We start from the raw sequence: 56,963 nt of genomic DNA on the forward strand, positions 1-56,963 counted from the left end.
GCCGGAGACTCCCGGCGTGGCCCCGATGGAACCCTTCGGGGACCTTCTCCAGCGCACCCGGGAGGCTGCAGAACAGGCCGACATCGTCGTGGTGCAGCTGCATGCGGACCTCGAGTTCAGCTACGCGCCGGCGCCGTACCGGGTGAAGCTCAGCCGCGCGCTGATCGACCACGGGGCCACGCTGGTGATCCAGCACCATCCACATGTGGTCCAGGGCGTGGAGCGTTACCGGAACGGCCTCATCGCGTACTCGCTGGGCAACTTTGTGTTCAACGTCCGTGGCAACGCCTATCAGGAAGGTTTTCCCGAGGCCCGTTACGGGTGGATCCTTTCGGTGGATCTGGATCCCGCCACCCATGGCGTGACCGGCTGGGACATGGAGCCGGTGTGGATTGCGGACGATCATCGGCCGGAACCCATCGAGGGAGCGCCGCGCGAGACCGCCCTGCGGGATTTTGCCGGCCGCTGTGCGGTACTGCGGTCCTCCCGGCAGTTGCGGCGCGCGTGGCTCGGGAGAAGCTGGCGGGAAGCTCGCTACCATGCGCTGATGGCCTACTACAAAAGCCGCCGCGGACGCCCGGGTGCCGCAATGCTGGACCTCCTGGACCTGCCGATGCGGCCACGCAACCGCTTCTGGCTGCGAGCACTTCCGCTTCTCGGACGTTGATGGCAGTGCGGGGCTATCCATGCCCTACTGCCCCCTGACCTTGCGTGTGGCGCGGGTCTCCTGCCATTGACGGCAGCGCCACTGGAGCCCGACGGGCAGGGTGCGTACCGCCCGCTCGATCGCCCAGTAGCGCGTTTTTCCGATCCATCCCAGTCTCGCGCCCTCCTCCTTGCGCTCAAGCATCAGGACGCATGGGCGGCATGTGCCGCAGGGATGACGTCCCCGAACGGGGCTGTGACAGAAACAGGTTTTCGCCAGCACCTCGTCCCAGCCCCGTTCCGTCGCCTCCTGCCGCAACCGGGCGTCGCTACGCTGGATAAGCGGCAAGACGAACCCGCCCAGCAGGACGGCGACAGCCCCCGCGTCGGGCGCCACCCGAAAAGCCGGAACCGTGTCTTGCCCGACGGGCACCAGGAACGGCCCGACGATGGGGTACAGGCTTCCCTTCTCCACGCTCAGTTCAATCCCGTCCAGACCTTCAGCCTTCACCAGCATCGCGAGCCAGCGATACTGATTGCCGAGGCGGTTCTGTCGGGTGATGGTCAGAAAGGCTTCATCGATGTCCGGATCGGGAGGGATCTCTTCACGCCGATACAGGACCGGTTCCCGGATCCGGCCGGGCTCCGCGTAGCCGCCAGCCTCCAGGTGCTGCGTGAGCTGCCGGATGGTGGCGAGCTCCATCGCGGACGAGGCGCGACGGGGATCGATCACGTAACGGGGCTGTATGGGCCCCACTGTGGTGGTCAGCAACTCCATCACCCGGAAGGTCGAGTCCCAGCCCCCGGTCCAGAAGATCTCGGTGGCCCCGCTCATCTCGATGCTCCGGTTGTCGAATCGCTCCGGCCTGCACCGGGAAGCAGGAATCGCCCGCTCCGGACCCCACTGGCGAGGATTGCGTAAAGGGCCGTCCTCACGTGTCCGGGACGGGCCCGCCAGGCGCCGATGAAGGAAGGTGCGGCCGCAGCCTTCTGCCCGTTCCAGAACAGGTTGTAGCCCATAGCGAAATGGAGCCGGAATCGACGGTGCCGCAGTTCTTCGGGGGTGATGGCGCTGCCATCCGGCCCGACCCGACCCCAGCGGGCGATGGCGGACTCCAGCACCATCAGCGCGTAATTGACGGGCGCCCAGCGCCGGGTCGCGCTTTCGGCATGCCGCCGGTACAGGGCATAGGGCCGCGCCAGGGTCAGGATGGGCGTCAGGCGGGAAGCGCGAATCCAGTAATCGTAATCCTGTGCCAGGCGCAGATCCTCGCGGAATTCGCCCACCATATCGGCCAGTTCGCGGCGCATCAGCACCGTTCCGGTCCAGACCATGGTGTCCAGCAACAGGCGGTGATAGATCCAGCCCGAGCGTTCGGGATCGAGGGCGTCGGAGTCTTGCGCCTGCGTTGCGGCCGCATGTCGGTTCGGGCTGGACCACTGCCCCGAATCATCCGGATACCAGCGGATGAAATTGCTCGCGACCATGGCGGATTCCGGGTGGTTTCTCAGGCAACGGATCTGTGCCTGCAACTTGCCCGGTAGCCAGACGTCATCGCCATCGAGATACGCAATCAGTTCGCCTTTCGCCTCGCGCAGGCCTACATTGCGGCTGGCACCGGCTCCACTGGATGCCCGGGCGGTTTCCAGCAGCCGGACGGGCCCGTCGAAACGCGCGGCAACCTGCCGGGTGTGGTCGCTCGAACCGTCATCGATCACCAGGATTTCGATGGCTTCGTGCCCCTGATCCATCACGCTCTGCAGCGCCTCTTCCAGATAGACGGCGCAGTTGCACGCCGGGACGATGACGGATACACACGGGTGATCCGTCAGCGGCGGCCGGTCCGATGTGAGCAGGGTGTGAGCCACGGGCGAATTCATCCTTTACCGGAGGCGGCCGGCAGCCATGATGGTTCCGGGTACCTCGGGCGGCCTGCTGCCCTCGGGCGGACTTGCGGGGGACGTCCGGGGCTGCGCTGTCGACGCGACCGCCGGGGCGGCAGCGACAACCGTCTCCTTCAGCTCGCGTCGCAGGATGATGGCCAGCGCGACAAAGGCCAGATACAGATCGAAATAGGCCAGACTCAGGAAGGCGCCACCGACCATGTATCCGACCAGACCCAGCGCGAGCGCCCAGGCCCACTGGCTGATCCAGACGGTTTCCGCATGCTGGCGTCCCTGGCGGTAAAGCCGCAGCAGGGTCAGCAGCGAAAAGCCCAGCAGCGCAAGAAACAGCCCCAGCCCGAGGAAGCCGTGCTCGCCCAGCATCTGGAAGTAGATGCTGTGCGCCGCGATCGGGCCGGTTACCACGGCATCGTCCCGGTCCAGATAGCTCAGCCAGATCGGTGCGGGGAGCCGCTGAATGCTCATGCCCGAGCCGGTAAAGGGGTGATCGAGGGCAAGATTCCAGGAGACGTTCCAGGCATCCAGGCGTCCGCCGGCAGAGGCGTCTTCCTGGTAGTGGATCAGAGTGTCGATCTGGTGCTCGACCTTCTCCGGAACGGTGAATCCCACAACGGCGACGACCAGCAGCCCGGCCCCGACCATGGCCGCCTTGTGGCGCATACTCAGAAAGATCAGGGGGAAGATGACCGCGGTCGCGACCCAGGCACCTCGCGAGTGCGTCCCCACTATTGAGATCAGGTGCAGCCAGAAGCCGGCATACAACGCGAGCCCGATGAGTCGATGCCAGCGCTCGAAGAACGGAGAGTGAAACGGGAGCCGGAAATGACCCTGGTGGACCTGTCGTGCCAGCACCAGCACCAGAGGAAGGGTCATGACCAGCGCCAGCCCGATGTCGGTGTTCCCGCCGATGAAGGTACCCGGCGGGCCCAGCACCATCCCGCCAAAGCCAGTCGCGAGGGTATAGGGGCCGCCCTTGAACCCGAAAAACGCGACCGAGAGGGTGATGACGGCGAGCAGCACCATGACGCGTGCCTGGCCGGATACCAGCATGGTCGCGACCACCGTCATGAGCATGATCTTCATCACGGTATCCCAGCGCTCGAACGCGACTTCCGGCTGCCAGGCGAAAAACAGCGAAATGACCGTGATATGCGCGAACAAGGCAATCAGCACCACGGTTTCACGCGTCAGGGGTGGCGGACGCCGTTCCCGGGCGAACAACAGGGCAACGAGCGTCGTCAGTCCGACCGCCATGGCGACGGGCATGCCTGGCAGGAATCCCCAGGCCAGCCGATGAGGGTTCATCAGCCCCACCCAGTACCAGGCCGGGATCCCGATCCACGGGCGCCACAAAATGAACGGGATCAGGCCAAAAATGAGGATGAAAAAGACGATATCGCGCATAGGGGCTACCAGGTCGCCTGCTGACGGGATCGATCAGGTGGTCATCACGGGATGGCGGGTGTTGCGAAGCAACTGAGCCAGAAACTTGGCCGGATGCCGTGACCAGGGCATGAAACGTGGTAACTGGAAGCGGTCCTGCCCGCGTCCGCCGGCCCCCATGGAGGTCGATACGGCGGCGGAGAACCCGGCCTTGCGGACCAGCTGCACATCGCGGGGCCCGTAGTCCTGCCCCGGCTTGCCGTTGGGATAGGCGAACAGGTCCACCGGGCCGCCGGTGATCAGCTGCAAACGCTCCCGGCCTTCCCGAATTTCGTGCGCGGCCGTGGCTTCGTCTTCCTGGGCCAGGATCGGATGTGTAAGGGTGTGGCCGCCGATCCCCATCCCCGCCCGGTGCAGTTCGCGGACCTGGGCATCGGTCATCATCAGATCGTCCGGCAAGTCGGCGCCGATCCGTTTGGCCATGGCCTGCACCACGGCCTGGTGTTCCTGACACGGCTGCCATTTGATCTCGCGGATGATCGAACGGAACGCCTCACGGCGACTGTTCGCATCCGATATCGAGTGCTGCCCCAGTCCAAGGTCGCGCAAATCCAGGCGGCCCGCGGGCAGCCGCCGGATCGTCTCGAGCAGGGTGTCGTTGAACATGCGCCCGCCGTTAAGGTAGCCCGCGGCAATGAAGAACGTGGCGGTTACCCCGTGCCTTTGCAGTATGGGCAGTGCATTACGGCGGTTATCCGCATACCCGTCGTCGAAGGTGATCGCGGTCGCCCGCGGGGGCAGCATCCCGGCATCCATGCGCTGCAGCGCCTCGGCCAGAGGCAGCACGTTGGTGTACCGGGCCAGCAGGCCCACCTGGCGGTCGAATTCGACACAATCGGGGTTGTCCGGCTTGAGGGCATCCGGTGTGTCCAGCACCTGGTGATAGAGCAGGATGGACAGCCGCTGGCCGGGCTGGACCCCGGCCCACACAAGCCGGATGGCCGTAAGGACACCGCTCACCCCGAAACCCTTGCTTTGTTTCAAGCCGGACGGGGAGCCACGCTGCACTAACGCGGCCCGACCGGAAAACCGCTTCACGCCTGCCACAGCTTCTCCCCTATCATCGACCGTTCCACCACCTCATGAATCCGGTCGATCTGCCCGGTGGTCAGTTCTTTACGCCACTTGCCAATCTCTGTCCGGGGCGCACGCTGTACGCCGAAGTAACCCGATTGGCTGGCGCCGGTGCGCAACGACTCAATGAACCGGTCCGTCTGCTCGCTCCAGTCCAGTCCGACGTGGGCAAAAACCTTCCTGGTCTCCTCCTCGGTCGACCGGGACAGCGCATCGTGCGTCACACACAAATAAGCGTCGTGCCCCTCGAGCGATCGATAAACGGCTTCGTTGACGGCCATCCATTCAAAGGCCATCTGCTTTTCAATCGGCCAGGCCTTGACTTCCTCGCGCTTCCATTTCCAGCCATCCGCATAACCCGAATCAAAAAGGGCGTCGATATAGACTTCCGTACCCATCAGCCCCAGTTCGACCCCGCGCATTCTGGATGCGACCACCCCGGCCGGGTGCCGGATCAAGTGGACGAGCCGAATACCGGGTAATGCATCCACGAACAATGGCGCCCGCGCGACGGAATTGACACTTTTGATTACGGTGACCACATCGCCTCGCGAGGCATTGCCGATCATGTCCCATACGACATCCCGTTTTCGCGCACCCCCCAGTTTCGCGAGCGTGCGTGCTGCGGCTACGTTCAGGCGGTAAGCCACCTCTCGCGGCCCGGAGCGATACGACTTGCGGAATCGGGGTTCCTTGCCAGTCACCTTTGGCGCCCGCACCTGAGCAAGGTCACGGAGATACTCTCCGGCCTGGCGAGAAAATTTTTCCCGCGCCCCGGGAGGTGGAAGGAACGGCAGGGAGGTATCGACCCGTGCCCAGTCCGGTTCATGGCGATAGAGGACCCGCGTATGGCTGTCCAGAAGCTTGGCCAGGAAGGTCGTTCCGGAACGACCGCTGCCTACGATCAGGACTGGATCAGTCTGTTGGTCCATATCGGATCCCCGGAGATTGCAGATGGCTCGACACGAACGCCTTGGTGGCTCTACCGGCAAGCGATGCAACACTGGCCGCGTGAAGAAGCGCCACAGCCGTCAGGGATCAGACTGAACCACCGTATTGGCGGCGTATGTGCGTTACGACACATAGGGAAACCGGAGTCCGGATGTCCCAATGTCCGAAGCCTTTACGTGCCCCCCGAACCCGAACCAGAACGCAAACCATTTATTCCTCAAAAACCGCTAGATACATATATGGCCTGCGCTTTGCTAGGCATCAGGGCAGAGTCCGGGAGACCTCGGGCTCGCACACGTTCTACCTACACGAGGAACAGGACATGAAGACGAAAACGACGGCACTGAGTCTGGCGGTGTTGGCAGCGGTGGGCCTTGCGTCCTCGCACGCCAGCGCAGCACTTGTGGAGACCTGGGACTTTGACGTTGATCTGGTGTGGCTCACGGACGGAGCAGAAGCCCCGACCTTCAACCCCGGCACCGGAACCCAGGAAGTCACTTCCGAACGGCTGAGCTGGGGCAGTAGCGAAGGAGACATTGACCCGGAAATCAATGACCAGCGGAGCGGGCTGCAAATCATCGATTCGCCCTCGTCGGGATCGGTCGATACCGGGGATGAAGTGGACACGGTTGGTGTCACGCATTTCAACAGTGCGATCGCCAGCGAGTTCGCAACGCTGGACACCGCAACACTGATGACCAACCTGATCCTGACACCGAGCGTACCGCCGGTGACCGTTGGAGAGCCCCTGGCTCCGCTCACGCTGGCGTTCAAAACGACGTTCACCGAAACACCCAACACCGAGCCTTGTGGCTTCGAGTCGGCGACTGTGTGCGACGACGTCTTCACCGTCCAGTTCGAAGCCCTCGATGACACGTTCACGCTGGAGGGTGTCACGTACAACACCATCGTGGTCGAAGAAGGGCTCGGGTTGCTGGATGACGATACCTGTGCCGCCGCAGACGCGCCCGCGGGCTGTTATGGTCTGACCACGCCGGAAGGCGAGTTCACCACCCTGCAGTTCGGCTTCGGCATCGAGGCGGTAGAAGTACCCAACCCGGCCATGCTGGCATTGTTCGGTACCGGACTGCTGGCCCTGGGGGCGGTTGCCGGTCGTCGCCGGCGCGAAGACTGAAGTTCCGCACTCAGTCGATCCACTTCTCAACGGGAGCCTCCGGGCTCCCTTTTTTCGTTAAGGAAACACTGATCAATGTACACGCTCGCGCTCGAGTCGCTTTTGCGTGCGAACAAGGCGCGGCGACCGCCGTGCAGTCATTCTGCACAAGGGAGCCGCAACGCCGTGCGCGCACAAAAGCGGCCGAGTCCCTACGGGGTTGGGCCCCGGGTTCCCCGATCCGGCGTTGCGCCGCTTGCGGGTAGAACCACTACCCGCTGCACGACGCGCCTTGTCTCGGAAAACCCGGGGCACCAACGCGAGCGTGTACATTGATCAGTGTTTCCTTAAGGAAGCCCGTAAAGCCCGCCCTCCGCGTGTCTTGTGCGAGACTGGGAATGATTCGATTACAAGACCCATCCGGGGCTTTCCCTTGCCCCTCAGGCGGAAGACTGATGCAAGACTGGAACCTGTCGCCTCTCTCCATTGCCGCCGCGCGGGACGCCTGGCGCAAGCTCGAGGCGTACGCGCCCCGCACGCCATTCCTCTCGCATGCCTGGTTCGACGCACTGGTGTCGGTGGCGGGTGAACGGGCGGGGCTTGCCTGTTACCGGATCGAAGCCGGCGCGGGCATGCGGGCGTTTGGTTGCATCGGCCGGCGGCGCGTGCGCCGCGCACAGGTCATCCCCAGCCGGACCCTGTTCCTGAATCAGACGGGTGACCCCGAGCTGGATCGCCTGACGCTTGAGCACAACGGACTGGCCGGCTCCGAGGAGACCGAACCAATGGCCCTGCATGCCCTGCTGACGGAATTGCTGGAGAACGATGCAGGCTGGGATGAACTGTCGCTCGGGTGGCTTTCCGCGGAGCGCTGGCAGGCGCTGGCCCCCGCCCTCGCCGACCTGCCCCTGCACGTCAACGTGATCGACCGCAAACCCTGCTACTACGTTGCTCTGGACGGCATACGGGGGCTGGACGATTACCTGGCCGGCCTGAGCCGCAATACGCGCTATCAGATCCGGCGAGCGATCCGGGGATACGGGAATGGGGGCAGCGTCCGGCTGGAACAGGCGAAGGACCCCGAACAGGCGGCCACCTGGTTTCGGGCGCTGGTGAGCTGGCACCAGGCGAACTGGAATGCGCGCGGCCGAACCGGTGCGTTCGCCGGCGATTTCATGCAGCGCTTCCACGAGCACCTGGTGGTCCACGAGACCGTCTCGGGCGCCGCCCGGGTACTGCGGATTTCGGGGCCGGAAGAGCCACTCGGGTATCTCTACAACCTGCACGCGGGCGATTACGTCTGCAATTATCAGAGCGGCTTTCGCTACAGCGAAGACCCGAAGCTGAAGCCGGGACTGGTCGGCCATGCCCTCGCGATCGGCCGCGCGGCCACGGATGGCTGCGGGCGCTATGATTTCCTGATGGGTGACAGCCAGTACAAGCGCAGCCTCGCCAATGGCGTGACCGAGATGCTTCAGATCCGGTTACAACGGCCACGCCTGCGATTCCGTCTGGAGCGCGCCTTGCACGCGTGGGCCAGGGCCGGCACGGATCCGGATGCGGGTCACGCGGCGCCCGGTCGACACGGCGAAAAACCGGTCAGGATGAACGGTCAGGGGGATGCAGGGTGATCGCCGGTGCGGGCCCGCGGGGTCGACTCAGGGCGAGGAAAGGGCGCCGGCCGGTGAACAGGAGTTCGGCATGACCCAGTTGCAGAAAGTAGAGGCTGCCGATGCGCCGGGCGCCCAGCCGCTGATGGGCCCGCAGGGAGCTGCCGTTGAAAGCGGAGATACGGCTCAGGCTCCATTCGATCCCGCGTTCCTGCAGGGCGCGGTCGGCCGCCCGCCAGAGTTCGGCGAACACCAGGCCGCCCCGGGCCTCCGGAAAGACATACACATCCACGTCCAGGGCGCAGGGAGGAGCGGGTGGCGGCTGCAACACACAGCGATGCTCGTCTTCCTGATAGGGCCCGAACAGCAGCCAGATAAACCCCCGCATGGCCCCGCCCTCCCGCGGGAATACCCCAAGGCAGATACCGCCGGCGGTCTGGCGGTAACGGATCTGTTCCGCAGAACGCGGGAGTGCCTGCAGGGCCTCGGCGTCCCGGGTGATCTCGCGCACGTCGAACCGGGCCCGCTGGTTGCCGAAGCGCCCCGGCTGGCCGACGGGCTGGGCGATGAGGTAATAGCGGGCGACTCCCAGGCGCTGGTTCAGCCGGCGCAGGCCACCGTTCAGCGCCAGCAGCAGCGCATTGGTCAGGCCCAGCTCGCGGCGGCGGTCAAGAAAGCGGTGCAGGATATTGGTCAAGGTGCCCCGGACGGCTGTGGAAAGCGGGGAAGCGGAAGTGCGCACGCATCCATGAACTGACGTTTCATCTGAAGACTAGTGGGGGACCCGGAGAGCAGGCAAGCGAATCCGGGCATCAGGGACAACATTGACACCATCGCGGCGCCAACGCGCGACTCGATGACAGCGCCTTTACGGAGGCCACATGCAGGATGGGGATTTCGAAAAACGCTGGCGCCGGCGCTTTACCGAACGAGGCAGCCAGTACGACGACGATGCGGCCATTGCAGGCTGGACCTCCACGGGCCTGGCAAGCCGCGTGCGCCAGTTCGAGCAACTGTGGCACCGGGCGCAGCCGGTGGGCGAGATCTGGCTGGACATCGGCTGCGGTGCCGGTACTTACACGCGCATGCTGCGTGCCGAGGGCCGACGCCCGATCGGGCTCGATTACTCGGCACCGTCGGTGCAGAAGGCACGGGATCGAAGTCCTGCGGAGATCCCGTGGCTGGCGGCGGACGTGCACCACCTGCCCCTGCCGGAAGGAAGCGCCGACGGCATCCTGTGCTTTGGCGTGATGCAGGCGCTCGCGGCGCCGGGACCCGCATTGAACGACATGGCACGCGTACTGCGACCGGGCGGCGAACTTTGGGTGGATGCGCTGAATGCAGGTTGCCTGCCGACCCGGGTAAGCGAGCACCGCCGCAGGCGCGCGGGCCGGGCCCCGCATCTGCGCTATGACAGCCACACAGACCTGGAGCAGGCCGCGCGCGAAGCGGGGCTGGAAGTACTGGCGCTGTACTGGCTGCCGCTGGCACCCGGGCGCCTGGCGGGCATGCAGAAGGTGCTGGAAAGCCGGCCCATGCGCGGCCTGCTGCAGGCCCTGCCCCCGCTGGCCGCCGGCCTGAGCCACTCGTTCATCCTTCGCGCGCGCCGTGTGTAAGGCCGGTTTCCCGGCCTTTCTCCTGACGGATGCCGGGCGGATTTACCAAAGGCAACATCCCCCTGTTGAAAAAGATGCTCCTGTTGCAACACGATGGACGAAACGGTCCTTGCGCATGCTTGCGGCCCCGTCGTGTTGTCATATTCTTTTACACTTTTGCGAACCGGGGCTGACACAACATCCTGGCGCGCCGAAATAACCCCCTGAGAACCTGCACTTAAGCAATTCCGCATCGATGGTCCCGATTTTGCTTTGTTTTCTTTCAGAACCTTTTGCCTTCCGCGCATTGACTTGCTCAAGAGTAATAACCGATATTTGTCATTAGAGGCTGGCCAGCCGCGCGCCAGGATAAAAGGAAAGACCTTGCTGGAAAATTGGCCGCGAGACCGCGTGGTACAAGGCGTCCTCGATACCGCGACGCCGGACGCCAGCCCCGGAGGAAAATGATGAACACAAGACCAAACCGCCCCCCGGGCCCCGAACATGAAACCGAGCAGCTGGGAACGCGCGGGCGTACACGACGGCGGCTGGGCAAGGCCGCGCTGGGAACCGCGCCGGTTCTGATGACCCTCCACTCCGCGCCACTCAAGGCGGCGGGGGCGAACTGCATGGCTTCGGGCTGGGTTTCCGGCAACACATCAAAACACGATGAGCCCGAGGAGTGCGGCGGACGGACGCCCGGGTACTGGAGCGGTTCGGCCAACGCCGGCGACCTGAACCCGAGCAGTGCATCTTTCCAGAACCATCCGGGCTGGCACCAGGCGGTGGAAGAGGGAGAAGCGTTCGTTTCCGAATACGGCTTTCCGGGGATTGGCAACAACTACCGGGAATATGCCGTTGAAGACACCGGCGGCGACAGCGAACCGGGCCACTCGGCCAACCCGGATGTGCCGGATGGCTCGTCCCACGGCGAGATACCTCTCACGGCTCTGGGGGCCGTTGCCGCTTCAGTGGAAGTACTCGGGCTCGTCGGCCTCCCGCACGAGCGCCAGATCATCCGCTTCGGCATGGCAGCCCTGCTGAATGCACGCTACATCTCCGGATATCCGCTGTCGGAGCAACAGGTGCGGGATATCGTGACCGACACACTGAATGACGGCTATTACGTCGCCGACAGCGGGGATCGCCTGGAGCCGGAACAGGTCAAGGCGTTCCTCGAAAACACCATGAACGTGCCAACCTGGGGCCCTTGAAAAAGGGCGACGCAAGCGCGGACGTGCACACCGATCAGCGCCCCCCTGCTGGATTGGACTCTCCGCGCTGGCGACTGGTCCCGGAACTGCACCTGCGGCGCTGCGGCGACCAGTGGGTCGCCTTCCATTCCGGACGCGGCACGACGCATCTCGTGGACGCCGGGGCCGGACGTGTTCTCGCATGCCTGCAACGCGAGCCGGGCCTCGACCTGCCGGCACTCGCAGCCCGTCTGGGCCCGGAAAGCGACACGCCTGCCGGCGCAATGACCGGCTGGCTGGCCGGGCTTCGCGACAGCGGCCTGGTGCGGGACGACGCCTAGTGCGAGTCAGCGAGCTTGGCCATGCCGGCCTGCGCCGACGGCTTTCCGCAGACGGGCTCCTGCTCGCCACGGGCCCCTTCGTGACCCGGATTCGCAGCCGCATCCCGAGCGTTGCGGAGGGGATAAATTCGCTGTATCCCGATTGCGAGGTACACAACGCCGACAGCTTTTACGACTTTGACTGCGAATTGCGCCCGCCCCGGTCCTTGCGCCGGTTCTATCGCCCGCAGGTGGTGTTCCTCTCGGATCAGCGCGTGGTGTTCAAGCCGCTGCCCCGGCACCAGGCCTACCCCATGCTCGAATGGGGCATGAACTGGTGCATCGCCAGCCACGTCCAGAACCGCCTGGTGCTGCACGCCGCGGCACTGGAACGCAATGGCCGGGCGCTGATCCTTCCGGCGCCGCCCGGCTCCGGCAAGAGCACACTGTGCGCGGCCCTGGCCAGCCATGGCTGGCGCCTGATGACCGACGAATCCGTGCTGGTGGCACTGGATACGGCGGAGATTTCCGGGCCGGCGCGTCCGATCAGCCTCAAGAATGCCTCGATCAACGTGATCCGCGACTTCTGTTCCGAAGCGAACGTGAATACCCCGGTGCACGACACCCTCAAGGGAACGGTCGCGCACATGCGCCCGCCCCGGGATGCGGTCGAACGGGCCAGGCAGCGCGCCCCGCCCGCCTGGGTCGTGTTCCCCCGTTTCCGCCCCGGTGCCGATACCCGGCTGATTGATCGCGCCCCGGGCGAGGCGTTCATGGGTCTGGTGGCGAATGCATTCAATTATGCGGCACTGGGCGGACGGGCCTTTCATGCCATCGGGGATCTGGTCGACCGGACGCGGGCGTTCGACTTCACCTACAGCCGCCTCGACGAGGCGATGGCCACCTTCGAGGCGCTGGCGGATGGACGGCAATAGCGCCCTTGGTCTCGCCCTCGCCCGCCCGGAAAGCATGGCGGAACGCAACGATGCAGAGTGGGCAGCCATGCTGGGCGCCGCGCGCGAGACGTCGCTGCAGGGCACGCTCTGGCACAGCGCCCGCGCGGCCGGTGTCCTGGATCGGCTGTGCGAACCGGTCGCCGCCCATCTGGAGGGCGCAGCCATGGTCGCACAGCGCCGCGCGGAGGCCCTGCACTGGGAGCTGGAAGGCCTGGATCGCGGGCTGCTCACCCGCATGCAGCCCCCGGTCCTGCTCAAGGGCGCGGCGTATGCGCTGGCCGGACTCCCGAACGCGCCGGGTCGCATGGCCAACGACATCGACCTGCTCTTCCCCCGCGCGCAAGTCGAGCGCGCGGAGGCGTTGCTGTTCTTCGAAGGATGGACGGGGGCCCATCACAACGCGTACGACCAGCGGTACTACCGCGAGTGGATGCACGAGCTGCCTCCCCTGACCCACCGCCAGCGGGGCACCACCCTGGATCTGCATCACAACATCCTGCCGGAGACCTTCCGCGTGCGCACCGACCCCGAGCGACTGCGCGAGCACAGCGTCGCCCTGCCCGGGCCCTGGCGCTTTCGCATGCTGGCCCCCGCCCACATGGTGCTGCATGCCATCGTGCACCTGTTCTCCGAGACCGACTGGGACCGCGGACTGCGCGATCTCTACGACATCCACATGCTGGCCGGCCATTTCGCCGAACGCGAGGGCGAGGCCTTCTGGCAGGCATTCGTCGCGGAGGCACAGGCGCTGGAACTGGCGTGGCTGGCGCAACGGGCCCTGTGGCTCAGCCGGCGGGTGCTGCTGACCCCGGTACCGAACGCGGTCATACAGGGGCTTGAACAGGCCCGCACGGGCCGCCCCATATCCCCCTGGGCGCGCTGGGCGTTTCGGCACGGGATCCGCACCCGCGCGGCCTCGGTAACCCCCTGGCGGGATGCCACCGCGCGCGGACTGCTGTTCCTGCGGGGACACTGGCTCAAGATGCCGCCGGGCCTGCTGGCCCGTCATCTCTTCTACAAGGCGTTCCTGGCCGAAAAGGAAGACGACGGGGATGTCCGCCCCGAACCGGAGCGGCACGGGTGACCGGGATCACTGCCCGCTGGAGTGATACTCGCGGATCAGGGGACGAATCTGTTCCGCCGGAATCGCGTAGGTGATCCCGCTCGGCCGCTCGACCGCCGCCTCCCGGCCGCCCTGCACGAAGGTCTGATTGATTACGCCGATCACCTTGCCATCGTGCTTGCGATACAGCGGGCTGCCGCTGTTCCCGGGGTAGGCGGTTCCATCCAGTTGAAACACCATGGGGGGATCATCGCGCAAGGCGCGGATGCGCCTCGCATCCAGTTCACCGGAGCTGCGAGCCGGGATGACCATCGGGGTCCACGCGGCGATCGTGGCCCGGTGAGTGGCCGGATACAGCCCCAGAATCATGCCGATAGGATAACCGGTGAAGGCAACCTCCTCGCCGACCCGTACGGAATCGGAAGAACCCAGCTCCAGCGCCGGCAATGACGGCGAAGCGATGTGCAGCAAGGCCAGGTCGTGCTCGCGCGACTGTGCCACCACCCGGGCATTGCGGATCACGGTATCGCGGCCCTGACCACTGACCACGACCAGCCGCTCGCGCTGGTCATCATTCAGGGATTCCGGGACCGCATGCCGATTGGTCACGACCAGCCGGCCGTCGTCCACGACGAAACCCGTGGCCAGATATTCGATCCGCGGACTGCGGGTCGGCTGGAAGGTGGCGATGCCCAGCACGGAGCCCTCAACACGCTCGACCGTTTCGGGCAGGGTTTCGGCCTGGAGCGGCTGAAGCAACAGGCCGGCGAGGACGAGCCACACCGCGGACAGGGCGATCCCGTTCCTTGCAGAACACACGGCGGAGATGGCGGCGAGGCCACGCCTGGTTCCAATGAGCCAGGGCATTTCGTTTTCCTCTCGGCGTTCCCGGGGTGTCTCTCTGAGTGTAGTCCCGATTTTCCCCGAGGGTGCCGTGAGACGGTCCGATTTTCGTGGCGGTGTTATGAGAGGGGTACGAGCACCCGGCTCGAGAGTGCCACCATCACATGCCAAGTACCGAAGAGGAGCCCCCGAATACCGGGGAGACGGGTTGGGTCGGAGACCTGCCCGCCGCATGTCGCAACCCGCCATCGTGGCAACGCCCCCGCATCCGACGATCAACCGTCCAGCCACGGTTCGCTGCGCTGAAAACGACGCACCACCATGACCGCAAAGGCCGCCACACCCAGCGTCGCGGGGATGTACTCCAGGGCCAGCCCCAGGCCCGCGGCCATGTAGCCCGTGACCAGCGCCCACAGAAACGGGATGATGGCCACAATGAGCGGCGGCCGCGGAAGCGCCAGCAGCAACAGTGCCAGGGTCAGCAGCATGGTGGGAGCCGGTGCCACCCCGACATACGACAGCTGCGACCAGGGCGTATCCGTCAGCAGATGCCCGAGTAGTGGGTGCGCGGCCACAGCGTAGACCACCAGCACGACCGCCAGTACACCCGTCCGGCCACCGGGCCAGCCGAAGATGCCCCCCCGCCCCATCACGGTCAGGGCCAGCACCATCATCAGACCCTGCGCCACGAACACGCCCGCCAGCTCCTCGGCGGCAAAGTGAAACGGCGCCACCGAACCACCGAAGAAGATCAGCCCGATCCAGATCCACAACACGCCCAGCAGCACGCCAATCGCATGCCCGGCGAAACGCGCCCCGGAGAACGCCAGGGCGATCGCAGCCAGGACGCACAGCGCAGCCACCCCGTGCAGGGGCCAGATCGCCTGGTTGTATTGCTCGAGGATCGCCAGCCAGGTGGGTCCGTCAAACGGCAGCATTGACCAACTCCCATGTCCGTGGGTTCAGAACCGGTTCTGCAGGAGGCCAGCCCTCTGGCCGCCTACAGGTCGCCGACCCAGGCAACCATGCGTTCGCGCATTGCTGCATCGGGCATGGGCCCGTACAGCGCGCCCATGTTCTCCCCCATGTGGGCCACGACCGAGGTCGCCGGGATCGCGCAGGTCACGTCCGGATGGGACACGATGAACTTGAGAAGGAACTGGGGCCAGTTCTCGCATTCGATCTCGGCCGCCCAGTCCGGCAGCGGGTGGTCTTCGAACCGCTCGATCAGGGCCTTTTGCCGGAACGGGCGGTTGGCGATCACGGCAATACCGCGCTCGGTTGCCAGTGGCAGCAGGCGCTGCTCCGCCTCGCGGTCGAGGATATTGTAGGTAAGCTGGACGAAATCGAGGTCTTCCGAGCGCATGATGCGCTCCATCTCGTCATGCCGCCGCCCGTGCGACGTGGTGATCCCGATGTAGCGAACCTCCCCGGCCTCGCGTCGCTCACGCAGGGTCTCCAGATGCGCCTGCCAGTTCTGCAGGTTGTGCACCTGCTGCAGGTCCAGGCGGCCCGCGCCCCACAGATCCAGGGAATCCGCATGCTGCTCACGACCGGTGGAGGTACTGCGGGTCCAGATCTTGGTCGCCGAGAACAGGGCCTCGGGACGATCCAGCGCACGCAGGCAGTCCCCCACCACTGCCTCCGCTCGGCCATACATGGGCGACGAGTCGATCATGCCCCCGCCCCGGGCAAAAAAACGTCCCAGGATCTCGCGACGTACCGCCATCGGACCCGGCGCGTCCGGGACATTAAAGGTAATCCACGTCCCCATCCCGATCACCGGGATGCGCTCGCCAGAAGACGGAATCGGCTTGCGATGGGGCTCGCGCTCGGCGGCAAAACCCGCCGGCGAAAGGCTGGCCCACCAACCGGCTGCAGAGGCAGCGGCGAGCTTCAGAAAGGAACGGCGCGAGCGCCGGCGATCAATCATGGGATGCCTCGCACGATGCAGAGATGGCTACCAGATCGTCCCCGTCCGGAGGCCTGAAGTTCCCCCACGGTTCTTTGCCGGGCCACGAGGGCCCTTCATGAACACGCGCGGGAGGCGGAATCGCCCGCCGCTGCCGGCCTCGGCCAGGCAGTCGTTTCCGGGCCACGGGGGATGGACGTCCCGGGGAGTGCCTTCCGGATCATGCTGACACCCCCTCCATTCATGTAGTCACAACGGCGTTGCATGCGTGCAAGTATCGCTCGAAACAGCCTGCCGATGCCGGCACGCGTCATCGCTTTGCGTTTTCTCCACCCCGGAATTCCGGACCGCCAAATCGACCCAGGAGCTCGAACCGCTTATGGCCTCTTTCCCGCGTTCCGCCCCGTCCGAACAACGCTCCGGCTTCATGATCCATGTTGCATGGATCGCCATGGCCCTCGTCCTTCTGAGCGGGGCGCTTGCCCGGCCAGCCGCGGCGCAGGACCCCGACGCCTTCATCACCACCTGGGAAATCGGCGAACCCGGCGATGAGATCTTCATCCCGACGGCACCGGCCACCGAGTACCACTTCACCATCGACTGGGGCGACGGGACCGTCGAGGAGATCTCCGGCACCGACCCGGATCCGACGCATGCTTACGCCGAGCCCGGTATCTACCAGGTCGCCATTACCGGGAGGTTTCCGCGCATTCATTTCGATCTCTCGCAAATGGACTTCCAGAGGCCCGCGCGGGGCGACATCCACCCCGGGGACAACGCGCAACGACTGGTGGCCGTCGAGCAATGGGGGACGATCGAGTGGACCAGCATGGAAGGCGCCTTCGCCGGCGCGGTCAATCTGACGCTCGATGCCACCGATGCGCCCGATCTGTCCGACGTGAGCTCCCTGAGCCGTATGTTTGCGCTGGGCCATTCCTTCGATGGCGACATCGGTCATTGGGACGTCTCCGGCATCGAGGACATGAGCCACCTGTTCGAACAGGCCTCTTCGTTCAATCAGGACATCGGCAAGTGGGATGTCTCCAGCGTGACCGACATGAGCGGCATGTTCGACGGAGCCAACTCCTTCAACCAGGACATTGGTGACTGGGACGTCTCCAGCGTCACCAGAATGAGCCGCATGTTCAACAGGCAGTTCGGGCAGGCCACCGCATTCAACCAGGACATCGGTGGGTGGGACGTCTCCAGCGTGACCGACATGAGCGGCATGTTCGACGGAGCCAGCTCTTTCAACCAGGACATCGGCAGCTGGGATGTCTCCAGCGTCGAGGACCTGAGCTACATGTTCGGAGAGGCTGAGTCCTTCAACCAGGATATCGGCGACTGGGACCTGTCCGCGGCGACCACCCTTCGCGGCATGTTCAGCCGGGCCGAGAGCTTCAATCAGGATATCAGTGACTGGGACGTCTCCGGTGTTGGCGATGTCAGGAGCCTGTTCGGCGGCGCGGACTCCTTCAACCAGGACATCGGCGACTGGAATCTGTCCGGCGTGGAAAGAATGGAAAGCATGTTCGCCGGTGCCCGCGACTTCAACCAGGACATCGGCGGCTGGGACGTATCCGGGGTATCCAGCATGAATCAGGTTTTTTCCGGCACTGAGTCCTTCAACCAGGACCTGGGCGACTGGGATGTGTCCGGCGTGACTGACATGCGCTCGATGTTCAAGGACGCCATCGCCTTCAACCAGGATCTGAACGACTGGGACGTCTCCGCGGTGACCAACATGAACGGCATGTTCTGGGGCGCGCGGACTTTTGACGGGGCCATCGGTGACTGGGACGTGTCGAGCGTCGAGGTCATGGGGCGCATGTTCTGGAAGGCGGAATCCTTCAACCGCGACATCGGTGACTGGGCTGTATCCAGCGTGACCAACACCTGGCTGATGTTCGCCGAAGCCGCATCCTTTGATCAGGACATCAGCGGCTGGGATGTCTCCAGCGTCCTCAATGCACGTCAGATGTTCCGTGATGCCGGGGCCTTCAACCAGGACCTGAGCGCCTGGACCTTCCCCGAGGAGGCCAATACCGACGACATGTTCGACGGTGCCGATGCGTTTGACTCAAGCAGGCTGCCTGCCGGGCTGGGCTGAAGCCGGCGTTGCCACACATGGCTCTGCCCGCGAATCCCCGGGCCTGCAAACGGCCGGTCGATGTCTCGGGATAATGCCAAGCGTAGCTCGCCGCTTCCATTTCGACCACTTCCACGGTCACCACGGCCTGTTGGGCCCTCGAGCAGAGGACGTCCAGCACATGCTCGCTGAGCATTCGGCGTTGCTCTGGTGAACGGCCCGGCTGGATCCGCAGCTGTGCATGCAGAAACGGGCGGCGGGTTCCGCCCACCAGATATTCCGTCACCGGCCGAGCCCTTGCCTTGATGTGTGATTCCGAGAAGAGCTGCGTCTCCCGCGCCGCCGTGTTCGGTCACAAAGACAGGCGGCCCTTTCCCCGGGCTGGAAGACAGCACCAATCCCGGCCCGTCACTGGGTAGTCACACAATGGTCACAGAGGCTTTCGAGGCCCCAAATGAAAAAGGGACCAGCGACTGTAAGTCACTGATCCCTTTCTCGAAATAATGGCGCGCCCGGGAGGATTCGAACCTCCGACCGCCTGGTTCGTAGCCAGGTACTCTATCCAGCTGAGCTACGGGCGCGTCGACTGAAACGCGAATTATGGGGATCCGGACGGAGTGATGCAAGCCCCCCGAACGAATCCTTTCAGCGCTTGCGCGGCACGGGGTGATACGGCTGGCTGCGAACGCGGTCATGTTCGTGCATGCGGTAGTGGACGAAGTCGTCCACCGCATCGAAGTGCATGAACGGATTGCCCTCTTCTTCCTCGGCCAGCGTGGATTCGGGCTTTTCCGCGTAGTTGTGCCCGGGATGGATGCAGGTGTGCTCCGGAAGGCCCTCGCGCAGGCCCTTCAGGGTGTGGAACATCTGCTCGGGGTCCCCGCCGTGCAGATCGCAACGGCCGCAGCCGAACACGAACAGGGTATCCCCGGTGATGAGGTCGTCGCCGGCCGGCATGTGGAAGCAGGTCGAGCCCGGGGTATGACCGGGGGTGTGCAGCAGGCGGATCTCGGTGTCGCCGAGCATGAAGCGATCGCCACCGTGGTGCAGCTGCGGCTGTTCCAGGTCGCGGCCCCAGAACTCCGCCTCGGGCTTGAGCAGGTGCAGACGCGCCGAGGGGTTGTACTCGAGGATCGCCTCGATGCCATTGATGTGGTCGTGATGGCTGTGGGTCAGCAGGATGTCGCTGATCTCCACGTCCTGTTCCCGCGCCTGGCGCAGGATCGCGTCGGGGTCCCAGGCCGGATCCACCACGGCGGCGCGCCGGCTGCCCACATCTTCGATCAGGTAGACGAAGTTCTCCATGGGACCGAGTTCCTGGCGATGGATCCGATAGGGAAGCGCACTGGACTGGGGCATTGGCTGTCTCCGTGGTGATGTCCGTGGTAATGCTGTCGCGATTCCGGCCCGGAACGCGAGCCGGCTACCATAAGGGAGTAAACCTACATCCTGTGGATTTCCGAAACGTCATGCAAAGTTCCGCGCCCGGAGCCGAAAACCCCGAACAGCACTGGCAGGCCCGTTATGACGCGGGTTCGACCCGCTGGGACCGGGGCGAACCCAGCCCTTCTCTGGAGCGCTGGCTGGCGCTCACCGATCTCGCGCCCGGCGCCCATGTGCTGGTGCCGGGCTGCGGCTATGGCCACGAGGTGCCGGAGCTGGCCGAACGCGGCTTCCGGGTCACCGGCCTGGACGTGGCGCCCACGCCGGTCGAGCACCTGCAGGCGGAGCTGGAACACCGGGGCCTGCAGGCACACGCGGCGGCCGTACAGGTCGACATGCTCGACTGGATGCCGGAGGCGCCCGCGGACGCCATCTACGAACAGACCTCGCTGTGTGCCCTGCCGCCCGCGCAGTGGGAGGCGTACGCCGATCGCCTGCGGCGCTGGCTGCGCCCGGGTGGCGAGCTGTTCGCCTGCTTCATGCAGACCGGACGCGATGGCGGGCCACCCTATCATTGCGCGCTGCCCGACATGCAGGCACTGTTTCCGGAGGAGCACTGGATCTGGCGCGACGACGCCGGGGCCACGGAGCACTTCAACGGCAAGCATGAAATCCTGCGCCGGCTGATCCGGCGCTGACACGGGCCGCCCGACGGCCGGGAGGTGACCATGTTCCTGCAGCCACCCAGTGGCCTCAACGGCATCCGCGCGGTGCTCCTGGATCTCTCCGGCGTGCTGTATGTGGGCGACCGCGCGATCCCCGGGGTCGCCGAAGCCCTCCGGCGACTGCAGACCGCCGGATATCCCCTGCGCTACGTGACCAATACCACGCGCCATTCGCGCGCCCGCATCGTGCGCGAACTCTCGTCCATCGGCTTTACCATCCCGCCCGAACACCTGGCGACCGCCCCCGCGGCCATCCATACGCGCCTGCAGGCCGAAGGGCGGCGACCGCTCCTGCTGCTCAACCCGGATCTGGCGCCGGAGTTCGAGGATATGGCCACGGATGATCCCGATGTCGTCGTCCTCGGCGACATGGGAGAGGCCTTCGACTATGCCCATCTCAACCGTGCATTCCGCACGCTGATGCAGGGCGCCCCCCTGTGGGTGATGGGCGTTAACCGGTATTTTCGCGAGGCGGACGGCCTGTCCCTGGATCTGGGTCCCTTCGTGCGGGCGCTGGAATTCGCAGCGGACGTGACCGCCGAGAACTTCGGCAAACCCGACCCCCGGCTGTTCCATACGGCCGTCGCCGATCTCGACTTGAGCCCGGAAGAGGTCCTGGTTGTGGGAGACGACGTCACGTCGGACGTCGAAGGGGCTCTGGACGCGGGCATGGCCGCCTGCCTGGTGCAGACGGGCAAGTACCAGCCCGGCGACGAGAACCTGTGCGGTCACCCCGGCGCGGGACTGGCGGGCGATCTGGCGGATGTCGTGGACGGCCTGCTGGACCCCGCCTGCCATCCCGAGCGGGAACGCCCCTGAATGAGGACCGCCCCGACGGACTTCCGGGGGGAGAAGACCGACGGGGCGGAAAGGGTACCGGACCACGAGCCCGGCGCGACCCGCGAGAGCGGGCCGCACCGGGGATCGTGATCAGGCGGCGTCGTTACGGAAGATGAAGTGGTGCCGGGCGCCGCGACGCTCGTCCTGCTGCCGCGCCACCTTCTGCACTTCCGGACGGTTGGCGAACTGCGCCAGGGTGATGCCGTCGAGAAAATCGTACAGCTGCTGGCTCAGCTCGTCCCACAGCTCGTGGGTCAGGCAGCGATCGCCTTCCTGGCAGTCCTTGTGACCCTTGCAGCGGGTCACGTCCACCGACTCATCCACCGCCGTGATGATGTTGGCGACGCTGATCTGGTCAGCACGCTTGGCCAGGCGGTAACCACCGCCGGGACCGCGGACCCCTTCGACCAGACCCGCCTTGCGCAGCTTCGCGAACAGCTGCTCCAGATAGGACAGGGAGATCCCCTGGCACTGGGAAATGTCGGCGAGGGTCACCGGACCGATCCGGTCGTGAATCGCCAGGTCCATCATTGCTGTCACCGCATAGCGGCCCTTGGTCGAGAGTTTCATGTCTTTCGCCTCCGAAATCGTGGTCGGTATGTCGCCTTGTTCCTTTTCCCAGTCCTTATGGCAACAGATTCCGTTCCTAGTTCCCGACAACCATGGTCAGGAATAATTCCGTTATCCTAACAAGCGTTTTGACAGATTTCACGCTTTTCTAACGGTTCTACTCATTAGGATATTCAAAAATCGCCAAAGTTCCAGAGGTAGAAGGGACTTTTTTCCTCTTTCAGGCCGAGACTATGCTGGACGCAATACAGAAAGGCACAAAATGCGTAAAGTTTTTCGACGCCGCGGCCTCGGCAATCGAACCCTTGCCAGGGAGGGAGTGGAATCGAACGAGGAGTCGGGGACCAACTGCAGCGCAACCGCGCCCGACCAGGGAAACACTGATCAGTGTTTCCCTAACGGAGAGCGCCGTGCGGCGGGACGAAATCGAGTCAGGGGAGGATCTGGACCGGGGTCCCCACGGGAAGCCGCGGGAACAGCTCGATCACCTCGTCATTGCGCATGCGCACACACCCGTGCGAGGCCGGCTGTCCGATGCGGCCCTCCTCATCGGTACCGTGGATGTAGATGTAACGCTGCAGCGAGTCGATGCCCTCGCCCCGGTTCACGCCATCTTCCAGACCTTCCAGCCACAGGATCCGCGAGGTGATGTTGTCACGCGGACTGCGCTCATCAGGGCCGGTGAGGATCTCGGCCGTCTGCCCGGTATTGCCCCGGGCGCGGAAGATGGTGCCCTTCGGGGCCCCCTCGCCGAAGCGCTCGGCGATGCGATGCAGACCCGGCGGGGTCTTGAGGCTCCCGTCCTCGTTACCCACGCCGTTCTCGGCGGTGGACACCTCGAAGATGTCGGTCACCCGGCCGTCCTCCCACACGTAGAGGCGCTGCTGGTCGACGCGGACCACGACCACCGGCAGATCGGCGGAGGCCCGCGCCCGCTCGCGGGCGTCGGCCACCACCGGTTCGATCCATTCGAGCGAGGGCAATGTCACGTCGCCTACTTCTTGTTGGCCAGATCAAGGACTTCGCCCGCGACCGGCGTGTTTTTCACGCCGTCGGCGCGGGCCGCGGCCAGCTGGTCCAGATAGCCATCCGGCAGCTCGGTCACGTATTCGCCGGTAAATACCGAGCAGTCGAATTCGTCGATCGAGCGGTTTCCGCGCCACACCGCAGCCTTCAGGTCATCCAGGTCCTGGTAGATCAGCCGATCGGCGGCAATGGCCTCGCAGACCTCGTCCTCGTCGCGTCCGTGGGCGATCAGCTCGTGTGCGGCCGGCATGTCGATCCCGTAGACATTGGGATAGCGCACCGGCGGCGCGGCGGAGGCAAAATACACCTTCCTCGCCCCGGCCTCGCGTGCCATCAGCACGATCTCGCGCGAGGTGGTCCCGCGCACGATGGAATCGTCCACCAGCATCACGTTCTTGCCGCGGAACTCCAGCGAGATGGCATTGAGCTTCTGCCGTACCGACTTCTGCCGCTTGGTCTGCCCCGGCATGATGAAGGTCCGGCCGATGTAGCGGTTCTTGATGAAGCCCTCGCGGTACTTGATGTCCAGCTCGTGGGCCATCTCCAGCGCGACGGTGCGCCCCGTGTCGGGGATGGGCACAATCACGTCGATATCGTGATCCGGCCACTCGCGGCGGATCTTCTCGCCCAGCGCCGTGCCCATGCGCATGCGTGCGCGATGAACGAATACGTTGTCGATCACCGAATCGGGCCGGGCGAAATAGACGTGCTCGAAGATGCAGGGCGTCAGCCGCGTGTTTTCCGCACATTCCCGCGTGTACACCTCGCCGTCGGGGGTGATGAACAGAGCCTCGCCCGGTGCCAGATCGCGCTCCAGTTCGAAACCCAGGGATTCCAGCGCCGCGCTTTCCGAGGCCGCCATCCATTCAAGGCCTTGCCCGTCTTCGGCTTCGCGCGAGCCGTAGACCAGCGGCCGGATCCCCTGCGGGTCGCGGAACGCCAGCATCCCGCGGCCGGCGATCATGGCCACCACGCCGTACGCCCCGCGCGCCCGCTGGTGCACCCGTTCCACCGCATCAAAGACAGAGTCCGGCGTCAGGCCGTTGTCGATGAAACGGAGCAGCTCCTGGGCGAAGACATTGAGCAGGATCTCGGAGTCGGAGTCGGTATTGATGTGGCGGCGGTCGGTGGCGAACAGCTCGTGCTTGAGCTCCCCGGCATTGGTCAGATTACCGTTGTGCCCCAGCGTGATGCCGAACGGCGAATTCACGTAGAAGGGCTGGGCCTCGGCCGAAGACGAGGAACCGGCGGTGGGATAACGCACATGGCCGATCCCCATATTGCCGGTCAGCGTCTGCATGTGGTGATTGTTGAACACATCGCGCACCAGCCCGTTGTCCTTGCGCAAATGCAGCCGCCCGTCATCGTCGCAGGTCACGATGCCCGCGGCATCCTGGCCACGGTGCTGCAGCACCAGCAGGGCATCATAAATGGGCTGATTGACCGGGGAACGGCCAACGATTCCGACAACTCCGCACATACTGACTCCAGGGGGTTCGGGATGGCCCTTGCGTGATCGGGCCGGATCGGTGATTCGTTTCGACGGGTGATGTAATTTACGGCTGACGTCCTATTGCGGCGTATCCGGCGGTCCGGCATCCGGTTCGACCCCGGACTCGAACGGGAACGGGGCCTCCCCGTGGGCGCCCGCGTCCGTCTCGCCTCCGGACAGCAGACCCTCCAGATGTTCCCGCCAGTCTTCGGGGAGCAGTCCCAGCATCCAGTCGACCACGCGCTCGAAATGCGGGATGAGCATGCTGCGCTCCCACCAGCCCTCCTCCGGCATCAGGGTCAGCGAGGCGAGGAACACCAGCATGGCCACCAGCACCACACCGCGCAGAGCACCAAAGATGATGCCCAGGGCACGGTCGGTCCCGGTGAGCCCGGTCCCCTTCACCAGCTTGCCCGCCAGCACGCCCAGCAGGCCGCCCACGATCAGCACGGCAATGAACAGCACCGCGAAGCCGATTGCGAGCCGCACGGTCTCGTCCGGGACGGCGTCCGGCAGGATCACGGCGACGTCAGCGGCAAAGCGGATGCCCACCCATACGCCCACGATCCACGTCGCCAGCGAGAAGGTCTCGCGCACGAATCCGCGGAACAGGCTGATCACCCCTGATACGGCGATCAGGGCAATAATGACAAGGTCGATCCAGTTCACGGTGTCAGTCTATCGCAGGCTTGCTGGAACACGTACATCGATGCGTGGCGGCCTTCAGGGGAAGGTCACCACGATCCCGGACAAATCCCGTTCTTCTTCCAGGTCCTCGCGCAGGCGGATCGCCGCTTCGCGATCGGCCCGAGGCCCGACCTTGACCCGGTAGACGGTCTCGCCGTCCACCGTCACGTCCTCGACAAACGCCGCCAGACCGGCATCCCGCAGGGCCTGTTCCTGTTCGCGCGCATTGTCCCCGTCCCGGTAACTGCCGACCTGGACCGCCCATCCACTGGTGACCTCCTGCGTCGGCTCCCCCTCGCGCCGCAGCGGCTCCGGCCCCTGCGCCGCCTCGGTTTCGGGACTGGCCACAGAGTCGTCCCCGGCCATGTCATCTTCGTCATCTTCCGCGTCACGGTCCGATGGCAATCTCCGCGCCTCCGCAACGCGCGACGTATCCATACCGGGCGTTTCCATCTCGTCCTCCGGTGCTTCATCGCGCATGCGCATGTCACGTTCCGACGGCAACGGCACGTCCGGCTCGGCGAACTGCGGTGCCTCGGGGACCGGGTCTTCCGCGTCCGTCATGTACTGGTAACCCGCCCCGTCGAACACCCATGGCAGGAAAATCACCGCGAGCGCGATCAGGATCACCGCGCCGACCAGGCGATAACGCACAACCGGCTCGTCGCTCACGGTGACACCTCGCCCGCGCATACCGGCTCCACCGGGCGCGTCGCCGTGGCTGCCGCCTCGGCCAGGAACGCGGGCCCTTCGGTCGCGGCGGCAGCCACGGTGTGGAACGACCCGAACACCACCACGCGTCCCGACGCCCCGGCCAGCTCCCGCGCCCGGTCCAGCCCCTGCGCCACGCTCGCCGCCGGGGCTTCGACCCGGTCGACACCGGCTGCGGCCAGTTCCGCGGCCATATCGGCCGCCGGCAGCGCGCGCGGAAGATCCAGGGACAGCGGCACCCAGTGGTCGACCACCTCGTCGAGGGCCGCCCACATCGCGGCGCGCTCCTTGTCGGCCATCACCGCCACGGCGGCGACCACCGGACCCGATACCGGTCGCGCCCGCAGCCAGCGGGCCAGTTCTGCGACCGCATGCCCGTTATGGGCTACGTCGAGCAACCATTCGGGCTCGGCCCCACCCGGGCGAACCCGCTGCAGCCGACCCGGCGCCTGGCTGCGCAACGCGGCTTCCACCACGGCGCCGTCCAGGCGGTATTCCAGCCCGAGACCCGCCACCACGGCCATGGCCGTGGCCAGGTTCACGCGTGCGGCGCCATCCACGGTCGCGACCGCCTCCGGCGCGAGTTCCAGCAGGGTCTCCTCGGCTTCGAAGCACCACTGCAGCGCATCCGCACGTCCCACGGCAGGCTGCAGGTCGTAGTCCTCGCCCACCCGACGTACCGGCACGTCGAGCAAGCGAGCCCTGGCCTGCACGCTGTCGGGCGGATCCGGGTCGCCCAGCATCAGCGGGCGAGCCTCGCGCAGGATCCCCGCCTTTTCGGCCCCGATCGCCTCGCGGGTGTCACCCAACCATTTCTGATGATCCAGATCCACCGCGGTAATGACGGCAATGTCGGCGTCCCAGATATTGGTCGCGTCCAGCCGCCCGCCCAGGCCCACCTCCAGCACCTGCACGTCCACCGCGGCCTCGCGAAAAAGCCAGCCGGCGGCGAGCGCGGCGAATTCGAAATAGGTCAGCGAGTCCTCGCCCCGCGCCCGATCCACCGCGTCAAAGGCCCGGCACAGCGCATCGTCCTCGGCTTCGACGCCGTTGATGCGAATGCGTTCGTTGTAGCGAACCAGATGGGGGGAGGTGAACAGACCGGTGCGCAGACCCATCGCCTGCAGCAGGCCCGCGGTTCGCGTGGCCACGCTGCCCTTGCCGTTGGTCCCGGCCACCAGCACCGTACGCGGCGCATGCCGGCACAGCCCCAGGCGATCGGCGACCCGGGTCGCCCGCTCCAGGGTCAGATCCATGGCGACCGGGTGCAGGGTCTCCTGCCAGCTCAGCCAGTCGTCGAGACGTTCGAAGCGCACGGCCTCAGTCGGCCGGCCGGCCGCGGCTTTCGTCCGCTCCCGCGGTGGCCGGCACGGCCGCGTCCACGGAACCGGAATGGGCTTCGCGGCTTCCGGGCTCGGGATCCTCGCCCGGGGCCGGCGCGTGCATCATCATGCCCAGGATGGACGCCATGCGGGTGCGCATCTCACGACGGTCGACAATCATGTCGATGGCGCCATGATCCAGCAGGAATTCCGAGCGCTGAAAGCCCTCCGGCAGGGTCTCGCGCACCGTCTGCTCGATCACCCGCGGACCGGCAAAACCGATCAGCGCCTGGGGTTCCGCCGCGTTGACATCGCCCAGCATGGCCAGACTGGCCGAAACCCCGCCCATGGTGGGGTCGGTCATCACCGAGACGAACGGGATGCGCTCCTCGCGCAGGCGCGCCAGTACCGCGCTGGTCTTGGCCATCTGCAGCAGCGAGAACAGCGCCTCCTGCATGCGCGCTCCGCCCGATGCGCTGAAGCAGACCAGCGGGATCTGTTTCTCCAGCGCCCGATCCGCACCGCGCACGAAGCGCTCGCCGACCGCCGAGCCCATGGAGCCGCCCATGAAACGAAAATCGAAGGCCGAGGCCACCAGTGGCCGACCCAGCAGCTGCCCTTCCATCACCACCAGGGCGTCGCGCTCACCGGTGGATTTCTGCGCGGCCGCGAGGCGGTCCTTGTATTTCTTGGAATCGCGGAACTTGAGGACATCCGAGGATTCGATGTTTTCCGCAATCTCCTCGCGTCCCTGTTCGTCGAGGAAGGTCTCCAGACGCCGCCGCGCGTGCATGCGCCGGTGATGCCCGCACTTGGGGCAGACATCCAGATTGCGCTCCACCTCGGGACGGTAGAGCGTGGCATCACAACCTTCGCAACGCACCCACAGACCTTCCGGGACCCCGCGCTTGTTCGCGTTGTCGGTGCGGATGCGCGAGGGCATCAACTTTTCGAACCAGCTCATGCCGACTCCGTCACGGACGCAAAACGCGCATTCTACACCGAGCCGGCGGCACTCGTGGAGCGTGCCGCATCCATCGCGCGACGCATCTCACCGAGTTTGTCCGCCGCCGCACGGATGAAGCCCGCCGAATCCCCCGGATGGGCCTCCGCCAAGCTGACCAGCGCACTGCCAACCACCACCGCATCGGCCACCCGCGCCACGGCCGCCGCGGATTCCGCGTCGCGGATCCCGAAGCCCACGCCCAGGGGCAGATCGGTGTATTGGCGGATCGCGTCCAGACGCTCATTCAGCGCCGAGGGGTCCAGACTCTGCGAACCGGTTACACCCTTGAGCGAGACGTAATACACAAACCCGCGCGCAGCGCGGGCCAGGTGACCGATACGCTCGCTGGAGGTCGTCGGTGCCACCAGGAAGATCGGGTCAATTCCCGCCCGATCGAGCAGGCCGGTCACCTCGTCGCATTCCTCCGGCGGCAGGTCCACCGTCAGCAGGCCGTCCAGGCCAGCGGCAGCCGCAGCCTCGGCGAATGCCTCGAAGCCCATGCGTTCCACCGGGTTGAGATAGCCCATCAGCACCACCGGCGTATCCGCGTCGCGTTCCCGGAACTGACGCACCATCTCCAGCACGTCGCGCAGCCCGGTGCCATGCTGCAGGGCCCGCTCGTGCGCGCGCTGGATCACCGGCCCGTCGGCCATCGGGTCGGAGAACGGGACCCCCAGCTCGACCAGGTCGGCGCCGGCGTCGACCAGCGCATGCATCAGGTCGACCGTCGCTCCCGGCTCCGGGTCGCCCGCGGTGATGTAGGGCACCAGGGCTGCGCGCCCGGCCCCACGGCATTGTTCGAAGCGTTGCTGGATGCGGCTCACAGCGTAATCCCCTCGCGGTCGGCCACGGTGGCGAGGTCCTTGTCGCCACGGCCGGACAGGTTGACGATGATGCTCTGGTCCGGGCGCATGGTGGGCGCCAGCTCGAGCACGTGCGCGATCGCATGGCTGGTTTCCAGCGCCGGGATGATGCCCTCGGTGCGGGTCAGGCGATGGAAGCCGGCCAGAGCCTGATCGTCGGTCACCGACACGTAGCTCGCCCGGCCGATGTCCTTCAGCCACGCATGCTCCGGCCCCACGCCGGGGTAGTCCAGCCCGGCCGAGATGGAGTGCGTGCCGATGATCTGGCCGTTGTCGTCTTCCATCAGGTAGGTGCGGTTGCCGTGCAGCACGCCGGGGCGCCCGGCGCCCAGCGGCGCGGAATGGCGCCCGGTATCCACGCCCTCGCCGCCGGCTTCCACGCCGACCATCTCCACGGACTCATCCGCCAGAAACGGATGGAACAGACCGATGGCGTTGGAACCGCCACCCACGCAGGCCACCAGGGTATCGGGGAGGCGACCGGTCGCTTCCACGTGCTGCTCACGGGCCTCGCGTCCGATCACCGCCTGAAAGTCGCGGACCATGGCCGGATACGGGTGCGGACCGGCGACCGTGCCAATGATGTAGAACGTGTCGTCGACGTTGGTGACCCAGTCGCGCATCGCCTCGTTGAGGGCATCCTTCAGGGTGCGGGTCCCGGAGGTCACCGGCACCACCTCCGCGCCCAGCAGGCGCATGCGATAGACGTTGGGGGCCTGGCGGCGGGTATCTTCCTCGCCCATGTAGATCACGCACTCCAGCCCCAGGCGAGCCGCGACGGTGGCGGTGGCCACGCCGTGCTGCCCGGCCCCGGTCTCGGCGATGATGCGCTTCTTGCCGAGATGCCGCGCCAGCAGTGCCTGGCCAATGGTGTTGTTCACCTTGTGCGCGCCGGTGTGGTTGAGATCCTCGCGCTTGAGATAGATCTGCGCGCCGCCCAGCTCGCGCGACAGCCGCTCCGCGTGATAGAGCGGATTCGGCCGCCCCACGAACTGCCGCAGATCGCGATCCAGCTCGGCCAGAAATGCCGGGTCCTTCATGTAGCGTTCGTACACGTCCTGCAGTTCGTCCAGCGCCCCCATCAGGGTCTCCGACACGAACCGCCCGCCGTACACGCCGAAATGCCCGCGGGCATCCGGGAACGCCCCCCAGTCGATCGCTTCACTCATTCAGTGTCACCTCGTTGCGTCGCACCGCGCGCACGAAGGCGCGCATGCGTTCCGGTTCCTTGATCCCGGGTGCGGACTCCACCCCGGAGCTCACGTCGACCCCCCAGGGGCACGTTACGTTCAATGCCGCCTGTACCGACTCGGGATCCAGCCCGCCGGCCAGCAGCCACGGCCGTGGCAGGTCGGGCGGGATCCGCGACCAGTCGAAGCGGTGGCCGGTTCCGCCGGTACGCCCGCCACCGTGGCTGTCGAGCAGGAACCCGCGTGCCTGCGGGTGCGCGTCCATCGCCCGGCGCGGATCCGCATCGCCGGCCATCGCGACCGCCTTCAGATACGGCCGGCCGAACCGCGTACAGTCCGCCGCCTCCTCGTTCCCGTGGAACTGCAGGCAGTCCAGCGGCACGACGTCCAGGACCTCCTCCACCCGCCGGGGATCCGGATCCACGAACAGACCCACGGCGCTCACCAGCGGCGGCAGCGCCGCGGCAATCCCTGCGGCCTGCTCCGCGCCCACGCAACGCCGACTGGCCGGGTGAAACACCAGGCCCACGGCATCGGCCCCGGCCTCAGCCGCCGCGCGCGCCTGTTCCGGGGTCGTGACCCCGCAGATCTTGATCCGATAACGCATTCGCCAAGCCTACCAGAACGCGCCGGATTCCCGCGGATACCCTGCCCGGGATCACCCTTACACACTGGCCGGCACCGGTCCCAGAACCGGCGCCTCCTGGTCCGGCATCGCAAATTCCGGCGGGTATTCCACCTGCACGAAGTACAGCCCCCCGGCCGGCGCCGTGATCCCCGACTGGCGCCGATCCCGCGCCGCCAGCACCTCGCGGGGCCAGTCCAGCTCCGCTCGGCCGTCGCCCACCGCCAGCAGTACGCCCGCGATGTTACGCACCATATGATGCAGAAACGCATTGGCATGCACGTCCACCAGCACGTACTCACCGCGCCGCCGGACCGTCACTTCGTGCACGCGGCGCACCGGCGACTTCGCCTGACAGGCCGCCGCGCGCAGACTGGTGAAATCCTGCTCGCCGACAAAATGCCGCGCCGCCTCCTGCATCCGCGCGACATCCAGCGGCCGCCGCCACCAGGCCACGCGGCCCGCCTCCAGACCCGGCCGCACGGGTCGGTTCGCGATCACGTAGCGATACCGGCGGGAACGCGCCGCGAAACGGGCATGGAACGCCGGTGCGACCGGCTGCGCCCAGCGAATCGCAATCGAATCCGGCAGGTTGGTGTTGCCCCCCAGGATCCAGGCATGCGCCTCACGCCGGCTCGCGGTGTCGAAATGCACCACCTGAGCCGTGGCATGCACCCCCGCATCGGTTCTTCCGGCGCAGGTCAGTTCCAGCGGGTGATCCGCGACAAAGCCAAGCGCCTTCTCCAGTTTCTCCTGCACACTGGGCCCGTCCTTCTGCCGCTGCCAGCCCAGCCACGGCGTACCGTCGTATTCGACCCCGGCCGCCCAGCGCTGCAAGCCCGCCTCCGGTTCCCTTGTCTCGCCCATCCGCTGCCCGTACTCCCCGTCTTTCCTCGGTGCCGGTTCATCCCGTCACCCAACCGCCCCACTGCAACCCCAGTGCGACCATTCCCACCAGCGCCATCCAGCCGGTCTCCACTCCCCGCCAGCGATCCTCGCGCACCGGCATCGGGGAGCCCGGAGCGGGCTGTTCCGATTCGGCCGGATCCAGGGCCGCGTCCAGCCGCTGCACCAGCCATTCACGCACCGCATCCACCCTCGCCCTGCGGTCCCCCGACAGCCGGCCCCGCCGAGCTTCGATTCCGGCCCGGTCGCGTTCGAACGCCTCCAGCGCCAGGAACAGCCGGCGCGCGAAAGAGTGTCCGGCCCCCAGCGCTGAACCCCGCCGACCGCCCAGCACGCTGCCCAGGGCCGGCACCAGTTCCGTGCGCGCGTACCGATCCGTCAGCCAGACCACGGCCAGCACCACCAGCATCAGCGCCACGATCCGCGTAGCTGCCTCCAGCAGCCCCGCCGCGGTGCCTCCACCCACGGGCCACAGCCCGAAGAAAAGGGCCAGTGACAGGTAGAACCATTTCATGCGCCACCACATGCGCACCGCACGTTCCCACGGGAACGCTCGCAGCCCCGGGGCCAGCAGCAGGGCCGGCACCGTCACGGAGACGGCCACCGGGGATGCCGTCAGCACGGCCCCCGACAAGAGCAGAACGGCCCCCAGGGCCCCGATCGCCAGTTGCATGACCACCTCCCCAACGCGAAAAGGGGCCCGCAGGCCCCTCTCGCCGGTACGGTCCGGACCGCGGGCGAACCCGCCGACCGACCACCCCGTCAGGCGTCTTTCAGCTGGTCCTGGATCGCCCGGGCCCGCTCTTTCTCTTCATCCGACCCGGAGGCCATGATCTCGTCGATCAGGTCCTGCGCACCTTCCTGGTCACCCATGTCCGCATAGGCCTGGGCCAGATTCAGCCGGGTCTCGTTATCATCTTCGCCTTCGGCCGCCGGAGCCGCGGGTTCCTCCGCCGCCGGTTCGTCTGCTTCCGCGGACGCAACCGGTGGCTCGCCAGCGCCTGCTTCGTCGCCCAGCAACTCGTCCAGATCCATGGACGGCACATCGCCGCCGGCATCGCCACCGGCAGGCTGACTGTCATCGGAGGACGGCAGATCCGACTCCTCGATATCAAAGGACAGATTGTCGAGGTCGTCGAGATCCCCCGCCGCATTCCCGGCTTCCGAACCCTGGCTGGCAGCGGCCAGTTCTTCGTCGAGCCCGGTATCGGCCTCGAAATCCATGCCGCCATCGAGCTCACCGGCCGCCTTTTCCGGCGCCGTCGGCTCGTCCGCACCCGAGGCCTCCTGTTCCTCGGCAAAACCGGACAGGTCAAACTCCCCGGGTTCGTCGGCCGAATCGCTGGCTGCGGTATCCGCGGACGGCGTACCCGAGGCCGCAGAAGCGTCGCCCGATCCGGCTTCCAGGTCCGCGAGTTTCTCGCGGATCTCGCCGTCTTCCGGACCCAGGCGTTCGCGCAGGCTGGCGGCGGCCTGGCGCATCTCGGAGTCGCGCCCCTGAGCCGCGAAGGCTTCCACCAGCTTCAGGCGGTACTGGAGATTGCCGGGCTCATCGTCGATGGCCGAGGACAGGGTATCGACGGCCTGATCGTTCATGCCGTAGGCGAGGCAGACATCCACTTCGGCCAGCACATCGTCGGCGCTCATGCCCGCGGTTTCCGACGCCCCGCTTTCACCAGCCGGGGTCGGCTCGCCCACCGCTTCTTCCGGCTGGCTCATCCCCCCATCGTCCCCGTCGCCCGGGCGCGCAGGCGTGGCCGGGGTCTCGTCCTGCGGTTCCGCACCGGTGCCACCGGCCGAGGCGGCAACGGCGCCTCCAGCAGCCACCCCCGTGGCACCCGCCACCGCGGCGCCCGAAACGGACGCCTCGGACGCCTCCTCGCGGGCCTCGTAGCCGCTGCGCGGATCCGGGGTCGCCTTCACGCCGGAGTTGTCCACCCGGGCATTGCGGTCGCCACCCGGGCCACCCGGGCCGCCACCACGACCGCCGCGGGCGAATGCCAGCAGAACCAGCACCAGCAACACGACCAGGGCGATGGCCATCATCATCAGCAGCGGGTCGTTCATGATCCGCTGGTGCAGCGGAGCGTCACGTTCGGCCTCGGCCTCTTCCATGCGCGCCCGCAGTTCCGCCCGCTCGTCCTGCAGCTCCGCGAGCTGGCCTTCCAGCGTGGCCAGTTCCTCGCTGGCGATCTCGGCCACCTGTTCGCGATCCTGCAGGGATTCGCGCATGCGAGCGATTTCTTCCCGCATTTCGTCCATTTCGGCACGCTGCGAGATCAGGGCCTCCTGGACGACTTCGGGCGATTCGGCGATCAGCGCCGCTTCCTCACCTTCCGGCAGCACGTCGGTAACGATTTCGAGACGGTCATCCACTGCGTCCGCATCGTCTTCGGCCGCCACGGCTTCGCCGTCTTCGCGTTCGGATTCCTCTTCACGAGCTTCGGCGTCTTCCTCGGGCTCGTCTCTCACCTCTTCCTCGACGGCTTCTTCGGCCGCGTCCGGATCCGCCTCCTCGGTCACCTCTTCGGCGACCTCGGGCTCGGGCTCCGGCTCCGGTTCGGGACGCGTACGCGCCTGCCAGTCTTCGGTCTGACGCTGGATCTCTTCGCGCGCCCCGGCGGCGTCCACCGCTTCCAGCGCCGCACGATCGGGCGCGCTCAGTTCCACGTCGGCACGCAGCGCATTGACGTTGCCATCGATAAAGGCATCGGGATTTTCCCGCAGGAATGCGAGCATGGCCTGCTCGTTGCTGACCCCGCTCAGCCCGGCCCGCTGCACGATCGCATACAGCGTGTCGCCCGAGCGTACGCGATAGGTGTCCTGCGGGGCCCGGCGGTCGTCATCGGTCGCGGTGGTGCGTGCCGCCGCACGATCATCCGGAAGCGTTCCCGGAGGATCCAGCAGCAGGTTGAGTTCACGATAACTGCGCCCCCCGTCCCAGCGGGCTTCCAGAAGGATCCCGATGTAGGGCTCGCGCACGGGCTCGCGGGTGCGCAGGACGACCTCGCGATCCTGCCCTTCGCCACGCAGTTCAACCCGCAGGTCCCCCGGCACGCGGCCCCGGTCCAGTCCCGCCCGGCGGTACCGTTCTTCGGAGGCCTGACGCACCTGCAGCGATTCATCGGTCGCCGCCTCTCCGCGCAGCGCCACCCGGACATCCAGCGCCTGGTTCAACGTGGACCGGATCTGGGGATCGCCCAGCCCCACGGAGCTGGAAGAGGCCGGCGCGACCAGCAAAAGAATAATGAGCCCGAATAGTAACTTGCGCACGAACGTCCCCCTGTGTGTGCGTGGTTGCTGTCCGGGGCAGCCCGTGTCTCTGCCGACACGGGCTGTTGCCCGGCCCGCCGACACGGGCTGTTGCCCGGCCCCTTGAACAATGAGGCTACCAGATCCCCGGCATATTGTGGGATTTAATCACAGGTAATCGCGGATCAAAACCTCGGCGATCTGGATCGTGTTCAAGGCTGCGCCCTTGCGCACATTATCGGAAACCACCCACATATCCAGTCCGCGGGGATGCGAAATGTCCTCGCGGATACGGCCGACGTACACCGCATCGGTGCCGCTGCTTTCGGTCACGGCGGTCGGGTACCCTCCGTCCTCGTGGCGATCCAGCACCTCGATGCCCGGTGCGGCCACCAGCAATTCGCGCGCGCGTTCGGCCGAGATCTTCTCGCGGGTTTCGATGTGCAGCGCTTCGGAATGCCCGTAGAACACCGGGATGCGCACCGCCGTGGGGTTCATCTGGATGGACTCGTCGCCCATGATCTTGCGGGTCTCCCAGACCATCTTCATTTCTTCCTTGGTGTAGCCGTTATCCTGGAAGACATCGATATGCGGCAGCGCGTTGAACGCGATCTGCTTGGGGTAGACGCTGCATTCCACCGGGCGACCGTTCAGCAGGGCCGCAGTCTGGTGCGCCAGCTCCTCGATCGCGTCCTTGCCGGTTCCTGAGACCGCCTGGTAGGTCGCGACATTCACGCGTTCGACCCCCACCGCGTCGTGCAGAGGCTTGAGCGCGACCAGCATCTGGATGGTGGAGCAGTTGGGATTGGCGATGATCCCGTGGCGCTCGTAGTCGCCCACCGCATCCGGATTGACCTCCGGGATCACCAGCGGGATCTCGGGGTCATAACGGAACTGCGAGGTGTTGTCGATCACCACGCATCCGGCCGCGGCCGCCTTTGGCGCGTATTCCTTCGACACCGACGCTCCCGGCGAGAACAGCCCGATATCCACCTGCGAAAAATCGAACTGCGCGAGGTCCTCCACAATCAGCTCGCGGTTCCCGTAGGAGACGGTGCTGCCGGCCGAGCGTTCGCTGGCCAGGGCATGCACCCGGTCCAGCGGCAGGTCCCGCTCGGCCAGGATGGAGAGCAGGGTCTCGCCGACGGCACCGGTGGCGCCGACGACGGCCACGTTGAACTTGCGATCACTCATGTCGGGGTCCTGTAACGTTAAAAAGGGTGTCAGGCGTCGTCCAGCGCAGCGACCAGGGCATCCCCCATACCCTGGGTCGACACCAGCTGCATGCCGTCGCCATGGATGTCCGGGGTCCGCAGGCCCTGATCGAGCACCCGCCCCACCGCGGCTTCCAGACGTTCGGCAAGGTCGTTGCGGTTGAGGCTGTGCCGCAGCATCATGGCAATCGACAGCACGGTCGCCATCGGATTGGCCTTGCCCTGCCCGGCAATGTCCGGCGCGGAGCCATGGATCGGTTCGTACAGACCAACGCCCTCGCTGTTCAGCGAGGCGGACGGCAGCATGCCGATGGAGCCGGTCAGCATCGCGGCCGCATCCGACAGGATGTCACCGAACATGTTGCTGGTCACCATCACGTCGAACTGCTTCGGATCGCGCACCAGCTGCATGGCCGCGTTGTCCACATACATGTGGGACAGCTCGACCTCGGGGAACTCCTGCCCGACGCGCTCGACCACCTCGCGCCACAGCTCCGAGACCTCCAGCACATTGGCCTTGTCCACCGAGCACAGGCGCTTGTTGCGCTTCATCGCGGCCTCGAATCCGACCCGCGCGATGCGCTCGATCTCGGATTCGGTGTAGCCGGCGGTGTTGTAACCGTAGCGCTGCCCGTCGCGCTGTTCGATGCCGCGCGGCTGGCTGAAGTAGATACCCCCGGTCAGTTCGCGCACGATCAGCAGATCCAGCCCGCTCACCACCTCGGGCTTGAGGGTGGAGGCCGAAGCCAGCTGCGGGTAGAGGATCGCCGGGCGCAGATTGGCGAACAGTTCGAGATCGGAACGGATCCCCAGCAGGCCGCGCTCGGGGCGCAGATCGCGTTCCAGGGATTCGTACTGCGGGCCGCCGACCGCGCCCAGCAGGATCGCATCGGCGCGGCGCGCCTGCTCCCGCGTCGCCTCGGGGTAGGGGTGCCCGGCCGCATCATGCGCCGCCCCGCCGATCAGGCCCTGTTCGATCTCCAGTTCGAGGCCGCCGATCTCGGCGACGCGTTCCAGCACCTTCAGCGCCTCGGCCACGATCTCGGGCCCGATCCCGTCACCGGGCAATACCAGAATTCGGTTCACAAACCTCTCCTAACCATCAGATCTATCGAATTTCTTTTCCACCCGCAGGAGGCCAGCCCTCTGGCCGATTGGGCGCCAGGACAGGCTCCATCGGCCAGAGGGCTGGCCTCCTACGGGGGTAACCCCGTCCCGGCGCCCGGTCGGCCAGACCGTTATTCCACCATCCACGGGCGTTCCTGCCGCAGGCGTTCTTCATAGGCACGAATATCGTCCGCGAACTGCAGGGTCAGGGCAATGTCGTCCAGCCCGTGCAGCAGGCGGTGGCGGCGGTCCTCATCCAGCGTGAAGCGGAACACCGTAGCGTCCGGCGCGGTCACGGTCATCTCTTCCAGGTTGACCTCGACCTGCGCGCCCGGATTCGCTTCGACCTGCTCGAACAGGTTCTGCACCTCGTCCTCGGCCAGCACCACCGGCAGCAGCCCGTTCTTGCAGCTGTTGGAGAAAAAGATGTCGGCGAACGACGGCGCGATCACCGCGCGAAAGCCGAAGTCGGTCAGCGCCCACACCGCGTGCTCGCGCGAGGAACCGCAGCCGAAGTTCTTGCGCGCCAGCAGGATGGTCGCCTGGTCATACGGCGGCCGGTTGAGCACGAAGTCGGGGTTCGGCTGGCGCTGCGAGTGGTCCATGCCCGGCTCGCCCGGGTCCAGGTAGCGCCAGTCATCGAACGCGTTGGGGCCGAAGCCGGTGCGCTTGACCGACTTCAGATACTGCTTGGGGATGATCGCGTCGGTATCCACATTGGAGCGGTCCAGCGGCGCGACAATGCCCTTGTGTACGGTAAAGGCCTGCATCGCTCAGCCCTCCAGCTCGGACGGTTCGATGAAATGCCCGGCCACGGCAGCGGCCGCGGCCAGCGCGGGGCTGACCAGATGCGTACGTCCGCCCTGCCCCTGGCGGCCCTCGAAGTTGCGGTTCGAGGTCGAGGCGCAGCGCTCGCCCGGCTCCAGGCGGTCGGCGTTCATCGCCAGGCACATCGAGCAGCCCGGCTCGCGCCACTCGAAGCCGGCGTCCAGGAAGATGCGGTCCAGCCCTTCCTGTTCCGCCTGCTGCTTCACCAGCCCGGAGCCCGGCACCACCATCGCCAGCTTGATGTTATCGGCCTTCCTGCGCCCCTTCACCACCTCGGCGGCAGCACGCAGGTCCTCGATGCGCGAATTGGTGCAGGAGCCGATGAACACCTTGTCCGGGCGGATCTCCGTCATCGGGGTATTCGCCTTCAGGTCCATGTACTCCAGCGCGCGCTGCATGCCCTCGGCACGTACCGGGTCGGACTCGGCCGCCGGGTCCGGCACCCGCCCGTCGATCGGCGCGACCATCTCCGGCGAGGTGCCCCAGCTGACCTGCGGGGCGATCTCGGCGGCATCCAGCTCCACCACCGCGTCGAACTCGGCATCCGGGTCGGAAACCAGCGTGCGCCAGTACTCGGCCGCGCGTTCGAACATCTCGCCGGTGGGCGCCTGCGGCTTGCCACGCACGTATTCGATGGTCTTCTCGTCCACCGCGACCATGCCCGCGCGGGCCCCGGCCTCGATGGACATGTTGCAGATACTCATGCGGCCCTCGATCGACAGGCTGCGGATCGCCGAGCCGGCGAACTCGATCGCGTAGCCGGTGCCGCCCGCGGTGCCGATACGGCCGATGATCGCCAGCACGATATCCTTGGCGGTCACGCCCGGGCGCAGCTCGCCCTCCACGCGGATCTGCATGGCCTTCGTCTTTTTCTGCCACAGGCACTGGGTGGCCAGCACGTGTTCCACCTCGGAGGTGCCGATACCGAAGGCCAGCGCGCCCAGCGCGCCGTGGGTGGAGGTGTGCGAGTCGCCGCAGACCACGGTCATGCCCGGCAGGGTCGCGCCCTGCTCCGGCCCGATCACGTGCACGATGCCCTGGCGCACGTCGGCCATAGGGAAGAACTTCAGCCCGAAGCCGGACACGTTACTCTCCAGCGTCTCCACCTGGGTGCGCGAGACCGGATCCTCGATCCCGGCATCCCGATTGGTGGTGGGCACGTTGTGGTCCGGCACCGCCAGCACGGAATCGCCGCGCCACGGCTTGCGCCCGGCCAGGCGCAGACCCTCGAAGGCCTGCGGGCTGGTCACCTCGTGCACCAGATGGCGATCAATGTAGAGCAGCGTGGAGCCATCCGGCTCCTCGCGTACCACATGCGCCTCCCACAACTTGTCGTACAGGGTCTTGCCTGCCATTCCTCACTCCCGCGGCCGCGCCGCGATGTTCCTGCCATATTTTCGGTGAGCGGCCGCCAAAGCCCCCTGTAGGAGGCCAGCCCTCTGGCCGATTCGACGTTGGGGCAAATCGGCCAGAGGGCTGGCCTCCTACGGGCGGGCATGCCGATCACATCGTCAGTCTGCGGCTGCCGCGATATTCTTTCAAATCCGATTTCTTATCCGTATCATTCCACACGGTTATCAATCGGCGGCGAACGAGCCGGATTCGCCCATCGAACCAACCATTATCGCACGCAGCCCCTGGAGAGACAGGCATGCGCCCGGAACAACTGAGTGTCGAATCCCTTCAGGCCTTCGTCGCGGTGGTCGACACGGGTGCGTTCTCCGCGGCAGCCGAACGTCTGCACCTGACGCAACCAGCGATCAGCAAGCGCATTCAGGCCCTGGAGGCCACCCTGGAACGCCCGCTGTTCGAGCGCCAGGGACGGCGCGTGCGCCCGACCGAGGTGGCCGAACGCCTGCTGCCCGAGGCGCGCGAGATCCTCGCCCGGCTGCGGGCGATCGAACAGCAGATCGCCGATCTGGACACCGTGGTACGCGGTCGCATCCGCCTGGCCACTTCCCATCACATCGCGCTGCACCGCCTGCCCGACCCGCTGGCCGCGCTGGGCGGGCGCTACCCGGACCTCGAACTCGAGCTGGCATTCATGGACTCCGAAGCGGGTATCCAGGCCGTGCTGCACGGCGACGCCGACCTGGCCCTCGCCACGCTGCCCGAGTCGCTGCCCGACGGAATCGAGGCCCGGACCGTGTGGACCGACGAACTGGTGCCCATGATCGCCCGCGCGCAGGCCATCCGTACGCCCGGCGACACCCTCGCGCGCCTGCGGGACTGGCCGGCCATCCTTCCCCCGGTGGATTCCACCACCCGTCGGCGGATTGAACAGGCCCTGGCCACGGCGGAGCTGCGCCCGGCCGCCGCCCAGGAGAGTCCCTATCTGGAGGTCATCCGCATGATGATCGCCGCCGGCCTCGGCATCGGCTTTCTCCCGCGCGACATGGCCACCGAGGAGCTCGCGGTGCTCGACTGGCCCGGGCCGCCCGTCCTGCGTTCACTGGGCTGGGTGCGTCATGCCGCGCGCTACCATTCGCGGGCCCTGCAGGCGGTGATCGAGAAACTGGAGGGTTCCGGCCCGCCCGCCTGACACGGCTCAGTTGGCCACGGGTCTGGCGGCGTCTCCGGCAGCCGCGCGCACGCAGTTGCGTCCGGCGGACTTGGCTTCGTACATGCCCAGATCCGCCCGGCCGAGGGCCGCATCGATCGACTCCTCCGGCATCCAGGCGGCGACCCCCACGCTCGCGGTCATGCGCACCACCGCGCTCCCGCTCTGTACGCAAAGGGCCTGAACCTCCGAGCGCAGGCCCTGGGCGCGCTTTTCCGCCTGCTCCAGGGACATCCCCGGCAACAGCACGCCGAACTCCTCACCGCCGAGCCGCGCCAGGGTCTCCCCGGGCTTCAGGGTATCTCTGAGCACGCGCGCCACGCTGCGCAGGACCTCGTCGCCCACTGCATGACCGTGACGATCGTTCACGCCCTTGAAGTGGTCCAGATCCAGCAGCACGACCGTCAGCGGCTCCTCCTCCAGACGCGCGCGATGGCGGGCCGCCTCGGCGGCATCGAAGAATCCGCGCCGGTTGGCCACTCCGGTCAGCGGATCCGTGGTGGACATGCGCACCAGCCGGTCAAGCGCCGCAAACTGCCAGTGCCGCAGCACGTCCTCGCGATGGGCGATGGCCAGAAGGACCAGCAGCACGAAGGAGACGAACAGTCCCGCCAGATGGGCCTCGCTCCCCTGCACATCGTCGGTCTTGCCCAGCGCAACCGCCCACGTCGCCAGCAGCAGAACTCCGGTCAGGCCCCAGCGCCAGCGCCCGGTGTTAGGCAACAGCAGCACGAACACCATCCCGACAAAGGCGAACTGGCTGGTATCCAGGACCGGACTGGAGTGCTCCAGTCCGTGGACGAAAGTCAGGGCCAGCGTCAGCAACGCTACCCCGAGCCCCGTCAGCGGCGCGATGGTCAGCAGACCCTCCGGCCAGCGCCATACGCTCAGAGCCGCCCCGAGCAGCATCGCCGCGAATACCCCCCGCAACACGAACGCCACTTCCAGCCACCCGCCTTCCAGCTGCGCCAGATCCAGCGGCACCAGCGCCGCCAGCATCGCCAGGATCAGTGCGAGCACCACCAGAAACGTCACTCGCATCCCGCGGGATCGCTCGCTGCGGAACCGCGCCTCCAGCACATCGTCGGCGAACGCCGCAGTCCAGGGTGACGGTCGCGGCAGCGGAACCGGAAGGTGGCCGTGCGTCATGTAGCCTCGATGATCGGCCACCCGCTTCCCCTTCGAATGGATATTGACAGTGCAGGATCCCACGACAGGTGTGAGCGTACCAGAGGCATACCGTGACCGGCACGCCGGATCGTTCAGGCGTGCAGGGCCTCGCGCGGCAGCGCCGAGGAAATCATCCAGGCGGCAAAGACAAACAGCGTGGAGGCCACAAGCGCCCCCTCCAGCCCCCAGAGCATGAAGATGGCACCGGAGGCGACGGTCCCGACCAGACGCCCCCCGGCATTGGCCATGTAGTAGAAGCCAACCTTCATCGCCACGCGGTCGGCCTCGGCGTAGTCGAGGATCAGGAAGGAGTGCACGGCCGAGTTGATGGCGAACACGACGCCGAACAGGCCCAGCCCGACCATCAGCACCCACGCCGGGTCCAGGCCGGCCTCCAGGCCGATCACGATGGCCAGCGGCAGCAGCATGAGAACGAACGCCCACAGACGCGCGGTCAGCCCGGTCGGATGCACCCCGCCCCGGCCCAGCAGGCGCGGCACCGACGCCTGCACGATGCCGTAACCGATCACCCACAGTGCCAGAAACGCCCCCACCTGCATGTGGTTCCAGTCCAGGGTCGCGCTCAGGAACACCGGCAGCGCGACCACGAACCAGACATCGCGCGCGCCAAACAGGAAAAAGCGCGCGGCCGACAGCACGTTGATCGTGCTGGAGTTGGAGAACATCCGGGTGAACTTCGGCTTGCCGCCGACCTTGCCAAGGCCACGCGGCAGCCCGACCACCGAGAACAGCATCACCAAGGCGAGCATCCCGGCCAGGACCACCAGCGCCAGCTGGAATCCGATCGAGTACAGCAGCGCCCCACCGACGAAGAAACCGACCCCCTTCAGCGCGTTCTTGGAGCCGGTGAGCACCGCGACCCAGCGAAACAGACGCCCTTCGCCGTCGCCGGCGACCAGCTTCACGCCGGATTTCGCGCTCATCTTGTTCAGGTCCTTGGCGATCCCCGACAGGGCCTGCGCGAACATCACGTACGCCACCCCCAGCCAGGCCTCGGGCACCGTGAGCATCAACAGGGCCGCTACCTGCAACAGCGTCCCGCCGATCATCGTGATGTTCACCCCCAGCCGCGCGGCCAGCCAGCCACCGGTCAGGTTGGTGACCACCCCGAACAGCTCGTAGAACAGGAACAGGAAGGCGATCTCCAGCGGGCTGTAGCCCAGCTGGTGGAAGAACAGCACGACCAGCATGCGGATCGCGCCGTCGGTGATGGTGAACGCCCAGTAGTTCGCGGTGATGCGCGCGTAGGCGCCCACGCCGAGTACCGGCGAAGCGTCAGAATCGGGACCAGGGAAACACTGATTCATGTACACGCTCGCGCTCGAGTCGCTTTTGCGTGCGAACAAGGCGCGGCGACCGCCATGCAGTCATTCTGCACAAGGCAGCCGCAACGCCGTGCGCGCGCCAAAGCGGCCGAGCCCCTTCGGGGTTGGCACCCCGGGTTCCCCGATCCTGCGTTGCGGCCCTTGCCGGTAGAACCACTACCGGCTGCGCACCGCGCCTTGTCCGGGAAACCCGGGGTGCCAACGCGAGCGTGTACATGGATCAGTGTTTCCCTGGGGGCCGCCTTGCTCATCGCGGCGGGGAGTGTAGAGAAAAAGCATGAACGCCGCATTACGCCACGGCGGGGCAACGCGCACCCCGCCGTGGCCGTCGACTCATGCTCAGAAATCGCCGGTGCGGCCGGCTTCGACGATGCTGTAGATGGTGTCTCTCACCTCGCGGGCAACTTCTTCCAGATCCTCGGGCAGATCCGTGGCATGCATCATCATGTCCATGTTGGTGGTCACGATCCAGCCCTGGCCCTCGTCGTCCTCCACCACCGCGATGCGACACGGCAGGAAACTGGCAAAGATGATGTCGTGCTGCACCATTTGATTCGCGATCAGGGCATCACAGAACGCCAGTATGCGCATGTAGTTGCCCTCGCCGCCCATGGCCGTCACCTGCTCGGAAAGCGGCAGGTTCGCCACTTCCTGAAAGTTGCGCAGATTGGCCCGCAGCTGCATTGACTCCACCGCCTCCTCGACGCTCACCCCGTCCTCGATCCGGAACACCTCGGCGCTGTGCCGTACCATCTGCTGAAGCGTTTCGCGATCGAGTTCCGGTTCCGGCGCCGCATCCGGCGCCGAAGCCATCAGGCTCGGAGTCCAGCCCAGCAGCAGCAAAAACAGAATCCACCGTTTCATGTTCCACCTCCCGCCGTTGCGCGGCCCCCGGCCGCTTTATCGAAGGTAGACCACTCACCGGAACACGGGCGCCAGACCACCAAAAAACCCCGTGCCGCTCGTGCGACACGGGGTTTGCCATGAAGCCCCTGCGACCGCGGCACCACGATCGCTCGGGCCGTCTGCGCCGGGGGGGGGTCAGGCGCTGGCCGCGGCCATCACCGCATCCGGAATGCGCGGGGCCTCGTGACCCAGGCGCCGGCCGGCGGCGTTCAGGACCGCCTGCAGGGTCGCGGCCGTGGTGTCCTCCCCCAGGGCCACGCCCACCGAGCGCTCGCCGTCCACCGAGACATCCACCGCGGCCATCGCGCGCGCCTCGGTCCCGGCCTCCACCGCGTGCTCGTCGAAGTGGCTGACGCGCACCTCCACGCCGCGGCTGGCGTGCAGCGCCTCGGCCAGCGCCTCCACCGCGCCGTGGCCGGCCCCGTTCAGGCGGGTCTCCTGTCCGGGCGGGCCCACGGTGGCATCCAGGCGCACCACCGGGCCTTCCTTCTCCATTTCGTAGCGCACCAGATCCCAGCCCGGCACCGGCGCCAGGTAGTGCTTCTCGAACAGCTCGTGGATGCGCTGCGAGGTCACTTCCTCGCCGGAGGCCTCGGCGTCCTGCTGCACGATGCGGGCAAACTCCACCGCCAGCCAGCGCGGCAGCTCGATGCCGTAGTCGCGCTCCAGCACGTGGGTCACCCCGCCCTTGCCGGACTGCGAGTTGATGCGCACCACCTCTTCGTAGCGCCGTCCCAGATCGCCCGGGTCGATCGGCAGGTAGGGCACGTTCCAGTGGCCGCCATGCTCGCGGTAATGCGCCAGACCCTTGCGGATCGCATCCTGGTGGCTGCCGGAGAAGGCCGTGTAGACCAGCTCGCCGGCCCACGGATGGCGCGGATGGATCGGCATGTCGGTGCATTCCTTGTACACCTCCATCAACCGCTCCATGTCGGACAGGTCGATGGTCGGGTCGATGCCCTGCGAATACAGGTTCATGCCGACGGTGACCAGGTCCATGTTGCCGGTGCGCTCGCCGTTGCCGAACAGCGTGCCCTCCAGGCGGTCGGCCCCGGCCAGCAGGCCCAGTTCGGCCGCGGCCACGCCGGTGCCGCGGTCATTGTGCGTATGCAGCGACACGCAGATATGTTCGCGGTGCTGCACGTGGTCGCAGAACCACTCCACCTGGTCGGCGAACACGTTGGGCGTGGCCGACTCCACCGTGGCCGGCAGGTTGATGACCACCTTCTGGCCCCGATCCGGGCGCCAGATCGCGGTCACCGCGTCGACCACCTCGACCGCGTAGTCCAGCTCGGTGGTGGAGAAGCTCTCCGGCGAGTACTGGAAGATCCAGTCGGTCTGCGGGTACTTCGCGGCGTAGTCGCGCACCCAGCGCGCGCCGTTCTCGGCGATGCCACGGATGCCGTCGCGGTCCATGCGGAAGACCTGCTCGCGCTGCGCCGGGTTGGTGGAGTTGTACACATGGACCACCGCGCGCGGCGCGCCCTCCAGGGCCTCGAAGGTCCGCGCGATCAGATCCTCGCGCGCCTGGGTCAGCACCTGTACGTACACGCCCTCGGGGATGCGCTGCTCGTCCACCAGTCGGCGGGTGAAGTCGAAGTCGATCTGCGAAGCGGCCGGGAAGCCGATCTCGATCTCCTTGAGCCCGATGTCCACGAGCACCTCGAAGAAGCGCATCTTCTGCTCCACGCTCATCGGGTGCACCAGCGCCTGGTTGCCATCGCGCAGGTCCACCGCGCAGAAACGCGGGGCCGCGGTCGTGCGCTGCGCCGGCCAGCGCCGGTCCGCCTTGTCGATCGGCGGGAAGGGGGCGTACTTGGTGTGATCGAAACTCATGACGATCGGTCTCCTGAATCCGGATACTTACGGCTTTCTTCTTGGGACAACAGAATAACGCAGAGTTCGCCGCAGGGAATTGCGAATTACTCCCATGCCGCTTTCTTTTCGCCACGGGATTGCGCCGGATGGCTCATGCGCGCAAGATTCGGCTCATGGAAAACGAACTGCACCGCCTCGATCGCTACGACCGCCGCATCCTCGAGATCCTGCAGGAGGATGCCGGCATCTCCAACCAGGCGCTGGCCGAGCGCGTGGGGCTCAGTCCCTCGCCCTGCCTGCGCCGGGTGCGCGCGCTGGAGAATGCGGGGATCATCCTGCAGCGCGTGGCCCTGCTGGACCGGAGGCGTCTGGGGCTGGAGCTGACCGCGCTGATCCATATCGGCATGGATCGGCACACCCCGGAACGTTTCGCCCATTTCGAGGAAACGGTCGCCACCTACCCCGAGGTGCAGCGCTGCTACCTGATCACCGGCCAGGCAGCCGACTACATGCTGCAGGTGGTGGTCCCGGACATGGATGCCTATCAGGAATTCCTGCTGCGGCGCATCACAAGGCTGGAGGGGGTGGACAGCGTGCACTCCAGCTTCGTGCTGCGCCGGGTGCTGGACCGCACCGCGCTCCCGCTGGACTATTCCCCGGGATGATCCGGGCGGCGCTCAGACCTCCGGGGTCTCGCCACTGACCGGCGCGGCCGGGGCCGCCGAGCCGTCGGCCACGAAACGATGCCCCTGACGCAGGCAGTAGCGCAGCCACTTGTACAGGAAACGGTTGTGCCGCCAGCGACACCCCAGGCCCGGCTGGCCCGCGAGGGTATCGATCATGCGGTCTTCCCCGGTGCTGCGGCAGTAGCGCCCCAGCACCTCGGCCTGGCGGGCGTCGTGGAACATGCGCACCCGCACGTCCGGCTGCTCGCGCACCCGGTCGCCTTCGCCGAAGCGGTAGGTCAGGCGCAACGTGGTGGTGTAACGGGTGCGCTCCAGCACCTCCAGATGAAGATCGAGGGCCCCGTCCACGCGCGATACGGCCCCTCCGCCCACGGCGGCGGGATCGGGACACAGGCGGCGCAACTGCAGATAGTTGTCCTCGTAGAGCTCCATCAACGCGGCGAAGGTGACGGGCCGCGGCTGGAGGTACGCGGGGGTACGGCTGTCCAGCAACATGGCGGCGGAGTCTAACAGCCCTGCGCCGCCACCGTCCGGCATCCCGGCGCTCAGAGCGGACACCCCCGTACGTTTCTGCTACCGTCGGGATAAAGTCAGGGGAGTCACGCAGCACATGGACATCAGCGTCGTCACCACCCATCCGTTCGAAGACCAGAAGCCAGGCACGTCGGGTCTGCGCAAGCGCGTCAGCCGCTTCCGCCAGCCGCATTACCTGGAGAACTTCGTCCAGGCCGTATTCGACAGCCAGCCCGCGCTGGAAGGGGCCGAACTGGTGCTGGGCGGGGACGGCCGTTTCCACAACCGCGAGGCGATCCAGACCATCCTGCGCATGGCCGCCGCCAACGGCGTCGGCCGGGTGGTGGTCGGGCGCGGCGGGCTGCTGTCCACGCCGGCCGCCAGCCACCTCATCCGCAGCCGCGGTGCCACCGGGGCCCTGATCCTTTCCGCCTCGCACAATCCTGGCGGGCCGGAGGGCGACTTCGGCATCAAGTTCAATACCGCCGCCGGCGGCCCGGCCCCGCCCTCGGTCACCGACGCCATCCACGCCCGCAGCCAGGCCATCACCCATTACCGCATCCTGAAGGAAGCGGTGCACGTGGACCTGGATCATCTGCAGGCGACCACCCTGAACGGCATGGACGTGGAGGTGGTCGATCCGGTCGCCGCCTACGCGGATCTGATGGACGAGCTGTTCGATTTCCACGCCATTCGCGAGCTGCTGGCCGGCGACTTCCGACTCCGCTTCGATGCCATGCACGCGGTGACCGGCCCGTATGCGGAAACCCTGCTCGTGGACCGCCTGGGGGCGGCCCCGGAAAGCATCCTGCGGGCAGAACCACTGGGCGATTTCGGCGGCGGACACCCCGACCCCAACCTGGCCCACGCGCGCCAGCTGCGCGAGGCGATGTTCGGCCGCGACGCCCCGGACTTTGGCGCCGCCTCCGACGGCGACGGGGACCGCAACCTGATCCTCGGGCGGCATTTCTTTGTCACCCCGTCGGACAGTCTCGCCATCATGGCGGCCAACGCCCACCACATCCCGGCCTTCGCCGATGGCCTGCGCGGGGTGGCGCGCAGCATGCCCACCAGCCAGGCGGTGGACACCGTGGCCGAGGCCCTGGGCATCCCCTGCTACGAGACGCCCACCGGCTGGAAGTTCTTCGGCAACCTGCTGGACGACGGGCGCATCCGCCTGTGCGGCGAGGAGAGCTTCGGCACCAGCTCCGACCACGTCCGCGAGAAGGACGGCCTGTGGGCGGTCCTGTTCTGGCTCAACCTGCTCGCCGTGCGCCGGCAGTCGGTGGAGACCATCGTGCGCGAGCACTGGGAGCGTTTCGGCCGGCACTACTACACTCGGCACGATTACGAGGGGATCCGCAGCGAACACGCCGAGGCGGTGATGGATCGCGTGCGCGACCGGCTGGCCACCCTGCCGGGACAGTCGCTCGCCGGACAGACGGTGCGCGCGGCCGACGACTTCGCCTACACCGATCCGGTGGACGGCTCGGTGGCCGAGGGCCAGGGGTTGCGGGTGATGTTCGAGAGCGGTGCGCGCATCGTCTTCCGGCTGTCGGGCACCGGCACCGAGGGGGCGACGCTGCGCCTGTACATCGAACAGCACGAAACCGACCCGGCAAGGCTCGACCTGGATCCGCAGGAGGTGCTGCGGCCACTGATCGACGCCGCCGGCGACCTGGGCGACATCCCGGCGCTGACGGGGCGCGAACGCCCCGACGTGATTACCTGACTCTTCAGGGCCTGAGTCGTCCGGGCCTGATCCGTCCGGGCCGGAAGGGTCAGGGGGCGAGCTGCAGGGTCATCGCCCCCTCGTCGACCTCCACCGACTCGATCCCGGCGCCCAGGCCCCGAAACGGCTCCAGGGCCAGCAGGTCCTCGTCCTTCAGCCCGCCCAGCCAGGCATCCGGCAGCGGGATCCCGGCCACGCTGACCCCGACCAGGCGCGCACGCACGCCTTCGTCTTCGGTGGTCTCGAAATGTACGCCGGAATTGACGTTCAGTGTGCGCCCGCCCAGCAGAGGTACATCCGGGGGGACATCCACGCGCACCCGCGTGCTGACCTGCCCCGGCGTCAGCCGCACCGACACCCGGTTGGCCAGGTCCGGATCACGGGCGATCAGGGCGTTGAGTTCGCGCTCGGAGAACGAGATGCGCCGGGCAGCCGGCTTTTCTTCATAGAGTTCGGGCACCAGCGGTTCGGCATCGGGATCGTCCAGGTCCACGATGGCCTCGCCGCGATCCGCATCCGGGCGCGGCCGCGCCGGTTCACGCGTACGTTCCAGGGCCTGCAGCTTCTCGTCCAGCGCCTCCTGCTCCACAACATCCAGTTCCACGGACTTCGGCTCGCCGGACTGCAACTGCACCCAGCCCCAGAAGCCCGCCCAGATGATCGCCAGGCCGAGCAGGATCAGAAGATAGCGCGGCGGGCGGCCGGTGGAGCCGGCCACACCCTTGCCGGAGGAATCACGTTGAGCCATGTCAGGGATCTCGAGGAAGGTCCGCCGGCATCATCGGCCCGGGCTCGCGGCGCGTCAAATGAAATCGAACAGCGACAGCCGGCTGGTCTCGCTGTAGGTCTGCTGCGCGGCCTGCAGCGCCACCTGCTGCTGGTTGAAGCGGCTGATGGCCTCGGCATAATCCAGATCGCGGATCTCCGAAACGGCGGTCTCCAGATCCAGTAGCCGGTCCTCGTTGAGCTCGCTCTGGTCGTCCATGGTCTTCAGCCGCGAGCCCACGTCGGCCCGGATGTCATTAAAATTCTCGATGGCGGCGTCCATGTCGCCCAGCGCCGTATTGGTGGCGGTGGCCAGGTTGGCCCGGGCCTCGCGGGTCCCCGTCCCTTCCTCCAGCGCGGCGATGATGTCGTCCAGGGTGGAGAAGATATCCTTGTTTACGGCCGGTCGCGAAACCACTTCGTCGCCGTCGACCGGATCCCCGCTGATCGTCACCGAACGCCCGGCGAAATCGATGGATTCACCCGGCACGAACGGCTGATCTTCCAGGAGGTCCCCGTCCCGGCCCTCGATGGCGTCGCCGTTCTCGTCCAGCACGCTGTAGGTGATCCCGCCGGCGCCATCCTCTGCGAACTCGATGGTGTATTCCTCCCGGTCCAGTTCGCGTACGTCGTACACCTCGGCCTTGTCGACGATCAGCAGACTGTCCGCTTCACGGTTGGTCACCTCGGCGGTGGTGCGGCCGTCATTTTCCGGGACGTTCATGAACACGTCGGCGCCGGTATCGCCGACGGGGACCGTTCGGGTCGGCGAGATCTCGACCTCACGCACGCTGCCGGTGCCCTCGGCACCCTCGTAACGGACCGTCCCCTCGCCATCCTGCTTGAACGGCTGCTCCAGCGAATTGGTCCCGGCAAAGATGTACTCGCCGTTGGGATCGCGGGTGTTGGCAATCTCGAACAGTTCGTCGCGCAGCTGGCGCAGCTCGTTCGCCTGGTAGCGCCGCGTCTCGTCGGTCTGGCTGTCGTTGTTGCCGGCGATGACCAGCTCGCGCGCCCGCTGCAGGGCATCGGTGCCCGACTGCATCAGGGATTCCTGCTGCTGCAGCCGCGGCTGGGAATTGTCGATGTTGCGCTGGTACTGCTCGGTGGCCTTGATGATGCGTTCGAACTGGTTGGTCTGGGTCGCCCCGCTCGGATCATCGGAGGGCGTCAGGATGCGCTCCCCCGAGCCCAGCTGCAGCGACGTGCGGTTGAGTTCCGCCTGATTGCGCTGGATCTGGTCGATTCCGGTCTGGAAGATCTGGGTCGTCGATACACGCATCGTTTCATCCCCGGATGCCGTGGCATCCCGTCCGCTTCTTGTCATTGCCGCCCGCGGGCAGGGTCATCAGCCGCGCACCGCGCCCAGCAGGCTGTCGAACAGACTGTTGCCGATCTGGATCACCTGCGCCGACGCCTGATAGGCCTGCTGATAGCGCAGCAGGTCCGCCGCCTCCTCGTCCAGGTTCACGCCGGACACCGCCTCGCGTTGCTCCCGCGCCTGATCGAGCTGGGCACTGGCCGATTCCTCCGCCACCTGCGCCTGACGGGTCTGCGTGCCGACACTGGCGATCAGGCTGTTGTAGGCGTCGCCGAAATTGCGCCGCCCCTCGACGAGGTCCTCCTCGGCCAGCGCGTTCATCGCCTGCATGTTGCGGTTGTCACCCTCGCGGTTCTCGTTGGTGAACACCTGGAACGTATCGCCATCTTCGGGAGTTCCGCGGACCTCCATCTCCCAGCCGTCGCCGCTGACCCGGTAGACGCCATCATCCACCTCTTCCATATCAATGGTGCCGCCGTCCCCTCGCTCGAAGTCGGTACCGTTGAAACTCACCTCGAGACCGTCGATGCTGCCGTCGAACGCCTCGGAATCCGGATCCGTGGCCGCGATCGAGCTCACCGTGGCATCACCCTGATTCCCGTCGCCCTCCCGGGCCCGCAGCGCCGCCGCGGCGGCGAGCTCGTCGCCGTCCTGCATCAGGACTTCCATCTGACTGGCGCCGCTACGGGTCGGCTGAATCAGCCACTCCCCCGTGACGCCATCGTCTTCGAGCTCGCCGACGTCGATGACCATGCCATCCACGCGGATCTCGTCATTAACATCGTCGATTTCGTAATCATCGTCATCAATGACCCGATTGTCCGGCAGCCGACGCAGCTCGTAATCCCCGTTTTCGTCGCGCCGCAGGCGGTAGTCATTGGTGGTCAGAGCCCCGGCGTCCGCGATGCTCACCTCGGGATTGCTCTCCGGCTTCGGATCCCCGGCTCCCCAGACCCGCGGCTCGCCCAGGCCGAAGATCGCCTCGCCCTGCTCGCCGTTGAGGTCCAGCCCGCGCCGGTTCTGTTCGTTGAAGCTCTCGCCCACCGCATGCGCGATCTGGCCCAGCGTGTTCTGCGCCTCGTCCAGCATGCCGCCGCGCATCTCCAGCAGGCCGCCGAGCTCGCCACCCCGGATGAAGCGCGAGATGCTCGCGGTGCCGTCGCCGCTGGCAACGCCGATGTCGAGGCGTTCCGGATCACCGGACAGCGGTTCGGCGCGCAGTTCGCGCGCATCGCCCCCCAGCACCAGCGCCTGTCCGTTGCCGACGAACACGTTCAGAGCCCCGTCATCCTGCTCCACGGTGCGCACGTCGACCTTTTCCGCGAGGTCATTGATCAGCCGGTCGCGCTGATCCAGCAGGTCGTTGGGCGTGCCCTGGGTCGAACCCGAGACGATCGCACGGTTCACGTCGGCCAGCGCGTCGGCCAGGTCGTTGACCTCCTGCACCCCGGTCTCGATCTGGCCGTTGACGATCTGGCGCTGTTCCTGCAGGCGGCTGTCGATGGAGCCCAGTCGCTCCACCAGGGATTCCGCCTCGGTGCGGAATACCTCGCGCGCGGCGCTGGAAGTCGGATCGCTGCTGACGTCCTGGGCCGCGTCGAAAAAGCTCTGCAGCACCGGCTGCAGCCCCGAGGCCTCATCCGCCAGCAGGTTGTCGATCCGGTTGGCGATCTGCACCCGCGTCTCGGCGTTCGCGTTCTCCGAGGTCGCATCCCGCAGCTGGTTGTTCACGAACTGGTCGGAGATCCGGCGGACGTTGTCGACCTCGACACCCTGACCCTGGAAGTTGCCGCCCAGGAACTGCGGCGGCCGGTTCGCCAGCGAGGTCGACTGCCGGGAGTAGCCTTCGGTGGAGGCATTGGCGATGTTGTTGCTGGTGGTGCTGATCGCCCGCTGATAGGCAAGCAGCCCCGACGTCCCGATGTTGAGGGAACTCATGACGCCATCCTCCGTGGCCGGTGGCAACCCTGTTGTACGCGATCCGTGTTATGCATGCTTCACCCCTCGGCCGGGTTATCGGCCGTGCCGGCCGAGACTTGAGCATGGACCGGCTCGCGGGCCTGCGCCACCCGGTCACGCAGATCCAGGATCTTTTCCGCATAGCGCGGATCGGTGGCATAACCCGCCGCCTGCAGCTCGCGCACGTAGGTCGCGTCGTCACCTGCCTGCAGGGCCCGCTCGTAGCGCGGATTGCTGCGGATGAAGTCGACGTAGTCCGCGAACGAGCGTTCCGGATCGTCATAGGCGCGGAAACGCGCCTGTTCGCGCTGCGCCACACCGTCGCGGTACTCCAGGGTACCGACCGAGACCGCCTCCCCGCTCCACGAACGATCGGCCTTGATGCCGAACAGGTTGAAGCTGGGCTCGCCGTCCGTACGGCTGGGCACATGCTGCCCCCAGCCGGTTTCCAGCGCGCTCTGCGCCAGCAGCACCGATGCATCCACACCCAGCTCGGCCGCGGCCCGTTCAGCCGCCGGCCCGAGCTTTTCCAGGAATTCGTCCGGATTGCGCGGCGGCCAGTCGACCCGGGCCCCGCCGGCAGCCTCCGGCATCGACCGCGGCGCATCCTCCGCCCCGGCCTGTTCCGCCGTCCCGCCGGGGCCCGCCGCATCCGCCGCATTCGCAGGCGCCGCGGGCCGTTCCCCGTCCTCGCGCGGCTGCATGGGGGGCAGGCTCTCGTTGCGCCGTGGCGCCTCGAGGTTCTGCTGGCGTTCCGGATCGTGCAGGACCTCGGGATCGGTGGGTGCATTGCGCTCCATGTCACGGATCAACGCCTCGCGCAGCCCGAGACCCTCACCCTGACTGACCGACCGCGCGACCTCCTGGTCGAACATCTCCTGATACATTTCGGTCTGTTCGTTCTCGAAGATCCCGTCGCCCAGAGAAGCCTCGCGCATCTGCTTGAGCATCTGGCCGACCAGCATCGCCTCGAACTCGCGCGCGACCGCTTCCATGCCCTCGCGACCCCCGCCGCGCGCGGCTCGCGAAAGCTCGTGCAGCCCCGACGGATCGGACGCCATCGCCGACTGCGCCTGCATCCGGCTTTCTCCGCTCGGCCCGATCATCAGATCACCACCAGCTCCGCCCGCAGCGAGCCTGCCTCGCGCAGGGCCTGCAGGATGGCCACCAGGTCGCTGGGAGCCGCGCCGACGTTGTTCACCGCACGCACGATCTCGTCCAGCGAGGTCCCCGCGTCAAACAGGAACATCGGGTTGTTCTCCTCCTCGATCGCGATGTCGGTCTCCGGCTGGATCGCGGTCTCGCCCGGGGCCAGCGGCAGCGGCTGCACCACTTCCGGCGATTCGGTGATGGTCACCGTGAGGCTGCCGTGCGACACCGCCGCCGGCGATACCTGCACGCTGGAACCGATCACCACGGTGCCGGTGCGCGAGTTGACGATCACCCGGGCCGGGGCCTCGCCGCGCTCCACCGGCAGGTTTTCCAGTTCCGCGACGAAGCTGACCCGCTGACTGGGATCCGACGGCGCCCGAACCTGCACCGACGAACCGTCCAGCGCCCGAGCGGTGCCCGGCCCGAAGGTCTCGTTGACCGTCTCCGTCAGGCGCGTGGCCGTGGTGAAATCGGGCCGGTTGAGATCCAGGGTCACGGTGTCGCCGGAGGCGAACGCGGTCGGCACCTCACGTTCCACCGTGGCCCCGTTGGGGATGCGCCCGACACTCGGCACGTTGACCGTGATGCTCGACCCGTCGGCACCCTCGGCATCGAAACCGCCGACGATCAGGTTGCCCTGGGCGATGCCGTAGGTCTCGCCATCGGCGCCCTTCAGCGGGGTCATCAGCAGGGTACCCCCGCGCAGGGAGTCGGCATTACCCATGGACGACACCGTTACGTCGATCTCCTGGCCCGGCTTGGCGAATGGCGGGAGGTCCGCGGTCACCATCACCGACGCGGCATTCTGCAGCTGCGGGTTGGCCCCCTCGTCCGGGGTCAGACCGAGCTGGGTGAGCATGTTGTTGAGGCTCTGCACCGTGAACGGGGTCTGGGTCGTCTGGTCACCGGTACCATCCAGCCCCACCACCAGGCCATAGCCAATCAGCTGGTTCTCGCGCACGCCGGACACGCTGGCCAGGTCCTTCACCCGCTCGACGATGCCCGAACCGCCGTGGTGCGGCTGCTGTGCCATGGCCTGCTGCTGGATCGCGGTCTGCGCGGCCGCACCCTGCAGCCCGAGGGCCACCAGGAAACCGGCGGAGCCCGCCAGCCACGCGACCTGACGCATCCGTTCGCGGATCCCCTCACGAAACCCGTTGCGCGTTTGTGCGTTCATGTCCACCTCGTCCTAAAAGGGCCACAGCGGGCTGTTGAAGAAACGGGTGATCCACCCGGGGGTGTTGCTGTCGGCAATGAAGCCGCTGCCGCCATAGGAAATCCGGGCGTCGGCCACCTGTCCCGACAGCACCGTGTTGTCGGCATTGACGTCCTGCGGCCGCACGATCCCGCGCAGCCGCACGTATTCCTCGCCCTGATTGATACCCAGCCATTTCTCGCCCTGGATCACCAGGTTGCCGTTGGGCAGGACCTCGGCCACGGTGACCGTAATCTCCCCCTCCAGCTGGTTGCTCTGGCTCGAATCGCCGCCGCCGTCGAAGCCGCGCGAGCTGTTGTTGCTCACCCCGAACAGCGGCCGCCCGCCACGGGTCGCCTCGCCGCCAAAGGCTTCCAGGGTCCCCAGATTCAGGTCCGAGTCCTTGTTGGTGCTGGTGGACGACGACTTCTGCGCGTCGGTGCTCTCCGCCAGGACCACGGTCAGGATGTCGCCCACCCGGGCGGCCTTGGGGTCGGTAAACAGCCCGTGCGAATGCGAAGCCTGGTAGATGCTGCCATTGTTCTGTGCCTGCGGGACCGGTTCCGGCGGCTGCACGGCGTGATATTCGGGCGCATCCCCGGCCTCGGTGTCGTGCGGCATGCTGGCGCAGCCGCCGAGCAGGACCAGGGCCAGCGGAGCCAGCCAGCGGATGAGGGACAGCGTCGCGCGGTTCATGCGATCACCCGATGGTCTGGTTGATGAACTGCAGCGACTGGTCGGCGCTGGAGATGGCCTTGGAGTTGACCTCGTAGGCCCGCTGGGTCTCGATCATGTTCACCAGCTCCTCGGCGATATTCACGTTGGAGGTCTCCAGCGAGCCCTGGATCACCGTGCCCACGCCGTTGAGCCCGGGGTTGGCCTGCTGCGCCACGCCGGAAGCCGCGGTCTCCTTGAAGATGTTCTCGCCCACCGCCTCCAGGCCCGCGGGGTTCACGAAGTCCGCCAGCTGGATCTGCCCCAGGTCCACCGGTTCGGCCTGCCCCGTAATGCGCGCGGTCACGGTGCCGTCCTTGCCGATGTCGATCGACTCGGCATCATCCGGCACGAACAGGCCCGGCTGCAGCGGATAGCCGTTGGACATCACCACCTGGCCGTCGGAATTCACCTGGAAGCTGCCATCGCGGGTGTAGCCGATGTCGCCGTTGGGCATCAGCACCTGGAAGAAACCGTCCCCCTCGATGGCGACATCCAGCGAGTTCTCGGTCTGCTGCAGGTTGCCCTGTTCGAACATCTTCTCGGTGCTGACCGTGCGCACGCCGGTGCCGATCTGCAGGCCCGAGGGCAGCTGCTGGTCCTGGGTGGCCTGAGCGCCCGGCTGGCGCACGGTCTGGTAAATCAGATCCTCGAACACCGCCCGGT

At 66.7% G+C, this 56,963-nt stretch carries 53 protein-coding genes, 1 tRNA gene and 1 pseudogene (2 of these 55 cut by a window edge); 14 read left to right on the forward strand and 41 right to left on the reverse strand.

Going from position 1 to position 56,963, the window contains the following annotated elements:
• Positions 1-667, forward strand: partial view of a CapA family protein gene (locus B1A74_RS00320; protein WP_244269141.1) — the 3' portion only. Its footprint begins 446 nt before the window's first position; only the last 667 of its 1,113 coding nucleotides appear in the window; the start codon falls outside the window, past its left edge; it ends in the stop codon at positions 665-667.
• 24 nt (positions 668-691) lie between these two features.
• On the opposite strand, the gene B1A74_RS00325 is transcribed toward B1A74_RS00320, so the two are convergent.
• From B1A74_RS00325 to B1A74_RS00345, 5 genes are all read right to left on the reverse strand, one after another.
• Entirely contained in the window at positions 692-1,480 is a 789-nt protein-coding gene (locus tag B1A74_RS00325) for a hypothetical protein (protein ID WP_077243433.1), read from the reverse strand.
• Positions 1,477-2,514 carry a glycosyltransferase family 2 protein gene (locus B1A74_RS00330; protein ID WP_244269142.1) on the reverse strand — a complete coding sequence of 346 codons (1,038 nt, stop codon included), beginning with the start codon at positions 2,512-2,514 and terminating at the stop codon, positions 1,477-1,479. Before B1A74_RS00330 ends, B1A74_RS00325 begins: the two co-directional genes overlap by 4 nt.
• Positions 2,515-2,529: 15 nt before the next feature.
• Entirely contained in the window at positions 2,530-3,954 is a 1,425-nt protein-coding gene (locus B1A74_RS00335; RefSeq protein WP_077243435.1) for a putative O-glycosylation ligase, exosortase A system-associated, read from the reverse strand.
• A gap of 33 nt (positions 3,955-3,987) precedes the next feature.
• Positions 3,988-4,953 carry a polysaccharide deacetylase family protein gene (locus B1A74_RS00340; RefSeq protein ID WP_029681170.1) on the reverse strand — a complete coding sequence of 322 codons (966 nt, stop codon included), beginning with the start codon at positions 4,951-4,953 and terminating at the stop codon, positions 3,988-3,990.
• A 74-nt stretch (positions 4,954-5,027) separates the two neighbouring features.
• Positions 5,028-5,999 carry a sulfotransferase gene (locus B1A74_RS00345; protein ID WP_077243436.1) on the reverse strand — a complete coding sequence of 324 codons (972 nt, stop codon included), beginning with the start codon at positions 5,997-5,999 and terminating at the stop codon, positions 5,028-5,030.
• A gap of 341 nt (positions 6,000-6,340) precedes the next feature.
• On the opposite strand from B1A74_RS00345, the gene B1A74_RS00350 reads away from it, so the two are divergent.
• Together B1A74_RS00350 and B1A74_RS00360 are read left to right on the forward strand one after the other, a co-directional pair.
• Positions 6,341-7,153 (forward strand): THxN family PEP-CTERM protein, encoded by an 813-nt coding sequence (locus tag B1A74_RS00350; protein ID WP_077243437.1) that lies wholly within the window; start codon positions 6,341-6,343, stop codon positions 7,151-7,153.
• A 434-nt stretch (positions 7,154-7,587) separates the two neighbouring features.
• Positions 7,588-8,763 carry a GNAT family N-acetyltransferase gene (locus B1A74_RS00360; protein ID WP_077243438.1) on the forward strand — a complete coding sequence of 392 codons (1,176 nt, stop codon included), beginning with the start codon at positions 7,588-7,590 and terminating at the stop codon, positions 8,761-8,763.
• On the opposite strand, the gene B1A74_RS00365 is transcribed toward B1A74_RS00360, so the two are convergent.
• Positions 8,732-9,439, reverse strand: a complete 708-nt coding sequence (locus B1A74_RS00365; RefSeq protein ID WP_024328363.1) for a GNAT family N-acetyltransferase — start codon at positions 9,437-9,439, stop codon at positions 8,732-8,734. The genes B1A74_RS00360 and B1A74_RS00365 overlap by 32 nt on opposite strands.
• Before the next feature lie 184 nt (positions 9,440-9,623).
• Between B1A74_RS00365 and B1A74_RS00370 the strand changes: the two genes are divergently transcribed.
• From B1A74_RS00370 to B1A74_RS00390, 5 genes are all read left to right on the forward strand, one after another.
• Positions 9,624-10,358 (forward strand): class I SAM-dependent methyltransferase, encoded by a 735-nt coding sequence (locus tag B1A74_RS00370; RefSeq protein WP_024328362.1) that lies wholly within the window; start codon positions 9,624-9,626, stop codon positions 10,356-10,358.
• Between the two features lie 446 nt (positions 10,359-10,804).
• Positions 10,805-11,551, forward strand: a complete 747-nt coding sequence (locus tag B1A74_RS00375; RefSeq protein WP_077243439.1) for a hypothetical protein — start codon at positions 10,805-10,807, stop codon at positions 11,549-11,551.
• Positions 11,552-11,604: 53 nt separating this feature from the next.
• Positions 11,605-11,871: an HPr-rel-A system PqqD family peptide chaperone gene (locus tag B1A74_RS00380; protein WP_158076020.1), complete on the forward strand. Its 267-nt coding sequence runs from the start codon at positions 11,605-11,607 to the stop codon at positions 11,869-11,871.
• Positions 11,871-12,785 (forward strand): HprK-related kinase A, encoded by a 915-nt coding sequence (locus B1A74_RS00385; protein ID WP_077243441.1) that lies wholly within the window; start codon positions 11,871-11,873, stop codon positions 12,783-12,785. Before B1A74_RS00380 ends, B1A74_RS00385 begins: the two co-directional genes overlap by 1 nt.
• Positions 12,772-13,890 carry a nucleotidyltransferase domain-containing protein gene (locus tag B1A74_RS00390; protein ID WP_077243442.1) on the forward strand — a complete coding sequence of 373 codons (1,119 nt, stop codon included), beginning with the start codon at positions 12,772-12,774 and terminating at the stop codon, positions 13,888-13,890. Before B1A74_RS00385 ends, B1A74_RS00390 begins: the two co-directional genes overlap by 14 nt.
• Before the next feature lie 6 nt (positions 13,891-13,896).
• Here B1A74_RS00390 and B1A74_RS00395 read toward each other — a convergent pair whose 3' ends face one another.
• From B1A74_RS00395 to B1A74_RS00405, 3 genes are all read right to left on the reverse strand, one after another.
• A complete protein-coding gene (locus B1A74_RS00395; RefSeq protein WP_077243443.1) occupies positions 13,897-14,736 on the reverse strand; it encodes a S1C family serine protease in 840 nt (279 codons plus the stop codon).
• 251 nt (positions 14,737-14,987) lie between these two features.
• Positions 14,988-15,650 (reverse strand): DUF6064 family protein, encoded by a 663-nt coding sequence (locus tag B1A74_RS00400; protein WP_077243444.1) that lies wholly within the window; start codon positions 15,648-15,650, stop codon positions 14,988-14,990.
• Positions 15,651-15,712: 62 nt separating this feature from the next.
• Entirely contained in the window at positions 15,713-16,645 is a 933-nt protein-coding gene (locus B1A74_RS00405; RefSeq protein ID WP_077243445.1) for an aldo/keto reductase, read from the reverse strand.
• Between the two features lie 430 nt (positions 16,646-17,075).
• Between B1A74_RS00405 and B1A74_RS00410 the strand changes: the two genes are divergently transcribed.
• The gene (locus tag B1A74_RS00410; protein WP_158076021.1) at positions 17,076-18,734 is read left to right on the forward strand and encodes a BspA family leucine-rich repeat surface protein; all 1,659 of its coding nucleotides are present in this window, start codon (positions 17,076-17,078) and stop codon (positions 18,732-18,734) included.
• On the opposite strand, the pseudogene B1A74_RS14430 reads toward B1A74_RS00410, so the two are convergent.
• The 3 genes and pseudogenes from B1A74_RS14430 to B1A74_RS00425 all read right to left on the reverse strand — a co-directional run.
• Positions 18,625-19,044 (reverse strand): annotated as a pseudogene (locus B1A74_RS14430) (tautomerase family protein); the annotation flags it as partial. The gene B1A74_RS00410 and the pseudogene B1A74_RS14430 sit on opposite strands and share 110 nt — an antisense overlap.
• Before the next feature lie 173 nt (positions 19,045-19,217).
• Positions 19,218-19,294, reverse strand: a tRNA-Arg gene (locus B1A74_RS00420).
• 64 nt (positions 19,295-19,358) lie between these two features.
• Positions 19,359-20,072, reverse strand: a complete 714-nt coding sequence (locus tag B1A74_RS00425; RefSeq protein ID WP_077243448.1) for an MBL fold metallo-hydrolase — start codon at positions 20,070-20,072, stop codon at positions 19,359-19,361.
• A gap of 110 nt (positions 20,073-20,182) precedes the next feature.
• On the opposite strand from B1A74_RS00425, the gene B1A74_RS00430 reads away from it, so the two are divergent.
• Positions 20,183-20,794: a methyltransferase domain-containing protein gene (locus B1A74_RS00430; RefSeq protein ID WP_077243449.1), complete on the forward strand. Its 612-nt coding sequence runs from the start codon at positions 20,183-20,185 to the stop codon at positions 20,792-20,794.
• A 30-nt stretch (positions 20,795-20,824) separates the two neighbouring features.
• Positions 20,825-21,640: a TIGR01458 family HAD-type hydrolase gene (locus B1A74_RS00435; protein ID WP_077243450.1), complete on the forward strand. Its 816-nt coding sequence runs from the start codon at positions 20,825-20,827 to the stop codon at positions 21,638-21,640.
• Positions 21,641-21,751: 111 nt separating this feature from the next.
• On the opposite strand, the gene iscR is transcribed toward B1A74_RS00435, so the two are convergent.
• From iscR to leuC, 17 genes are all read right to left on the reverse strand, one after another.
• Complete coding sequence (iscR, locus tag B1A74_RS00440; RefSeq protein WP_018936055.1) at positions 21,752-22,231, reverse strand: Fe-S cluster assembly transcriptional regulator IscR; 480 nt, start codon at positions 22,229-22,231, stop codon at positions 21,752-21,754.
• A 431-nt stretch (positions 22,232-22,662) separates the two neighbouring features.
• Complete coding sequence (locus B1A74_RS00445) at positions 22,663-23,220, reverse strand: L,D-transpeptidase (RefSeq protein WP_026288831.1); 558 nt, start codon at positions 23,218-23,220, stop codon at positions 22,663-22,665.
• 5 nt (positions 23,221-23,225) lie between these two features.
• The gene (purF, locus tag B1A74_RS00450) at positions 23,226-24,737 is read right to left on the reverse strand and encodes an amidophosphoribosyltransferase (RefSeq protein ID WP_077243451.1); all 1,512 of its coding nucleotides are present in this window, start codon (positions 24,735-24,737) and stop codon (positions 23,226-23,228) included.
• Positions 24,738-24,827: 90 nt separating this feature from the next.
• Positions 24,828-25,418 carry a CvpA family protein gene (locus B1A74_RS00455; protein ID WP_077243452.1) on the reverse strand — a complete coding sequence of 197 codons (591 nt, stop codon included), beginning with the start codon at positions 25,416-25,418 and terminating at the stop codon, positions 24,828-24,830.
• 54 nt (positions 25,419-25,472) lie between these two features.
• Complete coding sequence (locus B1A74_RS00460) at positions 25,473-26,129, reverse strand: SPOR domain-containing protein (RefSeq protein ID WP_018945736.1); 657 nt, start codon at positions 26,127-26,129, stop codon at positions 25,473-25,475.
• Positions 26,105-27,463: a bifunctional folylpolyglutamate synthase/dihydrofolate synthase gene (locus B1A74_RS00465; protein WP_077243453.1), complete on the reverse strand. Its 1,359-nt coding sequence runs from the start codon at positions 27,461-27,463 to the stop codon at positions 26,105-26,107. The genes B1A74_RS00460 and B1A74_RS00465 overlap by 25 nt, the downstream gene beginning before the upstream one ends.
• A gap of 4 nt (positions 27,464-27,467) precedes the next feature.
• Positions 27,468-28,433 (reverse strand): acetyl-CoA carboxylase, carboxyltransferase subunit beta, encoded by a 966-nt coding sequence (gene accD / locus B1A74_RS00470; RefSeq protein ID WP_018945734.1) that lies wholly within the window; start codon positions 28,431-28,433, stop codon positions 27,468-27,470.
• Between the two features lie 32 nt (positions 28,434-28,465).
• On the reverse strand, positions 28,466-29,299 hold the full coding sequence (trpA, locus tag B1A74_RS00475; protein ID WP_018945733.1) for a tryptophan synthase subunit alpha: 834 nt from the start codon (positions 29,297-29,299) through the stop codon (positions 28,466-28,468).
• Positions 29,296-30,507 carry a tryptophan synthase subunit beta gene (gene trpB / locus B1A74_RS00480; protein WP_018945732.1) on the reverse strand — a complete coding sequence of 404 codons (1,212 nt, stop codon included), beginning with the start codon at positions 30,505-30,507 and terminating at the stop codon, positions 29,296-29,298. The genes trpA and trpB overlap by 4 nt, the downstream gene beginning before the upstream one ends.
• Positions 30,500-31,135, reverse strand: a complete 636-nt coding sequence (locus tag B1A74_RS00485) for a phosphoribosylanthranilate isomerase (RefSeq protein ID WP_077243454.1) — start codon at positions 31,133-31,135, stop codon at positions 30,500-30,502. Before B1A74_RS00485 ends, trpB begins: the two co-directional genes overlap by 8 nt.
• A 57-nt stretch (positions 31,136-31,192) precedes the next feature.
• A complete protein-coding gene (truA, locus tag B1A74_RS00490) occupies positions 31,193-32,020 on the reverse strand; it encodes a tRNA pseudouridine(38-40) synthase TruA (protein WP_077243455.1) in 828 nt (275 codons plus the stop codon).
• Between the two features lie 37 nt (positions 32,021-32,057).
• Positions 32,058-32,732 carry a hypothetical protein gene (locus tag B1A74_RS00495; RefSeq protein WP_018945729.1) on the reverse strand — a complete coding sequence of 225 codons (675 nt, stop codon included), beginning with the start codon at positions 32,730-32,732 and terminating at the stop codon, positions 32,058-32,060.
• An 89-nt stretch (positions 32,733-32,821) separates the two neighbouring features.
• Entirely contained in the window at positions 32,822-35,332 is a 2,511-nt protein-coding gene (locus B1A74_RS00500) for a FimV/HubP family polar landmark protein (RefSeq protein ID WP_483028309.1), read from the reverse strand.
• Between the two features lie 147 nt (positions 35,333-35,479).
• Entirely contained in the window at positions 35,480-36,505 is a 1,026-nt protein-coding gene (locus tag B1A74_RS00505; RefSeq protein ID WP_077243457.1) for an aspartate-semialdehyde dehydrogenase, read from the reverse strand.
• Between the two features lie 29 nt (positions 36,506-36,534).
• Complete coding sequence (gene leuB / locus B1A74_RS00510) at positions 36,535-37,611, reverse strand: 3-isopropylmalate dehydrogenase (protein ID WP_208855969.1); 1,077 nt, start codon at positions 37,609-37,611, stop codon at positions 36,535-36,537.
• A gap of 152 nt (positions 37,612-37,763) precedes the next feature.
• The gene (gene leuD / locus B1A74_RS00515) at positions 37,764-38,402 is read right to left on the reverse strand and encodes a 3-isopropylmalate dehydratase small subunit (RefSeq protein ID WP_077243459.1); all 639 of its coding nucleotides are present in this window, start codon (positions 38,400-38,402) and stop codon (positions 37,764-37,766) included.
• A gap of 3 nt (positions 38,403-38,405) precedes the next feature.
• Positions 38,406-39,815 (reverse strand): 3-isopropylmalate dehydratase large subunit, encoded by a 1,410-nt coding sequence (gene leuC, locus B1A74_RS00520; protein ID WP_077243460.1) that lies wholly within the window; start codon positions 39,813-39,815, stop codon positions 38,406-38,408.
• 296 nt (positions 39,816-40,111) lie between these two features.
• Between leuC and B1A74_RS00525 the strand changes: the two genes are divergently transcribed.
• The gene (locus B1A74_RS00525; protein WP_077243461.1) at positions 40,112-41,002 is read left to right on the forward strand and encodes a LysR family transcriptional regulator; all 891 of its coding nucleotides are present in this window, start codon (positions 40,112-40,114) and stop codon (positions 41,000-41,002) included.
• Between the two features lie 6 nt (positions 41,003-41,008).
• Here the strand turns inward: B1A74_RS00525 and B1A74_RS00530 are convergent, their stop codons facing one another.
• The 4 genes from B1A74_RS00530 to B1A74_RS00550 form a co-directional block, all read right to left on the reverse strand.
• Complete coding sequence (locus B1A74_RS00530; RefSeq protein WP_425274665.1) at positions 41,009-42,169, reverse strand: GGDEF domain-containing protein; 1,161 nt, start codon at positions 42,167-42,169, stop codon at positions 41,009-41,011.
• Positions 42,170-42,282: 113 nt separating this feature from the next.
• A complete protein-coding gene (gene arsJ, locus B1A74_RS00535) occupies positions 42,283-43,518 on the reverse strand; it encodes an organoarsenical effux MFS transporter ArsJ (RefSeq protein WP_077243463.1) in 1,236 nt (411 codons plus the stop codon).
• A gap of 357 nt (positions 43,519-43,875) precedes the next feature.
• Positions 43,876-44,400, reverse strand: a complete 525-nt coding sequence (locus tag B1A74_RS00545; RefSeq protein WP_077243464.1) for a DUF302 domain-containing protein — start codon at positions 44,398-44,400, stop codon at positions 43,876-43,878.
• A gap of 177 nt (positions 44,401-44,577) precedes the next feature.
• Entirely contained in the window at positions 44,578-46,278 is a 1,701-nt protein-coding gene (locus B1A74_RS00550; RefSeq protein ID WP_077243465.1) for a 2-isopropylmalate synthase, read from the reverse strand.
• 155 nt (positions 46,279-46,433) lie between these two features.
• Between B1A74_RS00550 and B1A74_RS00555 the strand changes: the two genes are divergently transcribed.
• Positions 46,434-46,925, forward strand: a complete 492-nt coding sequence (locus B1A74_RS00555) for an Lrp/AsnC family transcriptional regulator (protein ID WP_019022242.1) — start codon at positions 46,434-46,436, stop codon at positions 46,923-46,925.
• Positions 46,926-46,937: 12 nt separating this feature from the next.
• Here B1A74_RS00555 and B1A74_RS00560 read toward each other — a convergent pair whose 3' ends face one another.
• Positions 46,938-47,441 (reverse strand): DUF1249 domain-containing protein, encoded by a 504-nt coding sequence (locus B1A74_RS00560; RefSeq protein WP_024328336.1) that lies wholly within the window; start codon positions 47,439-47,441, stop codon positions 46,938-46,940.
• 115 nt (positions 47,442-47,556) lie between these two features.
• On the opposite strand from B1A74_RS00560, the gene B1A74_RS00565 reads away from it, so the two are divergent.
• Entirely contained in the window at positions 47,557-49,191 is a 1,635-nt protein-coding gene (locus B1A74_RS00565) for an alpha-D-glucose phosphate-specific phosphoglucomutase (protein WP_077243466.1), read from the forward strand.
• A gap of 49 nt (positions 49,192-49,240) precedes the next feature.
• On the opposite strand, the gene B1A74_RS00570 is transcribed toward B1A74_RS00565, so the two are convergent.
• The 7 genes from B1A74_RS00570 to flgG form a co-directional block, all read right to left on the reverse strand.
• The gene (locus B1A74_RS00570; RefSeq protein ID WP_077243467.1) at positions 49,241-49,939 is read right to left on the reverse strand and encodes a hypothetical protein; all 699 of its coding nucleotides are present in this window, start codon (positions 49,937-49,939) and stop codon (positions 49,241-49,243) included.
• A 54-nt stretch (positions 49,940-49,993) separates the two neighbouring features.
• The gene (gene flgL / locus B1A74_RS00575) at positions 49,994-51,238 is read right to left on the reverse strand and encodes a flagellar hook-associated protein FlgL (protein WP_077243468.1); all 1,245 of its coding nucleotides are present in this window, start codon (positions 51,236-51,238) and stop codon (positions 49,994-49,996) included.
• Positions 51,239-51,304: 66 nt separating this feature from the next.
• Complete coding sequence (gene flgK, locus B1A74_RS00580) at positions 51,305-53,215, reverse strand: flagellar hook-associated protein FlgK (protein ID WP_077243469.1); 1,911 nt, start codon at positions 53,213-53,215, stop codon at positions 51,305-51,307.
• Between the two features lie 59 nt (positions 53,216-53,274).
• Positions 53,275-54,342, reverse strand: a complete 1,068-nt coding sequence (gene flgJ / locus B1A74_RS00585) for a flagellar assembly peptidoglycan hydrolase FlgJ (protein ID WP_208855970.1) — start codon at positions 54,340-54,342, stop codon at positions 53,275-53,277.
• The gene (locus tag B1A74_RS00590; protein ID WP_077243486.1) at positions 54,342-55,517 is read right to left on the reverse strand and encodes a flagellar basal body P-ring protein FlgI; all 1,176 of its coding nucleotides are present in this window, start codon (positions 55,515-55,517) and stop codon (positions 54,342-54,344) included. Before B1A74_RS00590 ends, flgJ begins: the two co-directional genes overlap by 1 nt.
• Before the next feature lie 60 nt (positions 55,518-55,577).
• A complete protein-coding gene (flgH, locus tag B1A74_RS00595) occupies positions 55,578-56,279 on the reverse strand; it encodes a flagellar basal body L-ring protein FlgH (protein WP_019570798.1) in 702 nt (233 codons plus the stop codon).
• Positions 56,280-56,283: 4 nt separating this feature from the next.
• Positions 56,284-56,963: the 3' portion of a flagellar basal-body rod protein FlgG gene (gene flgG, locus B1A74_RS00600; protein WP_019022250.1), read on the reverse strand. The gene runs 109 nt beyond the window's last position; only the last 680 of its 789 coding nucleotides appear in the window; its start codon lies beyond the right edge, outside the window; it ends in the stop codon at positions 56,284-56,286.

Origin of the sequence: Thioalkalivibrio halophilus, from assembly GCF_001995255.1 — a bacterium.
Lineage (GTDB): Bacteria > Pseudomonadota > Gammaproteobacteria > Ectothiorhodospirales > Ectothiorhodospiraceae > Thioalkalivibrio > Thioalkalivibrio halophilus.

Bases quoted from the DNA above. Each gene is read 5' to 3' on its own strand.
- B1A74_RS00325 (WP_077243433.1), bottom strand. From the start codon at position 1,480: ATGAGCGGGGCCACCGAGATCTTCTGGACCGGGGGCTGGGACTCGACC.
- B1A74_RS00335 (WP_077243435.1), bottom strand. From the start codon at position 3,954: ATGCGCGATATCGTCTTTTTCATCCTCATTTTTGGCCTGATCCCGTTC.
- B1A74_RS00345 (WP_077243436.1), bottom strand. From the start codon at position 5,999: ATGGACCAACAGACTGATCCAGTCCTGATCGTAGGCAGCGGTCGTTCC.
- B1A74_RS00350 (WP_077243437.1), top strand. From the start codon at position 6,341: ATGAAGACGAAAACGACGGCACTGAGTCTGGCGGTGTTGGCAGCGGTG.
- B1A74_RS00360 (WP_077243438.1), top strand. From the start codon at position 7,588: ATGCAAGACTGGAACCTGTCGCCTCTCTCCATTGCCGCCGCGCGGGAC.
- B1A74_RS00370 (WP_024328362.1), top strand. From the start codon at position 9,624: ATGCAGGATGGGGATTTCGAAAAACGCTGGCGCCGGCGCTTTACCGAA.
- B1A74_RS00375 (WP_077243439.1), top strand. From the start codon at position 10,805: ATGAACACAAGACCAAACCGCCCCCCGGGCCCCGAACATGAAACCGAG.
- B1A74_RS00390 (WP_077243442.1), top strand. From the start codon at position 12,772: ATGGACGGCAATAGCGCCCTTGGTCTCGCCCTCGCCCGCCCGGAAAGC.
- B1A74_RS00395 (WP_077243443.1), bottom strand. From the start codon at position 14,736: ATGCCCTGGCTCATTGGAACCAGGCGTGGCCTCGCCGCCATCTCCGCC.
- B1A74_RS00400 (WP_077243444.1), bottom strand. From the start codon at position 15,650: ATGCTGCCGTTTGACGGACCCACCTGGCTGGCGATCCTCGAGCAATAC.
- B1A74_RS00405 (WP_077243445.1), bottom strand. From the start codon at position 16,645: ATGATTGATCGCCGGCGCTCGCGCCGTTCCTTTCTGAAGCTCGCCGCT.
- B1A74_RS00410 (WP_158076021.1), top strand. From the start codon at position 17,076: ATGGCCCTCGTCCTTCTGAGCGGGGCGCTTGCCCGGCCAGCCGCGGCG.
- B1A74_RS00425 (WP_077243448.1), bottom strand. From the start codon at position 20,072: ATGCCCCAGTCCAGTGCGCTTCCCTATCGGATCCATCGCCAGGAACTC.
- B1A74_RS00430 (WP_077243449.1), top strand. From the start codon at position 20,183: ATGCAAAGTTCCGCGCCCGGAGCCGAAAACCCCGAACAGCACTGGCAG.
- B1A74_RS00435 (WP_077243450.1), top strand. From the start codon at position 20,825: ATGTTCCTGCAGCCACCCAGTGGCCTCAACGGCATCCGCGCGGTGCTC.
- iscR (WP_018936055.1), bottom strand. From the start codon at position 22,231: ATGAAACTCTCGACCAAGGGCCGCTATGCGGTGACAGCAATGATGGAC.
- purF (WP_077243451.1), bottom strand. From the start codon at position 24,737: ATGTGCGGAGTTGTCGGAATCGTTGGCCGTTCCCCGGTCAATCAGCCC.
- B1A74_RS00460 (WP_018945736.1), bottom strand. From the start codon at position 26,129: ATGCGCGGGCGAGGTGTCACCGTGAGCGACGAGCCGGTTGTGCGTTAT.
- accD (WP_018945734.1), bottom strand. From the start codon at position 28,433: ATGAGCTGGTTCGAAAAGTTGATGCCCTCGCGCATCCGCACCGACAAC.
- trpB (WP_018945732.1), bottom strand. From the start codon at position 30,507: ATGAGTGAAGCGATCGACTGGGGGGCGTTCCCGGATGCCCGCGGGCAT.
- B1A74_RS00485 (WP_077243454.1), bottom strand. From the start codon at position 31,135: ATGCGTTATCGGATCAAGATCTGCGGGGTCACGACCCCGGAACAGGCG.
- truA (WP_077243455.1), bottom strand. From the start codon at position 32,020: ATGGGCGAGACAAGGGAACCGGAGGCGGGCTTGCAGCGCTGGGCGGCC.
- B1A74_RS00495 (WP_018945729.1), bottom strand. From the start codon at position 32,732: ATGCAACTGGCGATCGGGGCCCTGGGGGCCGTTCTGCTCTTGTCGGGG.
- B1A74_RS00505 (WP_077243457.1), bottom strand. From the start codon at position 36,505: ATGAGTGATCGCAAGTTCAACGTGGCCGTCGTCGGCGCCACCGGTGCC.
- leuD (WP_077243459.1), bottom strand. From the start codon at position 38,402: ATGCAGGCCTTTACCGTACACAAGGGCATTGTCGCGCCGCTGGACCGC.
- leuC (WP_077243460.1), bottom strand. From the start codon at position 39,815: ATGGCAGGCAAGACCCTGTACGACAAGTTGTGGGAGGCGCATGTGGTA.
- B1A74_RS00525 (WP_077243461.1), top strand. From the start codon at position 40,112: ATGCGCCCGGAACAACTGAGTGTCGAATCCCTTCAGGCCTTCGTCGCG.
- B1A74_RS00530 (WP_425274665.1), bottom strand. From the start codon at position 42,169: ATGACGCACGGCCACCTTCCGGTTCCGCTGCCGCGACCGTCACCCTGG.
- arsJ (WP_077243463.1), bottom strand. From the start codon at position 43,518: ATGAATCAGTGTTTCCCTGGTCCCGATTCTGACGCTTCGCCGGTACTC.
- B1A74_RS00545 (WP_077243464.1), bottom strand. From the start codon at position 44,400: ATGAAACGGTGGATTCTGTTTTTGCTGCTGCTGGGCTGGACTCCGAGC.
- B1A74_RS00550 (WP_077243465.1), bottom strand. From the start codon at position 46,278: ATGAGTTTCGATCACACCAAGTACGCCCCCTTCCCGCCGATCGACAAG.
- B1A74_RS00555 (WP_019022242.1), top strand. From the start codon at position 46,434: ATGGAAAACGAACTGCACCGCCTCGATCGCTACGACCGCCGCATCCTC.
- B1A74_RS00560 (WP_024328336.1), bottom strand. From the start codon at position 47,441: ATGTTGCTGGACAGCCGTACCCCCGCGTACCTCCAGCCGCGGCCCGTC.
- B1A74_RS00565 (WP_077243466.1), top strand. From the start codon at position 47,557: ATGGACATCAGCGTCGTCACCACCCATCCGTTCGAAGACCAGAAGCCA.
- B1A74_RS00570 (WP_077243467.1), bottom strand. From the start codon at position 49,939: ATGGCTCAACGTGATTCCTCCGGCAAGGGTGTGGCCGGCTCCACCGGC.
- flgL (WP_077243468.1), bottom strand. From the start codon at position 51,238: ATGCGTGTATCGACGACCCAGATCTTCCAGACCGGAATCGACCAGATC.
- flgK (WP_077243469.1), bottom strand. From the start codon at position 53,215: ATGAGTTCCCTCAACATCGGGACGTCGGGGCTGCTTGCCTATCAGCGG.
- flgJ (WP_208855970.1), bottom strand. From the start codon at position 54,342: ATGATCGGGCCGAGCGGAGAAAGCCGGATGCAGGCGCAGTCGGCGATG.
- B1A74_RS00590 (WP_077243486.1), bottom strand. From the start codon at position 55,517: ATGCGTCAGGTCGCGTGGCTGGCGGGCTCCGCCGGTTTCCTGGTGGCC.
- flgH (WP_019570798.1), bottom strand. From the start codon at position 56,279: ATGAACCGCGCGACGCTGTCCCTCATCCGCTGGCTGGCTCCGCTGGCC.